64 protein-coding genes and 1 tRNA gene (1 of these 65 only partly in view) are annotated in these 54,201 nt (G+C 70.1%); 33 read left to right on the top strand and 32 right to left on the bottom strand.

The features are described 5' to 3' along the window. The 3 genes from OXR63_RS12375 to OXR63_RS12365 form a co-directional block, all read left to right on the top strand. Positions 1 to 50: the 3' portion of a TetR/AcrR family transcriptional regulator gene (locus OXR63_RS12375; RefSeq protein WP_267423650.1), read on the top strand. Its footprint begins 526 nt before the window's first position; the window shows 50 of its 576 coding nt (coding positions 527-576); the start codon falls outside the window, past its left edge; its stop codon occupies positions 48 to 50. Positions 51 to 158: 108 nt separating this feature from the next. Continuing rightward, positions 159 to 704: an RNA polymerase sigma factor gene (locus OXR63_RS12370; RefSeq protein ID WP_267423649.1), complete on the top strand. Its 546-nt coding sequence runs from the start codon at positions 159 to 161 to the stop codon at positions 702 to 704. Continuing rightward, positions 701 to 1,486, top strand: coding sequence for a hypothetical protein (locus tag OXR63_RS12365; protein ID WP_267423648.1), 786 nt, complete (start codon positions 701 to 703; stop codon positions 1,484 to 1,486). The genes OXR63_RS12370 and OXR63_RS12365 overlap by 4 nt, the downstream gene beginning before the upstream one ends. Positions 1,487 to 1,516: 30 nt before the next feature. Here OXR63_RS12365 and OXR63_RS12360 read toward each other — a convergent pair whose 3' ends face one another. Next, entirely contained in the window at positions 1,517 to 2,365 is an 849-nt protein-coding gene (locus OXR63_RS12360; RefSeq protein WP_267423646.1) for a helix-turn-helix transcriptional regulator, read from the bottom strand. Between the two features lie 100 nt (positions 2,366 to 2,465). On the opposite strand from OXR63_RS12360, the gene OXR63_RS12355 reads away from it, so the two are divergent. Together OXR63_RS12355 and OXR63_RS12350 are read left to right on the top strand one after the other, a co-directional pair. Then, positions 2,466 to 3,437, top strand: a complete 972-nt coding sequence (locus OXR63_RS12355) for an SDR family NAD(P)-dependent oxidoreductase (RefSeq protein ID WP_267423644.1) — start codon at positions 2,466 to 2,468, stop codon at positions 3,435 to 3,437. A 63-nt stretch (positions 3,438 to 3,500) separates the two neighbouring features. Then, positions 3,501 to 4,067 carry a hypothetical protein gene (locus OXR63_RS12350; RefSeq protein WP_267423642.1) on the top strand — a complete coding sequence of 189 codons (567 nt, stop codon included), beginning with the start codon at positions 3,501 to 3,503 and terminating at the stop codon, positions 4,065 to 4,067. A 24-nt stretch (positions 4,068 to 4,091) separates the two neighbouring features. Here the strand turns inward: OXR63_RS12350 and OXR63_RS12345 are convergent, their stop codons facing one another. The 4 genes from OXR63_RS12345 to OXR63_RS12330 all read right to left on the bottom strand — a co-directional run bounded on the left by OXR63_RS12345 (position 4,092) and on the right by OXR63_RS12330 (position 6,959). After that, a complete protein-coding gene (locus OXR63_RS12345) occupies positions 4,092 to 4,598 on the bottom strand; it encodes a hypothetical protein (RefSeq protein WP_267423640.1) in 507 nt (168 codons plus the stop codon). 17 nt (positions 4,599 to 4,615) lie between these two features. Continuing rightward, complete coding sequence (locus tag OXR63_RS12340; protein WP_267423638.1) at positions 4,616 to 5,101, bottom strand: hypothetical protein; 486 nt, start codon at positions 5,099 to 5,101, stop codon at positions 4,616 to 4,618. A gap of 22 nt (positions 5,102 to 5,123) precedes the next feature. Further along, a complete protein-coding gene (locus OXR63_RS12335) occupies positions 5,124 to 5,624 on the bottom strand; it encodes a hypothetical protein (protein WP_267423636.1) in 501 nt (166 codons plus the stop codon). Between the two features lie 87 nt (positions 5,625 to 5,711). Continuing rightward, positions 5,712 to 6,959 carry an FAD-dependent monooxygenase gene (locus OXR63_RS12330; protein WP_267423634.1) on the bottom strand — a complete coding sequence of 416 codons (1,248 nt, stop codon included), beginning with the start codon at positions 6,957 to 6,959 and terminating at the stop codon, positions 5,712 to 5,714. Positions 6,960 to 7,040: 81 nt separating this feature from the next. Between OXR63_RS12330 and OXR63_RS12325 the strand changes: the two genes are divergently transcribed. Continuing rightward, positions 7,041 to 7,607 (top strand): TetR/AcrR family transcriptional regulator, encoded by a 567-nt coding sequence (locus OXR63_RS12325; RefSeq protein WP_267423632.1) that lies wholly within the window; start codon positions 7,041 to 7,043, stop codon positions 7,605 to 7,607. A gap of 134 nt (positions 7,608 to 7,741) precedes the next feature. Here OXR63_RS12325 and OXR63_RS12320 read toward each other — a convergent pair whose 3' ends face one another. Then, positions 7,742 to 8,788 (bottom strand): VOC family protein, encoded by a 1,047-nt coding sequence (locus OXR63_RS12320; RefSeq protein WP_267423630.1) that lies wholly within the window; start codon positions 8,786 to 8,788, stop codon positions 7,742 to 7,744. A gap of 175 nt (positions 8,789 to 8,963) precedes the next feature. Further along, positions 8,964 to 9,545 (bottom strand): TetR/AcrR family transcriptional regulator, encoded by a 582-nt coding sequence (locus OXR63_RS12315; protein WP_267423628.1) that lies wholly within the window; start codon positions 9,543 to 9,545, stop codon positions 8,964 to 8,966. A 114-nt stretch (positions 9,546 to 9,659) separates the two neighbouring features. Between OXR63_RS12315 and OXR63_RS12310 the strand changes: the two genes are divergently transcribed. The 5 genes from OXR63_RS12310 (at position 9,660) to OXR63_RS12290 (ending at position 13,590) form a co-directional block, all read left to right on the top strand. Beyond that, a complete protein-coding gene (locus tag OXR63_RS12310) occupies positions 9,660 to 10,541 on the top strand; it encodes an SDR family oxidoreductase (RefSeq protein ID WP_267423626.1) in 882 nt (293 codons plus the stop codon). Positions 10,542 to 10,633: 92 nt separating this feature from the next. Beyond that, entirely contained in the window at positions 10,634 to 10,996 is a 363-nt protein-coding gene (locus OXR63_RS12305; protein ID WP_374116126.1) for an ArsR/SmtB family transcription factor, read from the top strand. After that, positions 10,993 to 12,033 (top strand): cation diffusion facilitator family transporter, encoded by a 1,041-nt coding sequence (locus OXR63_RS12300; protein WP_267423622.1) that lies wholly within the window; start codon positions 10,993 to 10,995, stop codon positions 12,031 to 12,033. Before OXR63_RS12305 ends, OXR63_RS12300 begins: the two co-directional genes overlap by 4 nt. A 54-nt stretch (positions 12,034 to 12,087) precedes the next feature. Further along, a complete protein-coding gene (locus tag OXR63_RS12295) occupies positions 12,088 to 12,657 on the top strand; it encodes a TetR/AcrR family transcriptional regulator (RefSeq protein ID WP_267423620.1) in 570 nt (189 codons plus the stop codon). A gap of 27 nt (positions 12,658 to 12,684) precedes the next feature. Then, a complete protein-coding gene (locus OXR63_RS12290; RefSeq protein ID WP_267423618.1) occupies positions 12,685 to 13,590 on the top strand; it encodes an SDR family NAD(P)-dependent oxidoreductase in 906 nt (301 codons plus the stop codon). Positions 13,591 to 13,767: 177 nt separating this feature from the next. On the opposite strand, the gene OXR63_RS12285 is transcribed toward OXR63_RS12290, so the two are convergent. From OXR63_RS12285 to OXR63_RS12270, 4 genes are all read right to left on the bottom strand, one after another. Then, a complete protein-coding gene (locus OXR63_RS12285) occupies positions 13,768 to 14,016 on the bottom strand; it encodes a hypothetical protein (protein ID WP_267423616.1) in 249 nt (82 codons plus the stop codon). Between the two features lie 42 nt (positions 14,017 to 14,058). Beyond that, on the bottom strand, positions 14,059 to 14,508 hold the full coding sequence (locus tag OXR63_RS12280) for a tautomerase family protein (RefSeq protein WP_267423614.1): 450 nt from the start codon (positions 14,506 to 14,508) through the stop codon (positions 14,059 to 14,061). A gap of 270 nt (positions 14,509 to 14,778) precedes the next feature. Further along, positions 14,779 to 15,768 (bottom strand): carboxypeptidase-like regulatory domain-containing protein, encoded by a 990-nt coding sequence (locus tag OXR63_RS12275; protein WP_267423612.1) that lies wholly within the window; start codon positions 15,766 to 15,768, stop codon positions 14,779 to 14,781. 143 nt (positions 15,769 to 15,911) lie between these two features. Continuing rightward, on the bottom strand, positions 15,912 to 16,802 hold the full coding sequence (locus OXR63_RS12270) for a helix-turn-helix transcriptional regulator (RefSeq protein WP_267423611.1): 891 nt from the start codon (positions 16,800 to 16,802) through the stop codon (positions 15,912 to 15,914). A gap of 144 nt (positions 16,803 to 16,946) precedes the next feature. On the opposite strand from OXR63_RS12270, the gene OXR63_RS12265 reads away from it, so the two are divergent. Beyond that, a complete protein-coding gene (locus OXR63_RS12265; RefSeq protein ID WP_267423610.1) occupies positions 16,947 to 17,630 on the top strand; it encodes an EthD domain-containing protein in 684 nt (227 codons plus the stop codon). A gap of 94 nt (positions 17,631 to 17,724) precedes the next feature. Here the strand turns inward: OXR63_RS12265 and OXR63_RS12260 are convergent, their stop codons facing one another. Continuing rightward, complete coding sequence (locus OXR63_RS12260) at positions 17,725 to 18,309, bottom strand: TetR/AcrR family transcriptional regulator (RefSeq protein ID WP_267423609.1); 585 nt, start codon at positions 18,307 to 18,309, stop codon at positions 17,725 to 17,727. An 89-nt stretch (positions 18,310 to 18,398) separates the two neighbouring features. Between OXR63_RS12260 and OXR63_RS12255 the strand changes: the two genes are divergently transcribed. Beyond that, the gene (locus tag OXR63_RS12255) at positions 18,399 to 19,490 is read left to right on the top strand and encodes an amidohydrolase family protein (protein ID WP_267423608.1); all 1,092 of its coding nucleotides are present in this window, start codon (positions 18,399 to 18,401) and stop codon (positions 19,488 to 19,490) included. A gap of 274 nt (positions 19,491 to 19,764) precedes the next feature. Here OXR63_RS12255 and OXR63_RS12250 read toward each other — a convergent pair whose 3' ends face one another. Further along, the gene (locus OXR63_RS12250) at positions 19,765 to 20,424 is read right to left on the bottom strand and encodes an acyl-CoA-like ligand-binding transcription factor (RefSeq protein WP_267423607.1); all 660 of its coding nucleotides are present in this window, start codon (positions 20,422 to 20,424) and stop codon (positions 19,765 to 19,767) included. Positions 20,425 to 20,541: 117 nt separating this feature from the next. Between OXR63_RS12250 and OXR63_RS12245 the strand changes: the two genes are divergently transcribed. Further along, on the top strand, positions 20,542 to 21,399 hold the full coding sequence (locus OXR63_RS12245; RefSeq protein ID WP_267423606.1) for an enoyl-CoA hydratase/isomerase family protein: 858 nt from the start codon (positions 20,542 to 20,544) through the stop codon (positions 21,397 to 21,399). Between the two features lie 85 nt (positions 21,400 to 21,484). Here OXR63_RS12245 and OXR63_RS12240 read toward each other — a convergent pair whose 3' ends face one another. Together OXR63_RS12240 and OXR63_RS12235 are read right to left on the bottom strand one after the other, a co-directional pair. Further along, complete coding sequence (locus tag OXR63_RS12240) at positions 21,485 to 21,856, bottom strand: VOC family protein (protein WP_267423605.1); 372 nt, start codon at positions 21,854 to 21,856, stop codon at positions 21,485 to 21,487. Positions 21,857 to 21,952: 96 nt separating this feature from the next. Next, positions 21,953 to 22,648 (bottom strand): helix-turn-helix transcriptional regulator, encoded by a 696-nt coding sequence (locus OXR63_RS12235; RefSeq protein ID WP_267423604.1) that lies wholly within the window; start codon positions 22,646 to 22,648, stop codon positions 21,953 to 21,955. Positions 22,649 to 22,784: 136 nt separating this feature from the next. On the opposite strand from OXR63_RS12235, the gene OXR63_RS12230 reads away from it, so the two are divergent. The 3 genes from OXR63_RS12230 to OXR63_RS12220 all read left to right on the top strand — a co-directional run bounded on the left by OXR63_RS12230 (position 22,785) and on the right by OXR63_RS12220 (position 24,595). Next, positions 22,785 to 23,471 (top strand): CatA-like O-acetyltransferase, encoded by a 687-nt coding sequence (locus OXR63_RS12230; protein WP_267423603.1) that lies wholly within the window; start codon positions 22,785 to 22,787, stop codon positions 23,469 to 23,471. A gap of 40 nt (positions 23,472 to 23,511) precedes the next feature. Next, a complete protein-coding gene (locus OXR63_RS12225) occupies positions 23,512 to 24,204 on the top strand; it encodes an HAD family hydrolase (protein ID WP_267423602.1) in 693 nt (230 codons plus the stop codon). 142 nt (positions 24,205 to 24,346) lie between these two features. Then, positions 24,347 to 24,595, top strand: a complete 249-nt coding sequence (locus OXR63_RS12220) for a hypothetical protein (RefSeq protein WP_267423601.1) — start codon at positions 24,347 to 24,349, stop codon at positions 24,593 to 24,595. Between the two features lie 310 nt (positions 24,596 to 24,905). On the opposite strand, the gene OXR63_RS12215 is transcribed toward OXR63_RS12220, so the two are convergent. From OXR63_RS12215 to OXR63_RS12205, 3 genes are all read right to left on the bottom strand, one after another. Beyond that, the gene (locus tag OXR63_RS12215) at positions 24,906 to 25,625 is read right to left on the bottom strand and encodes a DUF2625 family protein (RefSeq protein WP_267423600.1); all 720 of its coding nucleotides are present in this window, start codon (positions 25,623 to 25,625) and stop codon (positions 24,906 to 24,908) included. A 122-nt stretch (positions 25,626 to 25,747) separates the two neighbouring features. Next, a complete protein-coding gene (locus OXR63_RS12210; RefSeq protein WP_267423599.1) occupies positions 25,748 to 26,137 on the bottom strand; it encodes a DUF1304 family protein in 390 nt (129 codons plus the stop codon). Next, positions 26,134 to 26,583: an SRPBCC family protein gene (locus OXR63_RS12205; protein ID WP_267423598.1), complete on the bottom strand. Its 450-nt coding sequence runs from the start codon at positions 26,581 to 26,583 to the stop codon at positions 26,134 to 26,136. The genes OXR63_RS12210 and OXR63_RS12205 overlap by 4 nt, the downstream gene beginning before the upstream one ends. 146 nt (positions 26,584 to 26,729) lie before the next feature. Between OXR63_RS12205 and OXR63_RS12200 the strand changes: the two genes are divergently transcribed. Further along, on the top strand, positions 26,730 to 27,299 hold the full coding sequence (locus OXR63_RS12200; RefSeq protein WP_267423597.1) for a TetR/AcrR family transcriptional regulator: 570 nt from the start codon (positions 26,730 to 26,732) through the stop codon (positions 27,297 to 27,299). A 330-nt stretch (positions 27,300 to 27,629) separates the two neighbouring features. Here the strand turns inward: OXR63_RS12200 and OXR63_RS12195 are convergent, their stop codons facing one another. Then, a complete protein-coding gene (locus OXR63_RS12195) occupies positions 27,630 to 28,454 on the bottom strand; it encodes a zinc-binding dehydrogenase (RefSeq protein WP_276585213.1) in 825 nt (274 codons plus the stop codon). Here OXR63_RS12195 and OXR63_RS12185 point away from each other — a divergent pair. Beyond that, on the top strand, positions 28,422 to 29,297 hold the full coding sequence (locus OXR63_RS12185) for a TetR/AcrR family transcriptional regulator (RefSeq protein WP_267423596.1): 876 nt from the start codon (positions 28,422 to 28,424) through the stop codon (positions 29,295 to 29,297). The genes OXR63_RS12195 and OXR63_RS12185 overlap by 33 nt on opposite strands. A 127-nt stretch (positions 29,298 to 29,424) precedes the next feature. Here OXR63_RS12185 and OXR63_RS12180 read toward each other — a convergent pair whose 3' ends face one another. The 6 genes from OXR63_RS12180 to OXR63_RS12155 all read right to left on the bottom strand — a co-directional run bounded on the left by OXR63_RS12180 (position 29,425) and on the right by OXR63_RS12155 (position 34,137). Beyond that, the gene (locus tag OXR63_RS12180) at positions 29,425 to 29,880 is read right to left on the bottom strand and encodes a hypothetical protein (protein WP_267423595.1); all 456 of its coding nucleotides are present in this window, start codon (positions 29,878 to 29,880) and stop codon (positions 29,425 to 29,427) included. Between the two features lie 603 nt (positions 29,881 to 30,483). After that, the gene (locus tag OXR63_RS12175; RefSeq protein WP_267423594.1) at positions 30,484 to 31,851 is read right to left on the bottom strand and encodes a ferredoxin reductase family protein; all 1,368 of its coding nucleotides are present in this window, start codon (positions 31,849 to 31,851) and stop codon (positions 30,484 to 30,486) included. A 498-nt stretch (positions 31,852 to 32,349) separates the two neighbouring features. Next, positions 32,350 to 32,802: a VOC family protein gene (locus tag OXR63_RS12170; RefSeq protein ID WP_267423592.1), complete on the bottom strand. Its 453-nt coding sequence runs from the start codon at positions 32,800 to 32,802 to the stop codon at positions 32,350 to 32,352. Between the two features lie 181 nt (positions 32,803 to 32,983). Then, positions 32,984 to 33,340 carry an Imm8 family immunity protein gene (locus OXR63_RS12165; protein WP_267423590.1) on the bottom strand — a complete coding sequence of 119 codons (357 nt, stop codon included), beginning with the start codon at positions 33,338 to 33,340 and terminating at the stop codon, positions 32,984 to 32,986. A 58-nt stretch (positions 33,341 to 33,398) separates the two neighbouring features. Continuing rightward, positions 33,399 to 33,605, bottom strand: coding sequence for a hypothetical protein (locus OXR63_RS12160; protein ID WP_267423588.1), 207 nt, complete (start codon positions 33,603 to 33,605; stop codon positions 33,399 to 33,401). 121 nt (positions 33,606 to 33,726) lie between these two features. Continuing rightward, positions 33,727 to 34,137, bottom strand: a complete 411-nt coding sequence (locus OXR63_RS12155) for a MarR family winged helix-turn-helix transcriptional regulator (RefSeq protein WP_267423586.1) — start codon at positions 34,135 to 34,137, stop codon at positions 33,727 to 33,729. 128 nt (positions 34,138 to 34,265) lie between these two features. Here OXR63_RS12155 and OXR63_RS12150 point away from each other — a divergent pair, with 128 nt between their 5' ends. Beyond that, entirely contained in the window at positions 34,266 to 35,201 is a 936-nt protein-coding gene (locus OXR63_RS12150; protein ID WP_267423584.1) for an alpha/beta hydrolase, read from the top strand. A gap of 264 nt (positions 35,202 to 35,465) precedes the next feature. On the opposite strand, the gene OXR63_RS12145 is transcribed toward OXR63_RS12150, so the two are convergent. Beyond that, positions 35,466 to 35,870 (bottom strand): nuclear transport factor 2 family protein, encoded by a 405-nt coding sequence (locus tag OXR63_RS12145; RefSeq protein ID WP_267423582.1) that lies wholly within the window; start codon positions 35,868 to 35,870, stop codon positions 35,466 to 35,468. Between the two features lie 64 nt (positions 35,871 to 35,934). Here OXR63_RS12145 and OXR63_RS12140 point away from each other — a divergent pair, with 64 nt between their 5' ends. Beyond that, on the top strand, positions 35,935 to 36,408 hold the full coding sequence (locus OXR63_RS12140; protein ID WP_267423580.1) for a MarR family winged helix-turn-helix transcriptional regulator: 474 nt from the start codon (positions 35,935 to 35,937) through the stop codon (positions 36,406 to 36,408). Between the two features lie 99 nt (positions 36,409 to 36,507). Here OXR63_RS12140 and OXR63_RS12135 read toward each other — a convergent pair. After that, positions 36,508 to 36,583: transfer RNA gene (locus OXR63_RS12135), tRNA-Val, on the bottom strand. Positions 36,584 to 36,704: 121 nt separating this feature from the next. Between OXR63_RS12135 and OXR63_RS12130 the strand changes: the two genes are divergently transcribed. From OXR63_RS12130 to OXR63_RS12105, 6 genes are all read left to right on the top strand, one after another. Further along, positions 36,705 to 37,082, top strand: a complete 378-nt coding sequence (locus tag OXR63_RS12130) for a holo-ACP synthase (RefSeq protein WP_267423579.1) — start codon at positions 36,705 to 36,707, stop codon at positions 37,080 to 37,082. A 114-nt stretch (positions 37,083 to 37,196) separates the two neighbouring features. Next, positions 37,197 to 37,490 carry an acyl carrier protein gene (locus OXR63_RS12125; RefSeq protein WP_267423577.1) on the top strand — a complete coding sequence of 98 codons (294 nt, stop codon included), beginning with the start codon at positions 37,197 to 37,199 and terminating at the stop codon, positions 37,488 to 37,490. Further along, positions 37,487 to 38,698 (top strand): acyl-CoA dehydrogenase family protein, encoded by a 1,212-nt coding sequence (locus OXR63_RS18445; RefSeq protein ID WP_267423576.1) that lies wholly within the window; start codon positions 37,487 to 37,489, stop codon positions 38,696 to 38,698. The genes OXR63_RS12125 and OXR63_RS18445 overlap by 4 nt, the downstream gene beginning before the upstream one ends. After that, a complete protein-coding gene (locus tag OXR63_RS12115; RefSeq protein WP_267423575.1) occupies positions 38,695 to 39,639 on the top strand; it encodes an amino acid--[acyl-carrier-protein] ligase in 945 nt (314 codons plus the stop codon). The genes OXR63_RS18445 and OXR63_RS12115 overlap by 4 nt, the downstream gene beginning before the upstream one ends. After that, positions 39,636 to 41,222, top strand: a complete 1,587-nt coding sequence (locus tag OXR63_RS18440) for an alpha/beta fold hydrolase (RefSeq protein WP_267423574.1) — start codon at positions 39,636 to 39,638, stop codon at positions 41,220 to 41,222. Before OXR63_RS12115 ends, OXR63_RS18440 begins: the two co-directional genes overlap by 4 nt. Before the next feature lie 23 nt (positions 41,223 to 41,245). Next, positions 41,246 to 41,785 (top strand): hypothetical protein, encoded by a 540-nt coding sequence (locus tag OXR63_RS12105; RefSeq protein WP_267423572.1) that lies wholly within the window; start codon positions 41,246 to 41,248, stop codon positions 41,783 to 41,785. Here the strand turns inward: OXR63_RS12105 and OXR63_RS12100 are convergent. Beyond that, entirely contained in the window at positions 41,721 to 42,665 is a 945-nt protein-coding gene (locus OXR63_RS12100) for an alpha/beta fold hydrolase (protein ID WP_267423570.1), read from the bottom strand. The genes OXR63_RS12105 and OXR63_RS12100 overlap by 65 nt on opposite strands. 129 nt (positions 42,666 to 42,794) lie before the next feature. Next, positions 42,795 to 43,283: a peroxiredoxin gene (locus OXR63_RS12095; protein WP_267423568.1), complete on the bottom strand. Its 489-nt coding sequence runs from the start codon at positions 43,281 to 43,283 to the stop codon at positions 42,795 to 42,797. A gap of 236 nt (positions 43,284 to 43,519) precedes the next feature. On the opposite strand from OXR63_RS12095, the gene aceE reads away from it, so the two are divergent. The 6 genes from aceE to OXR63_RS12065 all read left to right on the top strand — a co-directional run bounded on the left by aceE (position 43,520) and on the right by OXR63_RS12065 (position 51,245). Beyond that, positions 43,520 to 46,264, top strand: a complete 2,745-nt coding sequence (aceE, locus tag OXR63_RS12090; protein ID WP_267423566.1) for a pyruvate dehydrogenase (acetyl-transferring), homodimeric type — start codon at positions 43,520 to 43,522, stop codon at positions 46,262 to 46,264. A 7-nt stretch (positions 46,265 to 46,271) separates the two neighbouring features. Then, the gene (locus tag OXR63_RS12085) at positions 46,272 to 47,495 is read left to right on the top strand and encodes a PucR family transcriptional regulator (protein WP_267423564.1); all 1,224 of its coding nucleotides are present in this window, start codon (positions 46,272 to 46,274) and stop codon (positions 47,493 to 47,495) included. Positions 47,496 to 47,573: 78 nt separating this feature from the next. Continuing rightward, positions 47,574 to 48,503 (top strand): ACP S-malonyltransferase, encoded by a 930-nt coding sequence (locus tag OXR63_RS12080; protein ID WP_267423562.1) that lies wholly within the window; start codon positions 47,574 to 47,576, stop codon positions 48,501 to 48,503. Between the two features lie 101 nt (positions 48,504 to 48,604). Continuing rightward, positions 48,605 to 49,555 carry a beta-ketoacyl-ACP synthase III gene (locus OXR63_RS12075; protein WP_267423697.1) on the top strand — a complete coding sequence of 317 codons (951 nt, stop codon included), beginning with the start codon at positions 48,605 to 48,607 and terminating at the stop codon, positions 49,553 to 49,555. Between the two features lie 103 nt (positions 49,556 to 49,658). Beyond that, entirely contained in the window at positions 49,659 to 49,907 is a 249-nt protein-coding gene (locus OXR63_RS12070; protein WP_071275967.1) for an acyl carrier protein, read from the top strand. A gap of 93 nt (positions 49,908 to 50,000) precedes the next feature. Further along, entirely contained in the window at positions 50,001 to 51,245 is a 1,245-nt protein-coding gene (locus OXR63_RS12065; protein ID WP_267423552.1) for a beta-ketoacyl-[acyl-carrier-protein] synthase family protein, read from the top strand. A 462-nt stretch (positions 51,246 to 51,707) separates the two neighbouring features. Here OXR63_RS12065 and OXR63_RS12060 read toward each other — a convergent pair whose 3' ends face one another. From OXR63_RS12060 to OXR63_RS12050, 3 genes are all read right to left on the bottom strand, one after another. After that, complete coding sequence (locus tag OXR63_RS12060; RefSeq protein ID WP_194625965.1) at positions 51,708 to 52,208, bottom strand: DUF3145 domain-containing protein; 501 nt, start codon at positions 52,206 to 52,208, stop codon at positions 51,708 to 51,710. Positions 52,209 to 52,364: 156 nt separating this feature from the next. Then, on the bottom strand, positions 52,365 to 53,165 hold the full coding sequence (locus tag OXR63_RS12055) for a DUF1684 domain-containing protein (protein WP_267423547.1): 801 nt from the start codon (positions 53,163 to 53,165) through the stop codon (positions 52,365 to 52,367). Continuing rightward, positions 53,162 to 54,201: AI-2E family transporter (locus OXR63_RS12050; protein WP_267423545.1), on the bottom strand; the 1,040-nt coding region annotated here is incomplete at its 5' end. The genes OXR63_RS12050 and OXR63_RS12055, both read right to left, overlap by 4 nt.

Here is a 54,201-nt window from a genome sequence, read left to right as displayed (position 1 = left end):
CGGTGGCCCTGCTGCTGCCTGCCGTCCGAGGGCAGCTCGACCAGCGCTGAGGACACTCGTCGGCACGCAGCGCCGGACCCGGGACCGATCTGCGGACTGGGAGTTACGACCGTGCCGGAACGGACACGTCCAGTGTGACCCCGAAGATCGGAGCACCAGTGTCCATCGACTCGACCGCGGAGTTCGAGGCGTTCTACGCCGCGACCTTCCGCGACGTGCAGGCGTTCGTCCGACGCCGAGCACATCCCATGCTCGTGGAGGAGATCCTCAGCGAGACCTACCTGGTCGCGTGGCGTCGCCGCGCCGACGTCCCCGCGGAAGCGCGCGCCTGGCTGTTCACGGTCGCCCGGAACCAGATGCTGTCGGCGCACAAGGGCGTCCGGCGTCAGCGGGACCTGCACGTCCGCCTGAGCGCCGAACCGGCTCCCCAGCAGGTCGAGGACGACGCGATCGGCGTCATCGAACGCCTCACGCTGCAACAGGCCTGGAACACGCTCGGGGCCGGTGACCAGGAGGTCCTGGCCCTCGCGCTGTTCGAGGAGCTGGACGCCCCGAGGGCAGCACAGGTCCTCGGGTGTTCCCGGACCGCCTACGCCATGCGGCTCTCCCGTGCCCGGCGACGACTCGGCACCGCCCTGCAGGCACGAGCCGAGACACCCACCCCCGTCACTTCCCCGACCAACCGCGTGAGGACCACCCCGTGATCGACATCGACACGCTCAAGACCATGGACGCCGCATCCCGGCGCGCCGACGACGGCCAGCAGGAACGCGTGCTCCGTCGCGTCCACGAACTCGACCGGACACGCCCGCACGAGCCGGAACGAGCCTCCCAGCCCCGTCCGCGCCGACGGCGCGCCTGGTGGATCGCCCTGCCCGTCGCGGCGGTGGCCGTGATCGGTGGCCACGCCCTGCTCAGCACCCCGACGAGTGGCCAGGTCGTCCTCGCCGCCCCGAGCAGCGCCGACCTCGCGTCCTGGCAGTCACGCCCCATGCCGGTGGTCGACCCGGTCAAGGAGCGCAACGCCTGCCTGTCGGCGTCCGGCGCCGACCTGGGCACGTCGCGCGACGCCCGGTTCCTGCTCGAGGAACGACGCGGTGACTTCACCTCGATGATCGCGTCCTACGGCGACCAGACGGCGTTCTGCATCGTCAACGGGAACGGCAAGGGCCTGCTCGACTCGATGACCGGGCTGCCGATGGACGTCACCCGGCAACCGTCAACCGGGCTCACCCAAGCGGTCTCCGGTGGACGGCTCGACGGGCCCGTGGACGAGCGGCAGCAGTACGCGACCGGTCGCGCTGCGCCCGACGTCCGCAGCGTCACCTTCACGCTCGACGACGGCCGGGTCGTCGATGCGTCCCTCGAGGACGGCTGGTTCGCAGCGTGGTGGCCAGGAGCCGCCACGTCCGCGGCGGCAGAGGTCACCTGGACCCTCGCCAGCGGCGACACCCGGACGATGCCCTACGCCGGCCTCGACCGCTGATGCCCGGTCAGGAGCGCGGGAGACACCGTTTCACGACTGCCGGGCTCGTGCTGCGTCTGCCGCACGCGCCGTCAGCAGCGTGAGCGCCTGTTCCGTCGCGGAGCCCGGCTCGCAGCGGTAGACGACGAGTCGCAGACCGGATGACCCCTCGACGGCGAAGGTGTGGGCGTCGAACGCGAGCGGACCGACCTCGTCGTGCAGGAACCGCTTCGCCGTGAGGGTCTTGCGCTGGACGCGCTGGGCGCTCCACCGGGTCTCGAACTCCGCGCTGGTCGCGCGCACGTCCTCCACGACGGACAGGAGGCTCGGGTCGGCCCCGAACTCCGCCGTCGCCGCCCGCAGGCTGGCGACGGTGGAGTCGGCTGCCCGAGACCAGTCAGCGTGGAAGCGGTGTGCCGCCGGGTCGAGGAAGGTCATCCGGACGAGGTTGTCGAAGCGCTCGAACGGTGCGTACAGGGCGCGCGCCAGGGCGTTGGCGGCGAGGACGTCGTGTGCTGGGTCGAGGACGAAGGCCGGGTGCGCCGACCAGGAGTCGAGGAGCTGCCCGAGCGCCGGACTGGCCGACGTCGCCGGTCGGCTGCCGCGCGGCGGAGCGACGAGTCCCGCCAGGGTGAACAGATGGTCGCGTTCGTCGCCCTCCAGCTCGAGCCCGTCGGCGATGCCCTCGAGCACCGCAGCACCGGGGCTCACCTCGCGTCCCTGCTCGAGCCGCGTGTAGTAGTCGACGCTGAGGCCACCCAGGACCGCCACCTCCTCGCGACGGAGCCCCGCCACCCGGCGGAGGCCGCCGGCCGGCAGCCCGAGCGACTCCGGGGACAGGCGTCCGCGGACGGCTCGGAGGTAGGCGCCGAGGGTGAGGTCGGAGGTGAGCGGAGGCACCCAGCCAGGGTAGGCGCGACCGCAGGTCCCTCCCTGGCACTGCTGCACCCCGGAACACCGCGGCACGGGAACCAGCCGCCACCACGTCGAGAGTGAGGGCATGAACGACGACGCAACGCCCTCCTCCGACCACCCCTACCTCGGCCTGTGGGTCACGGCCGACGGACACATCCGCCACGAGCTCCGCGCGGACGGCCGGTACGTCGAGGCCCGTGGCGACCGCGAAGCCGCGTACGAAGGCCGCTACGCGATCGACGACGACCACGTCGACTACCGCGACGACACCGGGTTCACCGCCGACGGGGACTTCCACGACGACGTCCTGCACCACGCGGGCATGGTCCTGCACCGCCGCAAGGTGGTCCTGGTGACGGGCGCCTCGAGCGGCATCGGCCGGGCGACGGCAGTCCGCCTCGCCGCAGCCGGACACCCGGTCGTGCTGGGAGCGCGGAGGACCGACCGGCTCGACGAGCTCGTGACCGAGATCGAGGCCGCCGGCGGGCAGGCCCTGGCGGTGTCCCTCGACGTCACCGACCGCTCATCCGCGCACCGGTTCGCTGCCGCCGCGCTCGCACGGTTCGGGCGGATCGACGTGCTCGTGGCCAACGCCGGCGTCATGCCGCTCTCTCCCCTGTCCGCTGGTCTCGTCGACGAGTGGGACCAGATGATCGACGTGAACGTCCGCGGGCTCCTGAACAGCATCGCGGCGACGCTGCCCACGATGCTCGCCCAGGGCACAGGCCACGTCGTGACCATGGCGTCGGTCGGGGCCTACGACGTCTCCCCCACGGCGGCGGTCTACTGCGGCACGAAGTTCGCAGCACGCGCGATCAGCGAGGGGCTCCGCCAGGAGTCCCCGCGAGGCATCCGCGTGACGACCGTCGCACCGGGCGTCACCGAGTCCGAACTGGCGACCACGATCACCGACGCGACGGCCGCCGCAGCGATGGTCGCCTACCGGGCCGAGTCGATCCCCAGCGACGCGATCGCCCGAGCCGTCGCGTACGCCGTGGCCGAGCGACCGGACGTCGACGTGAACGAGATCGTCGTGCGACCGGCAGCCCAACGCTGAGCTCCGACCTGCCGTGACGCGCCTCCTGGCCCGCAGGAGCGGCGATCCCCTACGGTGAGCAGCGTGGACATCGGACGGGCGTTCCTCGGCGCGAGCGCACTCGGTGCCGTCGTGCTGGCGGTCGGCTTCGGCGTGGTCGTCGCACCGGGCAGCACGCTCTCGACCGACGCCCGAGGTGATGGTGGCGTCTGCGGTACCTACCCGGCGGAGGCGACCTCGGCCGCTGGGTGGTTCCTGACGTCGTTCCGGAACGACACCGGGCACGGCATCCGCGTCCGTGACGTCCGCGCCGGGGAACTCCGCAACGTGGCCCTCTCTCACCTGTCCATCGCCACGAACCCGAGCATGGACAGCACGGGACTCACTGTCACGACCGACCCGGCCATGCCCCGCAGCTACGGCCGCACGGTGCCGCTCGACAGCGGCGTCGTGGTGCCGGCACACGGCGAGCTCGACGTCGTCGGCCGTGTCGTGCTCGACGACGGCGCGGACGCCGGACGACTCCACGGTCTGGTCGTCACCACCGACGGACCGCTCGGCACGACCCGCTCGGTCACCGACCCGACGTCGTTCGGCGTGGGGATCGGGGTCGGCCACGACGAGGCCGACATCGGCTGCACGGGCGCCTGACACCGGGACGGACCCGCGTCAGCACTACCGGGAATGCGGTCCGAGGACGACGGCCGCCACGATGAGCGCGAGCACTCCCGCCCCGACGAACACGAGGCCGAGTGCCCTGGGGCGGCCGGGGTGGACCAGCAGCGCGGGGACCGCCGCGAGGACCGCGCCGACGACGTAGGGCAACGGCGTCGGCGACAGGTCCACCGTGCCGGATCCGCCCCCGAGCGCGCTGACCATCCCCAGCACCACCTCCGCGACGAGCACCGCGGGGACCACGACCAGCGCAGTCAGCCCCAGCCACGCGCCTCCACGCTTCCCGGTGCCAGCGACGGCGGCCACGGCGAGCGCCACCCCGGTGACCACGCCCACGACCAGGACCGCCACCAGTCCCGGGACGCCGGTCAGGAGTGCCATGACGGTCGCGGCGTGCGTGAAGTGGGCAGCTCCGAGACCGATCACCAGGGCCGTCAGCGCGTGGAGCCAGGCGCGGCCGGGACGCCTGTGCCGCTCGGTCGTGCTGGTCTGCGAGACCTCGTCCATCAGCGCCCCGGTGAGGCTCAGCCGCCGTACGCGGCGGAGACCCCGATGGGCGACCCGGCATCGCGGCATGCGGTTCCGACGGCGCCGATCGCGTCCTGCAGGCCAGCGTCGTCGGGGTCGAGGGGCAGCGACGCCGCGCTCGTCGGGTGCTGCGTCAACCAGGACTGCAGGGCGCCGACAGCTGATGCGACGGCGTCGGTCGCGGGCAGGTTCGCGTAGACGTACCGGGCGGCGTCGAGGCGCGACCGGTAGGCCTCGTCGCTGAGCTCGCCGCGCTCGTGCGCCGCTCCCGCGTTGACGGTGATGGTCTCGACGGCGCTCACCTGGCCGCAGACCGCCGGCACGCTCGTGTCCGCGTCCCCGGGCTGCAGTGCGCGAGGCGTCGCGGTCACGGTGACTGTCTTCGTCGGCTCCGGCTCCCCCACGGAACACCCCGCGAGTGCGACGACGGTCGCGGCGCCGATGACGACTGCGCTGATGATCTGACTGCTGTGTGCCCCCATGTGGTGATCCTGGCACACCGGGTCATCGGGAGCTGTGGAGCAACGCGGCGAGGTCTCGTGCGACGTCGTCCGGGTCCTGCGTCGCATCGACCACCCGCGCACCGTGCGCACGCATCTGCGCCTGCATCACCGGGAGACCGACGGCGATCTGCTCCCGGAAGAGCGGATCGCGGGAAGTGACGCGGTCCCGCTGCGTCGAAGCGTCGAGTTCGAGCAGCACCAGGCCGTCGAACCGGTCGACGAAGTCCCACTGGTTGACCGCGATCCCGAGGAGCACGCCCTCCGCACCGAGTTCCTCCACGACCTGCTCGACCCCTGGGCCGTTCCACCCCCAGAAGCACGTCGCCAGCAGCTCGGGTGTGGGTTCGAGGGAGCCGTCCCCGACGACGTCACCGTTCGCGTCCATCCACGCGGCCAGGCCGGGCACCTCGTCGGCGTCGAGCGCGCGGACGCCTCGTCCCCGCAGGAGCGCAGTCATGGTCGACTTCCCCGAACCCGGGTTCCCGCTGACGAGTGTGGCCATGGGGCGATCGTGGCACGTGGCGCTCGCCGCGTCGACGCCGCGGGCGCCCAACCCGTCAGCGCCCGTCCGCCGCGGGCGCCCGACCCGTCACCGCCCGTCCGGCGCGGGCTGCCGTCCGACGCCCACGGGTACGGGGACGGCCGGCTCGTGGCCGCGGCCGCCGGCGAGCTTCTCGACGAGGGGCAGGAGCGCCCGCGCCTGGAGCATCCGCATCGCCAGGGCGTTCACCCGGACGCCCCACCGGTGCTTGGGCGCGACCATGGCCACTCGCCCCGGCAGGAGCTTCTGCGCCGCAGCGACCCGGGGTCGCATCGCCGCTTCGAAGGCCCCGAGCGCTGCGGCCACCCGCGCGCTCGACGCCTTTTCGTGCACGGCCTCCTGGTGGAGGGCGCGGGCCAGTTCCGCGGCTCCGCGGAGCCCGAGCGCCGTCCCGAGACCACTGAGGGGGCTGGCACACCACGCGGCATCGCCGATGAGCACGACGCGGCTGTCGGACCAGCTGTCCGACATGTGGATCTGGTCGTACGTGTCGAGCGCGAAGTCCGGAGCGGTGCGTGCTGCGTCGAGGAACTCGGCCGTGCGCCACCCGGTGCCGGCGAACACGGTGTCGAGGAGCGCGAACTGCTCGTCGCGGTCGCGGGGAACGGTGGATGCCGCGAACGTCAATCCCACCTGCTGCTGGCCGTCATGCCCGGGTCGAGCCGTCACACCGCGGCGCCCCGGCTCGTTGTACGACAGCGCCCACCCGTCGAGCCGAGCGGTCCCGGGCTGCTCCTGGAGCGTGAACCAGGCGTGGGCGAGCCCGAGGGGCTTCCGGTAGCGGGACTCCGGCCCGAACCGCAGTGCTCGCGTCCGGGAGTGCGTGCCGTCGGCCCCGACGACGAGGTCGAACACCGCGGAGTGCCCGGACCGGAAGCGGACGTCGACCCCGCCGTCCGTGTCCGTCAACGCGTCGATCGTGTCCGCGAACCGGTACACGACCCCGGCGGCCCGTGCTTCGTCGTGCAGGAGCGCAGCCAGGTCGGCTCGCAGGAGTTCCTCGTGCGAGATGAACCCCTGTCCCCCGAACGCCTCGACCGGCATCTCCGCCATCCGGCTGCCGTCGGCGCGGATCCAGGCGATGCCGCGCTGCGGGACCAGGCGCTCGAGTGCCGCGTCGATGACCCCGAGGTCGACGAGGACCTGCCGGGAGTCGCCCCGCAGGTCGACGGTCTGTCCGCCGGTGCGGAGCGCGGGTGCGATCTCGACCACGGTGACCCGCCACCCGTCCCGCGCGAGACAGCGGGCGAGGGTGTCGCCGGCGATGCCGGCTCCGACGATGAGCGCGTGTGCCATGGTGCTCCGTTCTTGCAACTCGCGTTGCGTTAGTACGACGGAGCATACCTAACGCAGCGCAATGTGCAATAGGCTGGTCGCATGCCAGAAGTCGCCGGTTCCCTCCGCCCGGGTGGGCGCACCGCCCGCACGCGGGACGCCGTGCTCACCGCCGTCCGCGAGACCCTCGCCGACCCCGCGGCGGAACTCACCGTCCCCGCCGTCGCGCACCGCGCCGGCGTGCACGCCACCACGGTGTACCGGCGGTGGCAGACGATCGAGTCACTCCTGCTCGACGTCATGGTCAGCGACGTCCGGCAGGCCTCCCCCGTCCCGGCGACCGGCGACCTCCACGCGGACCTCACGCGGTACGTCGACCAGCTCCTCACGAGCCTGCGCGGCCCACATGCGCTCGGCCTGCTCCGGGCACTCCTCGCTGCGTCACGGACAGCGCCGGACCTCCAGGCGGTCACCGAGCTCGTCCAGCCGCGGGTCGACGACTTCCAGGCGATGCTCGACGCCGCCGACGTCACCGCCATCAACGGAATGGGGTGCATCGAGCTCGTGATCGCCCCCGCGTACCTCTGGGCACAGCTCGGCGCCCCCCTCGACCCGGCGAAGGACACGAGCCGGTTGGTGGACACCGTGCTCCGCGTCGCCCGCGGGTGACGGTGGCGCTCGCCTGACGGACCGCACCGCGCGGTGCGCGCGCGGCACCCAACTGCCGGACGGGAGGCTCGGTGCGGGCCGGTGCCGAGCCTCCCGTCCGTCTCCTGGTCGCGTGCCGCGACTCCGCGCGACGGTCAGGTGGCCGTCGAGGGCGTCGCGCGCAGCGATCGTCGGAGCGCCCCGTACCGGTGCTCCTGGTAGAGCCCCAGGAGCACGGCGAGCACCACGGCGGTGGCCACGCCGGCCAGGATCGACGGCGTCGGCTCCCCGGACAGCTGCACCGTGAGGATGGCGGCTCCTGCGCCCCCGACGATCGCGTTGACCACGGAGATCGCGGTCGCCGTGGTGAAGAACACCCCGATCCACGACGCCCTCCGGCCGATGGGCAGCATCTCGTTCGGTCCGTGCGGGCCGTCGGGCCGGGGGAAGTACTTCGCGGCCCCCGGCAGGACCGTCGCGTAGACACCCCGGATCCGCTGGATGGACTCGAGGGCGGCGACGTCCTCGAGGGAGGTCTCGACGAGGCGCTCGTACGTGAAGAGCCCGAGCAGGAAGACCACCGGGATGACGACGGACAGGAACTGGACGGCGTACTCGGTCCGGGCGAGGAAGCCGAAGGCGACCAGGGAACTCGACAGCGTCGTCAGGTACAGCGATGCCCGGCTGCTCGACTCGCTCACGGTGATGCTGCGCGCCGACTCCAGGACGAAGTGCTCGTTCTGCAGGGTGCTGTAGAACGCTGCGGCGCGGTCCGGGAGCGCCTGCACCGCTTGGTCCGCCGTGAGCACCACGGACGCGGGCGCGGTGTCGACGGCACTCTCGCTCGCCGCGGGTTGCCGCACCGAGAAGAGGTTGCCGAACGGGTCGAGGAGCTGGCAGAGCCGTTCGCCGGTGAACACCGTCTTCGGCCCCCGGTGCGCAGTCGCCCCGTTCTCCGTCCAGTCGTCGACGAACGCGTCGACGTCCGCGACGGTCCAGTAGGGACTCGTCCCCGCGGGCCCGGGCGAGTTCAGCTCGTCACGCCGGTGCAGTGTCAACCGCGTCCCGTCGACGTCGAACGCGACGAGGGCACCGCCCCGGATCGTGGGTTCGACACCGAGCCGAGCGGAGTACCACGCGACGGCGGCGTCGAGGTCGTCGACGAAGTAGAAGACGTTCCCGACGCCGTGGAGGCCCGCCACGGTCACGACGCCACGTCCGACTGGATGGACGGTTCGACCGGCATGGGGTCCCCTTCGTTCGACGGGCGTGCGCTCAGCGTGCCACGACCGTACATGCGCATCGGAGCGGTGGACGAGACGCCGCGATGGTCACCCACGACACCGCACCGGTCCTTCGAGCACGTCGAGCACGACGTCAGTGGTCGTCGTGCAGTCGACGGGAAGCGGACTCGTAGGCCGCGAGCTCGTCGTCGACGCTGTCGACCAGAGCGTTCGAGCCGTCGCCGAGCATCCAGGCGGCATAGCCCTCGTAGTACGCCCGCACACCCACGTCGGCGAGCAGCCCGGCCTGGCGGGGGTCCCCCACCCGGTCGGCGAGCGCCCCCTCGAGCGCCTCGGTGATGGCGGATCGCTTGAAGGTGGCGCGCTCGCGGAGCTCGGGGGTCGCAGCCAGGAGGGGGTCGAGCAACCGGCCAACGTCGCGGAGGTCGTCGGAGTGTGCGGCGCACAGCGAGGCGATCCCTGCGCGCACGAGCCCCTTCGGGGATGCGTCAGCAGGGGCAGCGACGACCCCGGCGACCGCCGCTGCGACGAGCGCATCCTGCCCCTGGAACAGGATCTCGCGCTTGTCGGCGAAGTGTCGGAACAGCGTCGTCTTCGTCAACCCGGCATGCGCGGCGATCTGTGCGGCCGTCGTCGCGTCGTACCCGTGCTCGGAGAACAACTCGATCGCCGCCCGCAGCAGGCGGCCGCGCGCATCCGGTTCCCAACGACCCATGCCGACCATCCTAGTGATGCGACTCGGTCACATCACGTGTAGGGTGATGTTACCAAGTCACATCACAGGCCTCGTGGCGATCTCAGCCGCAGCCCCCGAGAACGGAGCACCACCATGCGCGTCTTCATCACCGGAGCATCCGGATGGATCGGATCGGCCCTGACCGCCGAACTCATCGCAGCGGGACACGAGGTCACGGGCCTGGCTCGGTCCGAGGCGTCCGCCGAGAAGATCACCGCCGCGGGCGGAACCGCGGTCCGCGGCGACATGCAGGACCACGACCTCATCGTCGCGGAGGCCATGCAGGCGGATGCCGTCGCGCACCTCGCGTTCACCCTCGACTTCGCCGAGTTCGACGAGACCGTGGACAACGAGGTCGAGCTGATCGGCAAGATCGGCACCGCTCTGGAGGGGACGGGCAAGGCCGTCATCGCCGCCTCCGGCACCCCGATCCTGTTCGGCCAGGTCGCGACCGAGGACGACGTGCTCGACCCGGCCGGTCCCGCCGGGCCGCGTGCTCGCACCGCGTCCGCTGTGCTGGCGTTGTCCGCGAAGGGCATCCGTTCCGCACTCGTCCGCATGCCACGCTCGGTGCACGGCAAGGGCGACCGGAACGGGCTCATCGCCGCGCTCGTCGGCCTGGACCGCCAGCTGGGCACCGCGGCGTACGTCGGAGACGGGCAGAACCGCTGGCCGGCCGTGCACATCTCGGATGCCGCTCGGCTCTTCTTCCTCGCGCTCGAGAGCGCTCCCACCGGCTCGGTCCTGCACGCCGTCGGCGAGGAGGGCGTCCCGATGCGTCAGGTCGCCGACGTCATCGCGGCCAAGACGGGCCTTCCTGCAGCCGCGGTGGACCCCGAGCAGCTCGGGGTGTTCGGAGCGCTCCTCGGTGGGGACCAGCCCGCATCGGCCGTCACCACCCGGCAGCTCGTGTCATGGGAGCCGTCGGGCCCGACGCTCCTCGAGGACCTCGAGGCCGGCCACTACACCGACTGACACCGAGACCTCGGTCGTCCCCGTCGCCGACGAACACCCGCGTTCCTCCGGTGCCCGTCGGGACCCGGGTCGTGGAACGCTAGAATCTGCGTATGCACTTGGATACGCAGATGGGCGAGCTCGACCCGGAGTCGGAGTACGTCGAACTGGCGGTGGAGGTCTTCGCGATGCTGGCCGACGTCACGCGGGTGAAGATCATCCTGGCGCTGCGCAGCGCGGAGGAGATGTCGGTGAACGCCATCGCCGACGCGGTCGACAAGAGCCCGGCAGCGGTCTCGCAACACCTCGCGAAACTGCGTCTGACCCGCATGGTCTCCACGCGGCGCGAGGGGACGACCGTCTTCTACCGGCTGACGGACGAGCACGCCTCGGAACTCGTGATGGACGCCGTCAGGCAGGCTGAACACGTCGTCGGCGCAGCCCCGCACCACCGAGGCGGTCAGGCAAGCGCATGAGCACGCACGAGCACGCTCCCCACGAGCACACGCACGATCACGAGGGTCCACACCACCACGAGCACGAGCACGGCCACGAGCACGGCCATCCGCATCCGCACGGCGGCGTGAAGGGGTTCCTCTACGACCTCTTCGTCCCGCACACGCACGACGCGGCGGACTCGATCGACGACGCGATGGAAGCGAGCTCCGCCGGTGTCCGGGCGCTGAAGACCAGCCTGTTCATCCTGCTCGCGACGACGGTGCTGCAGGCCGTGATCGTCGCGTTCACCGGGTCGATCGCACTCCTGGCCGACACGATCCACAACTTCGCTGACGCACTGACGGCGGTGCCGCTGTGGATCGCGTTCGTCCTCGGACGCCGCGCCGCCGACAAGCGCTACACCTACGGCTACGGGCGGGCGGAAGACCTGGCGGGCATGTTCATCGTGTTCGTCGTCGCGCTCTCCGCCGTCGTCGCGGGCTGGCAGGCCATCGACCGGTTCATCCACCCGCGCCCGATCGAGAACCCCTGGCTCCTCGTCCTGGCCGGCGTGATCGGGTTCGCCGGCAACGAGATCGTCGCGATCCACCGCATCCGAGTCGGTCGGGAGATCAGTTCCGCAGCGCTGGTCGCCGACGGTGTCCACGCCCGGCTCGACGGGTTCACCTCGCTCTCCGTCGTCGTCGGCGCGGTCGGCGTCCTCCTCGGGTTCCCGCTCGCGGACCCCGTCATCGGCCTGCTCATCGCCGTCTCGATCCTGATGCTGCTGTGGGGCACGGTGAAGTCCATCGGTGCTCGACTCATGGACGCCATCGACCCGGACCTGTACTCCCGCGCCGAACGCGCACTCGAGCGCACCGACGGCGTCCACGGCGTCCGCGACCTGCGTCTCCGCTGGATCGGACACCGCCTGACCGGGTCCGCGACCATCGAGGTCGACACCACCGACCTGCACGCAGCGTCACACATCGCCGACCACGCAACAGAACACGTGCACGAAGCGATCGGCAACGTCGACGCGTTCTCGGTGACGCCAGCCACGCACCACCACTGAGGGACCACGGACCGAAAGCTTGACTGACTACTCACTCATTCATATGCTGGTGCGATGGCACGACCGAAGAACCCGGCTCACCGCGAGGCACTGCTCGCAGCAGCGACGCGCACCATCGCGGAACAGGGGCTGAGCGCGTCCACCGCAGTCATCGCCAAGGCGGCTGGGGTCTCCACCGGGACGCTCTTCGTCCACTTCGAGAGCAAGACGGCCTTGGTCAACGAGCTCTACGTGTCGCTGAAGACCGAGATGGGCCGCGTCGCGACAGCCGGCCTCTCGACCGACGTGACGCCGCGCGAGCAACTCCGGCGCCTCTGGTCGAACTGGATCGTCTGGGCCACCGAGGAACCCGACCGGCAGAACGCACTCGCGCACCTCGCCGTCGCCGAGGACATCACCGATGCGAGCCACCAGGCGGTGGGCTCGGCCTACGCCGACATCGCCGCGCTGCTCCGGAGGATCACCGCTGACGGGCCGATGCGGGACGCTCCGCTGGGGTTCGTGACCACCCTGCTGTCCGCGATCGCGGACGCGACGATCAACGACCTCATCACGACCCCTGACCCGACCGGCACCCGCAGCGCCCTCGCGTTCGACGCCATGTGGCGCGCGCTCGCCGGCTGATCACATCCACTCCGAGGAGAACCGCGCATGCCCGCATCGTCCCCCGCCTGGGTCGTCACCGGCCCGACCTCCGGCTTCGGTCGCGCCACCGCCCTCGAACTCGCTGCCCACGGCACGGTGATCCTCGTCGGCCGGAACGCCAGCAAGCTCACCGCTGTACAGGCCGAGATCGAGCGCCGCGGCGGCGCTGCCACCCCGGTGGTCGCAGACCTGTCCGACATCGAGAGCGCCCGCGCCGCAGCGGCGGAGGTCGCAGCGCTCGGCATGCCGATCCGGGGGGTGTTGAACAACGCGGGCGTCATGCTCTCCCAGCCCGCGACGAGCCGTCAGGGTTGGGAGCTGGCGTTCGCGACGAACCACCTCGGCCCGCTCGCCTTCACCGACACGCTCATCCCGCACCTGTGCGCGGGGACGAACGTCGTGTTCATCACCTCAGCCGCCGAGGACCCCGAGCGGCTCGCGGCGGTCCGCACGGGCTTCCGCGGTGGTCGCTACATCTCCGCTGACGCAGCTGCGCGCGGCGAGTACGTGCCGGGGGGTTCGAAGCGTGCCGGCATGGACGCCTACGCCACCTCGAAACAGGGGAACCTCGCCGCCGTGTTCAGCCTCAGCCGGCAACACCCGCACCTGCACTTCCGCGCCGTCGAACCAGGCGTCAACCCCGGCTCGAACCTCGGCGAACTGCCCGCGCCCCTCCGGTTGGTCTCGAAGGCACTCGCGCCCCTGCTCACGGTGTTCCCGCACTTCACGACGTCGAAGCGCGCTGGCCGCGTCATCGCGACGATCCTCACCGACACCTCCCCCGCGACCGGCACCTACCACGACGAGAACGGCGATCCCATGCTGGCCTCCAAGCAGGTCAGCGACCCCGCCTTCAGCGACCGCTACATCGCGGAGAGCCGCGAACTCATCGCCCGAGCGGTCCGTGCGTGACCTCGTCCGGGATCGCGATCGCTGACTGGGCACACCCCTGATGCCGCGCTCAGCGAGGCCTTCCCCGGGGACTTCCGATCCGGCCGTGACGGGTCCGGTTCGCGATCCCGGGGATCTGCGAACCGGATCCATCACGACGCGACGACGGAACCGCCCACCCGCGGACCGGATCGCCGCTCAGCGAGCGACGGAGTCGTCTGCGTTCTGAGCGCGGTTCCGTTCCTGTCGGCGGGCGAAGGCGACGGAGCCGAGCTGCACAGCCGCGAGGACCGTCCAGGCGATCGCCATGAAGGTGTGGAACCCGGACGGTTCGACGACAGCGAGGACGATCCAGACGACCGCGAGGGCGGCCCATGCCCACGCGAGCCACGGGAGGGGCCTCCCGATCATCCGTTCGAGGACGCTGCGCTCCGTCGTCTCGGCCATGTCCGTGACGCCACCCGACGGAACGGTCGCCGCGCTGTCCCGTCAGTGTTGGATGGACGGCCACGCGAAGTCAGCCGGCACGCTGTTCGGGTCCAGTCGGTCAGCCGGAACGCCTGCCGCATAGGTGACGATGCCGTTGCCCATCGACCAGTCGGCGGGCTGCACGGTCTGCAGGTTGAAGAAGACGTCCTCGGTCCGGACCGAGAGCCGCTCGTGCAGTTCGTCGACGACAGCCTTGTAGAACGCGCCCTTCTGCTCCGGCGTCGCGACGTCGAGGAAGACCAACTGGATGAAGATGATGTTCTCCGACCTCCGGATGCCGAGGTAGTCGGGATCCGCGATCAGGTTCTCGGCCTTGTGCTCGTTAATGACCTGGAAACGGTCCTCGGGCACGCCGAGGTGGATGCTCATCTGCTCGTAGACGACGTCGGCGATGGTGCGGCGGTACTCGGGTGACTTGCCCTCGAGGAGGTCGATGCGCGCAAGAGGCATGGTGGTCCTTCCAATGACCGGTGGTTCGGGAACGATCCCCCCGGTGTCGGCGGGACCTTCCTGCACGCTATGGCGAAGGACGCACGCCGGACAGGCGCAGACCGACACGGCATCTGTGCGCATCTGCACAGGGGCACCTGTCGGGCCTGCTGGTGCTGCTGACCGGTCGCGGGGGCGTCACCGCCCCCGCTCTCCCCCACGACGGACGGGAGGCTCGGTGCCAGCTGGCACCGAGCCTCCCGTCCGTGCCGTGCGCGGTGGGTCCAGCGCTCAGCGCGACGCTGGGTCGGGCAGCGCCCCACCCCAGTAGTTCAACCCACCCAGCACGACCTTGACCGGAACGGCCTGCGCCCGGTCGCCCACGTACCGGTACACGCCGCCAGGACGCCCGAGCCACAGCACCCGCGCGGGCGTCGCGGTCGTCGCCGTCGTCCGGAGCTCCACCGTGTACTGCCCGGAGGGGATCTGGAACTGCGCGATCTGCTCGCTGTCGAGCAGCGTCGAGAACCGGGTCGAGAACGACACCCCGGTCGTCACGTTCGTCACCACGACGTCCGCTCCACTGATCTCGGCTGACCGCGTGCGGGACGCGGTGGCCGCGTATACGGCCAGGTCGTAGTCACTGTGCGCGTAGTGCCGCGACAACGTCACCTGTGACGCCGGGAGCGTCCCACGCTGCTGGTACACCCGCGTCTTCCACACGGCGGGCGGCACCGTGCCGCTGGCGTAGGCCTCGATGCGGTACTGACCGGTGCTCAACCCGACGAACTGGTACTGGCCGGCGCTGTCCGAGGTCGTCCGGAACACCTGCGAGGTGTCCTCGTTCCACGCGTACATCAGGCGCCCGGCAGCGGGGCCCGTGGGTCCGACCACGCCGCCCTGCACGGTGGCGCCGACCACGAGCGGCACGGTGACCGCGACCGTCAAACCACCGCGGACCGCGATGTCCGATCGGAGTCCGGGGGCGTACGTCTCCGCTCCGTGCGGCGGGAGCTGCCGTGTCGTCACCGTGACGGTGTCCGGGGCGGGGATGCCGGTGAACGTCGCCGTGCCGTCGGCGTCGGTGGTGGCGTTCCCGACGACGACGTCGATCCCGATCGCCGCGAGCTCGACGTCCGCCAGCCGGATCGCCGTGCCGTCCGGCGTTGCGAGCTGCACGGTGATCGTTCCCGTCCCAGCCGCGACCGCTGGCAGCGCCGGGCCGACCAGCGCCGCTGCTGTCAGCGCCACCACCAGTGACGTCCCCATGATCAGTCGCATCGCGTCCCCCGCCCGCCAGTCGTCCGTTGGGTGGGACTGTACGCGTCCGGCGGGCGGTGGGGAAGACGCGTCCTCTGGTCAGGGCGCCCGAACGAGGCGCCCGCGTCCGGGAAGCCGGTCCCCCAGCAGACGGGTGGGTCGCGTCATGACTCCGCGGCCCGCGGCCGAGGAGATCCAGGGCTCCAGCGGGCTGCCGTCCGGTGGACCTCGGCGGATGGCAGATCCGCAGAGGCGAGGAGGGCGAGCTTCTGCTCGTCGGCGGACCCGCGGTCCGGGTGGTAGACCACGAGTGTCAGACCGTTGGTGCCACCGATGGTCATCGCCTCCCGGTTCAGGGTGAGCACGCCGACCTGTGGGTGGTCGAAGCGGATGAGGGCGCCGCGCTGCGCGCGGACGTCGTGACGTGCCCAGAGTTCTCGGAACCGTGGGCTCGCGAGCGAGATCTCGCTGGTGAGTTCGACGAAGCGTGGGTCGTCGATGTCGGTGCCGACCGCTTGCCGGAAGCTCGCGACGAAACACTCCGTCATGCCCAGCCAGTCCGGGTAGCGGGCCTGCTCTTCGGCGTCCAAGAAGAGATCGCGGAGCTGGTTCCGGCCGACGCTGAGACCGGGGGAGAGCGTGTGGGCGAGCGGGTTGGTGGCGAGGATGTCGAAGGACCGGTCTTCGATGAAGGCAGGTTGGACGAGGGAGTGGAGCATGCTCAGCACGCCGGCGGGCACCGCCTCCCTCGGAGGCCGGCGGCGTCGTCGCCGGGGCACCTCCACCACCAGTGCAAGCAGGTGTTCGAGGTGCTCGTCGTCGAGCTGGAGAACCCGGCCGATCGACTCGAGCACCTGCACGGACGGGCTGCGGTCGCGGCCTCGCTCCAGTCGCAGGTAGTAGTCCGCACTGATGCCAGCGAGCATGGCGACTTCCTCTCGCCGGAGTCCTGGTACGCGCCGCACTCCGTCGCTCGGGACCCCGGCCTGCTCGGGCGTGACGAGCTCCCGTCGGGCGCGAAGGAACGCGCCGAGCGGGTTCGACACGTCATCCATGCGCCAAGCGTAGGACCGCACAGACGGGACAGACCATGAGAGAGGGGGTCCTCCTGGACCCCGGTCTGGAGAGGGCACTGGGGCTGCGTTGCAGGGACTCCTACCGTTTGAGCGTCACCGGACCAACCACGTCAGGAGCTCTCCGTGATCCGCTTCTTCTCTCTCATCCCCCGCCGTCCCGACATCGACCGCCAGCGCTTCCACGACCACCTGCGCCACCCGCACGGAACCATGGGCCGCCAGATCCCAGGCATGCTCACCTACGTCCAGGCGCACCAGTTCGACACCGATCGCCTCGGCGCGGGTCAGGACGAGTTCGATGCCGTCTCCATGCCCTCGTTCGACTCGGCGGAGGACGCCGACGCACTCGTCGATGAGCCCTTGTTCGTCGAGAACATCCGCCCCGACGAGCCGCTGTTCCAGGACCTGTCGAGAGTGATCTTCTTCATCACCGAGGAGGAGGTGCTCGTGTCGCGGCCTCCCATCGGCGTCGGCGCTGCGGTTGATCGGCAATGGGACGTGTTGGAGCGGCCGACGAGCATCCATCTGTTGCAGTTCGTACAGCGCGACGGCAATCCCGACTGGGTCGGCACTGACGACGCCGAGCTCGGTCTCCGGATCGGAGCCCTCCGCCACGCGGTGAACCGGCCGAGCGCCGAGGTGCACGGTGACAGCGCCGCGTTCCTCGGGGCCCGACAGCTGTGGTGGCCCACCCTGACGGCGTTCCAGGACGGAGTCGACGCTGATCCGGCCGCGTTCGACGAGCTCCTCGGCCGGGCCGGTCACGCCGTCACCATGCTGACAGCGGCGGAACGGTTCCTGCGCTGACCGGGGCGTCCGGATGCGAACAACGAGATCGACAGGAGGCTCCATCGTCGACACCCGCAACGATGCTGACCGCCTGCGGGCTCATGGTGAGCAGTCAGCTCTGGCTGCCGGTCGTGACCCCTGATCGCAGTCCCGCGCCGACGAAGCGGACGAGTGCGTCCAAGGGAGCCCGGTGCCAGACGCTCGATTCCGAGCGTGACGTGACGACGGCGAGGATCGTCGCGACGGCGAGCCGGACCCGGGCCCGGACTTCTCCACTGTCGAGCTCGGGCAAGCACGACTCCAGCTCGTCGACGAGCCGGGTCACTCCCGGGTCGATGAGCACCCGCTCGAGGGGATGGCCGACGCCATCAGCATCCAGCACCATCGCGTGCATCAGGGGCTGCATCGCAGAGTTCGAGTCCAGAGCGAGGATCTCGAGCGGTTCGACGAATGCGCGGATGACCCCATCGACGTTCCGGGGCGCGGGGAGTCCCGCGTAGCGTCGCTCCCGCTCTGCGTTGATCGGCGTCATGATGCGGACGAAGAGGTCAGCCAGCAACGCGCTCCGGCCGCCGAACGCCGTGGTGACGGACGCGACGTTGACGCCGGCCTCGGACGTGATCGCCCGAACCGTCGCCCCTCGGGCACCGTCCGCGACCAAGACCCCCTCCGCAGCATCCAGCAGTACACGGCGCATGTCGTCCCGTTTCATCGATTCTCCCGCTCTCTCGTCGCCCCGTTGCAGGACGACGGATATCTAAACACTGTTTGCACTAGGGTCCAGGGATGATCAAGAGCTTCGTCGTCCACGACGTCCGCGTCTTCACCGACGGTTCCCTCAGCAGTCCGCGGGACGTCTTCGTCAGCGATGGACGCATCGTGCCGACGGCGCCGACCGAAGCGGCTCGCATCGACGGCGCAGGCGGCACGCTGCTTCCGGGTCTCATCGACACCCACGCCCACGTGGACAGCAGGCAGCACCTGCTCGCGTACGGCAGATGGGGCGTCACCACGGTCCTGGACATGGGGACCGCCAGCTGGTCGGAGACCTCGAGACTCAGGAACCTCCCCGGGGTCGCATCGCTCCGCAGCGCTGGTGCGATCGCGTGCGCCCCGAAGGGGATCGCCGTGCGGAAGATGGGCTACCCCCCAGGGAGCGCCGTGCACGGTCCTGCGGATGCTGCCCGCTTCGTCGCAGACCGCATCGCCGACGGCGTCGATCACATCAAGATCGTCCTCGAGGAGAGCCTGCCATTCCAGCCCAAGCCCCTCGACGAGGCCACCGTGACGGCCTTGGTACACGCCGCGCACGGGGCGGGGCTGCTGGTCTGCGTCCACGCGACGTCGGTCAAGAGCTTCCAACTCGCCGCCCGAGCGGGAGCCGACGTACTCACACACGCCCCCCTGGCCGGCACTCTCAGCCAAGAGCAGGCACAGGATCTCGCCCGCCGCGGCACAGCGACCTCGCCGACGCTGGTCATGATGAAGAAGCTCGTCGAACACTTCCCTGCACCGATCAAGCCGAGCAAGATCCAGTACGCCAACCCGGTCCAGCTCGTGACGATGCTGCAGTCCGTCGGTGCGACGATCCTCGTCGGCACGGACGCCAACAGTGATCCCACCGCACCGAACACGATCGAGCACGGCGCTTCCCTCCATGAGGAGCTGGCACTCCTGGCCGACGCCGGCCTCGCTCCGGCCGCCGCACTCCAGGCCGCAACAGGAACCGCGGCCGACGTGTTCCGACTCACGGACCGTGGTCGGATCTCGCCCGGACTGCGTGCCGATCTCCTCCTCGTGGATGGCGACCCCACCAGTGACATCCTCGCCACTCAGGAAATCCGCCGCGTGTGGATCGCCGGCGAGGAGGTGCGCTGACCTTCCAGGAGGCAGCGCAAGCGGACCTGACTCAGTCGCCACCGCCATGCCGATACGGAACGGCCGCGTGAAAGCGCCCTCCGCGATGACCCTCCGGCAAAGCCGGACGGGACGACCATGTGACGTCCTCGCCGTGTCCGGTGGGAGTTCGGCTGCCGGACACGGGTGGGCCTCGACCGCGACGGACGTGTCCTCTTGACCCACGGATTGCCAGCGGGCCGGAACAGGGCGGAGCTGTTCACGATCGGGTTGCTGATGTCGTTGCCCCTCGTGGTCACTGACCGCCGTCGGCGGGAGTGCCGCTGCGTTGTGTCGCCACCGCGTCGTCCGTCCCCTGGTGCTGCAGCGCCGTTCCCGGAGCGAGGGCTGCGAACGCGTCCTCTGCGAGGTCCCCGAGGCGCCCGGCTCCGCCGCTCTCGACCCATCCGTCGTACGCGACCATGACGCAACCCAGGGCAGCCATCACGAGAGTCTGCACCGCGATCGGCCGCAACTGACTGCTGCCCTCGCGCTCAGCGAGCAGCGCAGCGAGTCCTCCTCGCCAGGCCCCCTGCTTCTCGTGGAGCCGGGCCCACAACGCGGGCGTCGACCAGACCAGGTCGAGTCGGGCAAGCCCCGTGTCTGCGTCGTCCTCGATCAGCGCCACTGCGGGCCGGACCGCGTGACGAAGCGCGGTCCACGTGCCCTCCGAGTCAGGGCGCTCCCTGAGTGCCTGCGCCATCTGCTCACCGAGGGGGTCGAACACGTGGAGGACGACGTCCTCCTTGCTGCCGAAGTAGCGCAGGAAGGTGCTCCTGGAGACCCCTGCGTGACCGGCCAGGTCCTCGAACGTGACGGTATCGAAACCGGACTCCACGAAGCAACGGAACCCGATGGTCCCCAGCTCGTCCCGTACCGCCGCTCGTCCGATCGCTCGCGTGCTCATCGCGTTCATGCGTCGATCCTACGAGCAAGTGCACTCACTTGCAGTATTGATACGGAGTGCTTACTGTGACACTCAGTGTCACTCCCGATGCCATGCATGATCCCTGTCTCCCGAGGAAGAAGTCCCATGACCTACAACCTGCCCGCTCTGCGCATCACGGTCGCCGACGGTGTCGCGAACGTCGCCATCGACAACCCGCCGTTGAACCTCTCCGACGGCACCCTGCTGCCGTCGATCCGCCGCTTCGTCGCGCAGGTCCGTGATGACGAGGACGTGCGTGTCATCGTCTTCGAGAGCGCTGACCCGGACTTCTTCATCGCCCACGGAGACACCCGGTTCATCACCGAACCCGACGCCCTGGCGACGGCGGGCGCCGCGACCATGGAGGCGAACCCGGACGCGGAGTTCCCCGCCGACCTCAACCTCATGCAGGTCGTCCACGAAGAAGTCCGCTCGCTCCCCCAGGTCACGATCGGCAAGCTGACCGGCCTCGCGCGCGGCGGCGGCAACGAGTTCCTGATGGCCCTCGACATGCGCTTCGCCGCCATCGGCACGGCCGGGCAGGCGCAGCCCGAGGTGCTGATGGACATCATGGCCGGCGGTGGAGGCACCCAGTACCTCACCGCACTCGTGGGGCGGGCGCGGGCACTCGAGATCCTCCTCGGTGCGCAGCTCGTCGATGCCGAACTCGCGGAGCGCTACGGCCTCGTGAACCGGGCACTCCCGGCGGATGAGATCCACGCCTTCGTCGACGCACTGGCCCGTCGGATCGGCGGACTGCAGCCCGCAGTCGTGTCTGCCGTCAAGAAGGCGGTGAACGCTGCCCCGAGTGCGATCACCCGTACGGGCCTGGCTGCGGAGAACGCGCTCCTCGGCCCGCTGTTCACGCCGGCCGCCGCCGACCGCGCGCACGTCCTGCTCGCCGCCGGGATGCAGACCCGCAGCGGGGAGCTCCGACTCGAATCAGTGATCAGCGCGCTCTGATCCGACCACCTCGGACGGGACTCCCCTGGCCTGACGCAGAGCGGCCGGCGCAGCACGCGTCGGCCGCTCACTCGTCGTGTACCCGTCAGGTCGCGGGCTTGCTGAAGAGGTTGACGATGTTGCCGTCAGGGTCCCGCAGGAGCGCAGAGCGGTTGCCCCACGGCATCGTGGTCGGTTCGAGGACGACGTCCTCCGGCTCGGGGTGGAGCCGTGCGAAGTCGCCGTCGACGTCGACGACTTCGAACTCGATGAACACCGAACGGTTCATCGCGGGTACGAGAGCGCCGCCGAGCATCGCGACCGTGGCGGTGCTGGCGATGGCGAGGACCGCGCCGGGTCCGCTGAACTGGGCGAACACCGGTGCAGGGCGCTCGGCCTGCTGGCCGGTGACCCGCTCGTAGAAGGCAACGAGTTCATCGAGACGATCGGTGACGATGCGGACGGATGCGAACGACATGGGATTCCTCCGGTGGCTGGTGACGTCGGAGCTCCACCTTCGCGGCTCGTCCCGACACCGTGGTGTCGGTGTTTCCGCAAAGTCGTCAGCACCGGACTACTCGTCGACGACTGATCGCAACCGCCCGTACTGGATCGCGAGGTCCTCAGACCGGACGGTGCGCCGGGGCGGCCGTTCGTCGGTGACCTCGATCGAGAGCATCCGGTCGGCACGGAACGCTCGGACACCCTGGCGGAGTCGGCACCAGGCGACGAGGTACCACTGCCCCTCCCTGCTGATCGAGCCCAGCGGTTCGACGTCACGGTCGGACTCCTCGCCGGAACCGTCCTGGTAGCGAAGCCGCACGACGCGGTCCGATGCGAGGGCCTCGGCGAACGCGGCCGGCACCACGGGCTCGTCCTCGCGCTCCAGGAAGTGCACGCGGGAAGCGAGCGCGCTTGCTCGTGCGGCGTCCTCGTCAGGTATCACTGCGAGCATCTTCCGGGCAGCTGTTTGGGCCGCGTGCCGGAAGGGACTGTGCCGGAGCGCGCCGAGACCGATCAGCACGGTGAGGGCCTCATCGAGGGTGTAGCCGGCCGGGCCGAGGGTCGCAGCCGCGTCGATGACGTACCCGCCTGTCCGACCGGGTTCCGCCCAGATCGCCAGGCCCGTCTGCTGCAGCGCGGCGATGTCCCGCTCGATGGTCCGTACCGACACCTCGAACCGTTCGGCGAGACGGCGGGCGCTCCGCGGACGAGGTGACGCCGCCCGCAGTTCCTCGACGAGGCCGTAGAGACGATCGGTGCGGTTCACCCAGCAATCATCCGTCAGGTTGTCCCTGCCCACGGTGCCCGTCGGGGCAGTGCTGTTTCCGCCTTCCAGCTGCGTCCGTTGACCGATCGGTGACTGAGACGCGCTCCGGCCCAAGCGGCGCGCCTACGGTTGCAGGGTGAACAGTCCGGGACTGACCAAAGTCGACATGGATCGCTGGCCCCGTCGCGAGCACTTTGAACACTTCTCCGGCAAGAGCCCCTGCCTCTGGTCGATGACCGCGCACGTCGACGTCTCAGAGCTGGCCGCTCGCCTCAGCTCCTCAAGACGGAAGACCTACATCGCGCAGCTCTGGATGCTCGCCAAGGTCGTCAACCGTCACGACGAGTTCCGGATGGTGATCGATGCAGCCGGCGACCTCGCCGTCTGGGACGTCACGCACCCGTTCTTCACGGTCTTCAACCCGAAGGCGGAGACGTTCTCCACGGTCTGGGCTCCGTACCACCCAGACTTTGCGGTGTTCCACGGCACCGCGCTTCCGCTCCTGACCGAGTACCGGAACTCGACCTCGTACGTCCCGCAACGCGACGTCCCCGAGAACACGTTCGACGTGTCCAGCGTGCCCTGGACCTCGTTCACCAGCCTTGAGCTGCAACTCAAGGACGCGTGGACCCACTTGTCACCGATTTTCACGATCGGCAAGTACGAACAGCGCGACGGCAAGACGCTCATGCCGCTGGCGGTTCAGGGCAACCACGCAACCGTCGACGGCTTCCACGTCTCCCGCCTCATCACGGAGGTGGCCGGCCTCGCCGCCGACCCGAGCTGGCTTGACCAGAAGAAGGATCAGACACCCCTTCAGTAGCGGAACGTCTACCGGACGGGGCGAGTTCTAGTCTGAGCGCGTGGGCGCATTGCGAGCAGTCTGCTTCGACCTGGACGGGACGCTGTTCGATCACGCGGGGTCAGCCCGAGCGGGTGCTACGCGCTTCTTCGAGAGCCTGGGGCTCACGGCGTCGGGGCCTGCGCTCAACGCGTGGTTCGCCGCCGAAGAGGAGCAGTTCGAGCGGTGGCGGTCCGGGCACCTCAGCTTCAAGGAGCAACGACGTGAGCGTCTCCGCACCGTGTTGCCACCGCTCGGCTATCACCCGCCGGCGGATGAGGTCGGCTTGGACTCGTTGTTCGACAGCTACCTGAGCTCGTATCGCGCGTCCTGGCGAGCGTTCCCCGAGGGCCTGTCACTGCTGCGAGAGCTACGTGGGCGGGGATACCGCCTGGGCTTGCTCACCAACGGTACCGAAGAGCAACAGCTCGACAAACTTGCACGCACCGGTCTTGACGGCGCCTTCGACGCAGTCTGCACATCCGAGCGCATCGGCTTTCAGAAGCCGGACAGTCGGGCGTTCCTGACCGTGGCGCGCGAGCTTGAAGTCGATGCCGCCCATTGTCTGTTCGTCGGAGACAACCCCGCACACGACATCGTCGGCGCGCGCTCCGTTGGCATGTACGGCCTGCTCGTCAACCACTACGCGGAACAAGCGGTGGACATCAGGACCGCCGTCCTGGCGTGCATCATGGCCAGCGGCGACGCCCGGTAACCGATCCACGACCGGACGCACAGCTCCGAGCCGCGCCCAGGATGTCGTGACCTCATGATCCCGTCGCGGGGTCGAGACTGGCGCGCGACCGCGGGAAGTGCCACCGTGGCAGCACCTGGTCGATTCATGGAGGGAGCGCATCGTGGATCGAGCGATCGGATGGAGCACCGTTGCCGTCGTCGTGACCGTGGTGGTGCTGTTCCTGACCCTGGTCCAGGTGAGCAGCTGCGCCGACGCTGCCCGAGCCGGAGTGACGAGCTTCTGCACGACCCAGCCGATGCTCGGAGTCGCGGGCTCCTGGATCGCTGGCTTTGCCGGTGCCGGCGTGGTCGCCTGCTCGATCTGGCAGATCGTCCGAGCCGTACGGGCGCCCGATCAGGACGAGGACTGACTCAGCAGCGAGACCAGCCATCCGGACGTTGCAGAGCTCCACTCGCCTGACTGCGACCTCGTCGGCCCTGCCCGTAGACCGGACCCGACAACGTCGGAGGCGAAGACGACCTCGGTGGCCAGGAGCACCCTCCGCCAGTCCGAGAACGACATCGGCTCCCCTTGGCTCAGCGACCGTTCCGTCCTTCGGCGCTGAACGGTGAAGTCCGCCTCGCTCTCGAAACGCATCGCTCTGGCCACAGTGTGAGGGAGGCGCGCTGACCCGCCCCACTCACGGAGACCTGCGCGCAGGAGGTCCAGCTCGTCGTCGTTCAGCCCGAAGTCGGCCGCTGTTGGCATGTCGGCCAGCCTCGCACACGGCGTTCGGACTCCGACTTCAGGAGCGGCTGTCGAGATACGCCTGCAGAATCGCCGGGTTGACCGAGGCGTCCGGTTGCCAGAGGCCAGAGGTCACCAACCAACTCCCGCATCTGGACAGCACGCCTGCTGCTGACGCTCGGGTCCTTTCCTTCCGCTGTGGACAGCGGCGGGTAGAACGACATCCCGCGGTCGAGTCCGAGTCCTCCGACCTCGTCCTGCCAGCCTGCCCATCGGAAGGGCTCGTAGAACTGCTCGATGGAGCCGGCGAGCATCGCCGCGACGAGCTCGCTGTAGGAGGTGCCGAGACCCTCCCACTCAAGGGTGTCTGGAGCGAAGTACTGGGCTGATCCGTCGCCTGCGCCGAGCGCACCGCCATCGAGGGCGAAGACACCGCCGAGGACATCGAAGCCGACGACGACGAGTCCGGACGACTTCGTGTTCGCTTGAACGAGCGAAGGGAGGCCACTTCCAGTCCCGCCCAGGAGTCGCAGCCACCCCTGGTCCACCGTGATCCCGCCGGAGTTGCCGATGACCGCACCGAGACACGAGCGCTTCGTCAGGCCGAGGACCTCACGGTCGCCCTCAGACCCGCCTTCGAGGATCCGGGCGGTTGGTGCAGCTGCGACGAGGGCGACGAGCTCTGGCCAGGCGTCGTCAGCAGCGTTCGTCATGCCTCCGATTGTCCCAGGACCACGCGACCTGAGAGCACGAGCCGATCGCACATCGGACGCCATCCACACTGGGATTCTGGAAGTCCCTCCCGTGACATCGACCTTCGCGTCGCCTGCCCGGGTCAGGGGGCGAGCAGCGCGGTGAGTGCGATGATCGCAGGCAGCGCTTGTGCGGCGAAGCCAGGGAGGCGCTGCCGCCGGCGGTCGACGGCGAGGAGCGCTCCGGCGGCGGCGATCATGCTCACTGCTGCTGCGACGAACAGTGCTGTGCCGGTGGCGGTGTGGCCGAGGAGCAGGAACAGCGAGCCCGTTGCTCCGAGAGCGCCGAGCAGGAGGTTGTACACGCCCTGGTGGAAGGCCCACAGCTGGACCGCCTGCACCGCCGCGGGAGCAACGCCGACCATGCGTTGCGTCTTGGAGTGCCGGGCGAACAGGATGCTCTCCTGCACGAACATCCACCAGTGCATGGCTGCCGCGGCGAGCATGACGAAGCCCGCAACGGGGTTGGTCACGCCTGTTCCGGCCGGGAGGCGGCAAGCACCCCGGTGACCCCCTCGGCGAGCATCTTCCGTCGCACGTTCCCGAGCAGTTTCGCCATCGCGAACCCGCCGAGGCCGGTGAAGCCCGTGTGGTGCCAGGTGAACCGCGTGCCTGTGGGGGTCTGCTCGAGTGCGTAGGTGACGGTGGTGACACTGTCGGTGTCCTCATCGCCCTTCCACGTGTAGACCATCGATCGTGGCGCGTCGATCGCGATGACCTTGCAGTACACCACCCCGGCCCAACCGATCGTGGGCTTGCCGATGAACGTGAACTCCGTGCCGACCGTGGGCTCGAACCCCTCCGGCCGTCCGCCCTGGCCGGTGGTCGTCCACTGCCTGACGTACGCCGGGTCGGTCAGTACCTTCCAGACATCCTCGATCGGGTAGGGGTAGTCGTGCGTGATCGTGTACTCAGTCATTGGTGCTCCTGTCCTTGTTCACGCAACCTACCTACCGGTCGGTAGATTGTCTACCTCACGGTAGGTAAACTGTCGGCATGAGGGCACCACGACAGACCGGAGCGGCCAGGACATCGGGCGCCGACACTCGGAAGCGTGCGCAGGACGTGGCACTTCGGCTCTTCACACAGCGAGGGTACGAGGGGACATCGCTGCGCGACATCGCCGACGAGCTCGGGATCAACAAAGCGTCGTTGTACTACCACTTCGACGGCAAGGAGGGGATCCTGCAGTCCCTGTTCGAACAGCGTGGCGATGAAGCGGAGGAACTGCTCGCTTGGGTGCAGCAGCAGCCATCCGAGCCGGCGTTGCTCGAGGTGGCGGTGCAACGGTGGGTGGGCTCGTTCACCGTGGAGAAGCTGCAGGGGATCCGGTTCCTCGCGGCGAATCCACTCGTACTAGAGAGTGCGCCAACAGGCGCGGCGCGGATCGGCGATGAGGTGAACGCCGTCGCGGATGCATTGGCTGCGCTCCTCCCGGATCCCTCTGACGAGAACGTGCTCCTGCTGCGGATGGGCTTGCTCGCGATCAACGCGGCGGTGCAGGCAGCAGTGAAGACGGACCTCGACGACGCGGCGATCGTCGCCGCAGCAGCACGATCAGCAACCGCGCTCGTCCGGATCGCATCCGAGGCCCCGGTTCACCCACGAGCCGCGGGTGATCGACACCAACGGTGACGCCCGAACCGGTACTCCTGGGGTGAGTACATCACCGTTGATCTCGTGCCGACGTCCGGCGCAACCGCCGGCGCGGTCACGGGGTGACCAGGAGACGGACGGGAGGCTCGGCGCGCGTCCGCCACCGAGCCTCCCGTCCGTCTCCGGCACCGACGCGCCCGCCCATCGACCATCTCCCGCCCTCCCTGGAGGACACCTGGCACCACGGCACCAAATCCGTCCAGACGAACAGCACTCAGCCGCAACGATGCACCCGAACGGGGACCGGCCATCGAGACGTGTCGAAGACGCCGCCGCGGACTTCGACCAGAGACACGTCAGACGTGGCCGTCAGGGAACGAGAACGATCCGTCCGAACACGGCTCCCGTGTCCATCTGACGGTGTGCGTCCGCTGCGTTCTCGAGCTGCATGACCTCATGGACGACCGGGTGCAGTTCGCCGCGGGTGGCCGCTGCGAACTGTGCGGCGCGGACCCGGTCCCGCTCGACCGGAGGGACCGAGTCGAGACTGAACGTCCCGACGGAGCGCGACGCCTGGAACGACTGCATCAGGGCCATGCCGAAGTCGGTCGGTGGGAACCCCGCGACCGCGCCGACGAGAACCAAGCGGCCGTTCGGCGCGAGCCGATCAATGAACGTCGGGACGTCGGCCCCTCCCACGATGTCCATCACCACGTCGAACGTGACCGCACTTCCCTCTGGCCCGGTCCCGGCACGGTCGAGGACGTCGACGGCACCGAGGGCCCGGAGCCGTTGACCGCGATCCTCCGACGACGTCGTGACGGCGACGCGGGCGCCGAGCTGTGCTGCGAGTTCCACCGCTGCGATCCCGATGCTGCCCGCTGCTCCGCGGACCAGCACGGAGTCTCCGGCTCGCGTGTGGGCGTGGGCGAGCGCGAAGTGCGCCACGGTCGCCGCGCTCCCCAGCGTCACCGCATCGACCGACGACAGCGCGTCCGGGAGCACGAGGACGTCGCCGACCTGGGCCAGGGCCAGCTCGGCGTACCCGCCGTCGATGCCCGTGAACGCCCAGACGCGACGCCCGACGAGCTCAGGGTCGGTTCCCGGGCCCACGACGATGACAGTCCCCGCGACCTCGCTGCCCGGGACCATCCCCATCGGGTGGTGCGAGCCGAGAGTCCCCCGCCGGATCATCGCGTCGACTCCACCGACGCCGGCGGCCTCCACCCGGATCAGCACCTCACCGGCTGCAGGGTCCGGATCGGGGACCTCCCGGAGCTCCATCCCGCTCGGGTCACCGAACTGTTGGATCGTCACTGCACGCACGTCTTCTCCTGCTCGTCGTCTGGTCGAGGTACGATCGGGACGCTAGTGGACGGGTGCGTCCACTTCGGCGAAGTGAGGACCATGAGCACGGATCTGCCTCGGAAACTCCGGGTCGACGCGCAGGAGAACCGCGACCGGGTGGTCACTGCGGCTCGGGAGCTGTTCGCAGAGCGTGGCCTCGACGTCGGGATGCGCGAAGTGGCCCGCCGAGCCGAGGTCGGACCCGCCACCCTCTACCGCCGGTTCCCGACACGGCGGGCACTCATCGACGAGGCCTTCGCTGTCCAGCTTCGGATGTGCCGTCAGATCGTCGATGACGGTGCCGCCGATGCGGACCCCTGGGACGGCTTCGTGGCGATCCTGCAGCGACTGATCGTCCTCAACGCAGAGAACCGTGGCTTCGTCGACGCCTTCATGGCCGCCGAGCGGCAGAGCACCGTGACAGCCGAGCACCGCCGGAGCCTCCTCTCGAAGATCATGCGCATCGCTCGGCGTGCACAGAGCCAGGGTCGGCTCCGTCAGGACTTCGTCATCGACGACTTCGTCCTCGTGTTGCTCGCCGGCCGAGCAGTCACCACCGCGGACGCCGCGGATCGCGTCGCGGTCGCGCAGCGCTTCGCCACACTGACCGTCGACGCGTTCCGTGCCTCGCCCGAGCAGCACTGTCCACCTGCAGCGCCTGGCCAGCAGAGGGCCGGAACGGCCCGCTGACCGATCGGTCAGCGGGCCGACCTGGACCAGGCCGCTCGCGCTCGGAGCGACTTGCTGCCCCGATCCTGTGCATCACCGATCGGTTCAGGCGGTCGCCGAGCGTCGGCATCCCGGCATCGTCAGCCGGTCACTCGTGGTGGACGAGCCCCGAGCAGGCCGCGAGCGTCGACGACCGGTTCTGCCGCACCGTGTAGTAGGACCCGTCCTTCCGGCGGACCTCGGTGATCGTCTGGCACCGCTTCCCGACTGCAGAAACCGAGTTGTCCCCGCTCCCCGTGGCGGTCCGGAACGGCGTCTCGTACAGGACGCCCTTCGTGTTGACGTACATGAGCGCGACGGCCGAGGCGCACTTGTCCGCGCCGTGCGGGGAGTTCTTCAGCTGGACGTAGATCTCCGCGTTCTGGCCCGGATTCCCCTCCTCGACCGTGACGACACTGACCGCCGTGCATTGGTTCGTCCCGATCTCGGCGTTGACGTTGTTCCCCGTGAATGAATCGGCAGACGCCGAGAGCGGTGACGCCAGCGCGAACACCGCCGCGACCACTGCCGTGATGCCGATCTGGACTCCGGTCCGTTGACGCATGAGTTTCCCCCTTCTGTGCTCCGGAATTGGAGCTGATCGAACGTAAGCAGCCCGGCCTCCTTCGGTGCCATTCGAGGCTCCTCAGGCTCGCCCAGAGCCGACAGTGTTCACTCGCTGGACACGATCCGGGGGGCGCGGGCGATGCTCATGGCGGCAACGGGGTTCCTCGTCACTTCGGTTCGTCGCGATGGACAGCCCCTTGGGTGATCCCCTTCCGGACGGTTCTCCGCGCCTTGGAGTCGGAGCATGTTCGGGTGCCCTTCCGCCCTCCGCCGCCGCCCTCACAGACGAGGACCGCGCCCTCGTCGAGGTAGCTCGTCCGACCTTCGATGGCGTCACTCATGCCGGCCCGCATGACGACGGTGTGCACACCATGGGAGCAGCTGTTCGCGCCGCAGACGGTCGGATCTCCACCGGCGTGAACGTCCATCACTTCACGGGCGGACCCTGTGCCGAACTCGTGGCGCTCGGGGCAGCCCGCGCCGGCGGCGTCACCGAACTGACGCACGTGGTCGCCGTGGGCAACCACGGCCGTGGCGTCAGGAGCCGGTGTGGCCGCGACCGCCAGGTCCTCGCGGACTACCCACCCGCACCGCTGCCGAGTCAGAAGGAGAAGTCCTCGCGGTGCACGTTCCGGCGCGGTAGTCCTGCCTGACGAAGCGCTGTCACAGCGACTCGCGAGAGTGCTGGCCCGGCACAGATGTAGACGTCCCGGTGCTGCAGACCGGGCACGAGCCGCATCAGGTTCTCCGGCGTCATGGCGTTCCAGGGCTCCTTCGACGACCCGATCAGGTAGACGAGGTGCGCGCGCCTCGTCTCGGCGATGAGTTCGAGCTCGCGCCGGAAGAGGATGTCCTCCATGGTGGGGGCCCGGTAGAGGAGCGTCAGCGGGCCTCCGGCGTACGCCATCGTCTCGAACAGCGTCCGCATGGGCGTGATCCCGACACCGCCCGCGATGAGCAGGAGACCGTTGCGGGTGCGTCGACGCTGGGTCATCGCTCCGTACGGGCCCTCAGCGAGCACCCGCGTGCCCGGCCGGAGCGACTGGATGATCTGCGTGCCGTCGCCGACCGCCTTGACGGTGAGCCGGAGAGTGCCGTGGGTCGCCGGCGCGGAGAGCGAGAACGGGTGGGCCGTCCGCCACGTGCGCGTCGTCAGGAACCGCCAACGGAAGAACTGGCCGGGTTCAGCGTCGAGGTCCAAGAGGTCGTCGCCACCCACGATGACGTTGACAGTCCCGGGCCCGGCGCGCTCGACCCGCAGGACACGGAGGTGGTGGCGGGATGCCTGCAACAGCGGTGCGATGACCCGGTACCGCAGCAGCAGGGCGAAGCTCATCGTGAAGACGACGCTCCACGCCACCTGGACCAACCGCCTCCCTGCGAGATCGGGGCCGGCGAGTTCATGGGAGAACGACAGCCCGATGGCGACGTAGGTGAGCAGGTGGATCGTGTGCCACGTCTCGTACCGGACGCGTCTCCGGGCGGCGCGGGCCGAGAGGAGCCCGACGACGATGAACAGGACGGTCGCGACGGTCGCGGCCGAGAGGCCCGGCATCGCGAGCACCTGCGTCGACGCCGTCAGCAGCGGGATGCCCTGGGCACCGGCCCAGGCCAGGGTCGCGGCGACCGCGTGGATCAGGATCAGGATCAGCGTGGTGCGGCCGACACGCCCGTGCCAGCGCGCCATCCGGTCAGCGCCGACGCCACGTTCGAGGGCAGGGACGCGCGCCATCAGCAGGATCATGACCGTGACCGCGTAGCCGCCCAGGAGCCCTGCGACGTGCGCCACGAGCGGCAGGTCCACCATCAGCGGTGACGGGGAACCAGCGATGGCGAGGAGCGCCACACCGACCGCGCCGAGACCCACGAGGACCAACGCGGTCGCGGCCGACACCGCGCTGCCCCGAGGCTTCGTGCTGCTCGGCTGGTGGAGGGGATCAGCGACGGTCGCCACGCGTCCGGAAGTCACGGTCGTCCCCTCTCTGATCGCGGTCGAGACGCCCAGCACCACCATCGACACCGTCACCGTCACCGTCACCGTCACCGTCACCTGCGACAGGGTCGGGGACCGCGGGCGCGGCAGCAGCTGCCGGGGCTGGCGGGGCCACGGGTGACACCGCCGGTCCTCCGAGGCCGAGGCTGACACCCACCACGAGTGCAGCGCCGAAGACCACCGCGGACACGCCAGCGGACACCTGCCGCCACCGGCGGGTGCGGGAAGCGTCAGGGGGTGTGACGGGTCGTTGATGCGGGAGGCGAGCGTGCGCACGCCTCTCGAGCAGGGGGTGCGACATGGGCCGGTCACCGTTCTCGTGCGGGGCTTGGGATCACCCAGCCTGACCGCAGAGACCATGCACCACCGATGGGTCACCCATGAACTCATCGGGCACCGGCAGACTCATCCACAGCCGAGAATCGACCACCAGCCGTCAAGAGGTCGCCGCGACCGCCCCCCGCAGCGCGCGGGTCAGCTGTGCGTCGTGTTCGCCCGCATCTCGTCGACGGTCATCTCCGGTGCACCACCGGCCGCCGCCTCCGGGTCCATCCACACGAAGTCCCAGTGGTGGCCGTCGAGGTCGTCGAAGCTCTTCGAGTACATGAACCCGTGGTCCTGCTCGCCAGCCGCAGTCGCGCCGGCGGCGAGGGCCTTCTCGAGGACCGCGTCCACCTCCTCCTTGCTCTCGGCGCTCAGCGCGAGCTGGACTTCCGTCGACGTGGTGGCGTCGATGATCGACTTGCTCGTGAACTCGGCGAAGAACTCCCGAGTGAGCAACATCACGGTGATCGTGTCGCTGATGACCACGCTCACGGCGTTCTCGTCGCTGAAGCCCTCGTTGATCGAGTACCCGAGCGCCTCGAAGAACGTCCGCGATTGGGACGGGTCGCTGACGGCCAAGTTGACGAAGATCATGGTGGGCATGGGGGCCGTCTCCCTTGAGGGTGCCGACAGCCGACCGCCGTCGTACGTGCATGATGACGATGAACGGTCGAGGACGTCAAGCGGCGCAGCACAAGCTCGCTCACATGAGCGCCCGTCACGGGATCGGCTACCGGACGGGGAGCCACTGCACCTCGTGCTGTCGCTTCCTGCGCCGACGTGATCAGGGCCTGTAGTCCTCGAACTCCGAGTACCCCAGCCGGCTGAGCTTCTCTCCGACCTCGTGCCAGTCCCGTCCCTCCACCTCCGCGAAGAACCGGTCGATGAAGGACCGAATCTGATGCGGGTCCCACCTGGCTACGACCACCATGTGACGCTCGTGGAGCGGACCCCACTGGTACAGCTCCCTCGCCAGGGATGCGGGGCTGCGGACGCGCAGTTGGAAGGACTCCTCCCCTGGTTCGCTGACGGGTCCGGCCATGACGGTGATCCAGACGTCGACGTCGTCTGGATCCTCGAGCACAACGTCGTCGAGGGCTTCACCGTCGTTCGTCGAGACAGACCGCACCTGAGCCTTCACGGTGTCATCATCGCGCGCGCCGCAGCAGCTGACTACTCCTGTTCCGGTAGACGATCGTCTACCGGGACTCGGACTTGGATCGCCACTGGGCGACGCTTCGCCACGCAGCCAGCGCTGCCGACGCGAGCATGAGGCCGATGACTGAACCACTCGCCTCCACCGACAACGCCACAAGCGCGAGGACGACGAACACCACGAATGCTGCGAGCGAGACGACGAGTTCAGTCGCTTCTGCCCCGCGACTTCTCTCTCGGTCGGCAGCCATGCCGGGACGCTACACCCGAGCTCGCACCGGGCTGCCCCTTGACGGATCGGCCACCGGACACGGCGGTTGGGGGTTCGAAGTCCCTCGCGCTGGCTGTCGCGGCTTGCAGCTCTGGATATCTCTAGGCGAGCAGCTTGCCCAGCAGCCGCTGGAGTTCCGCCTGCTCGTCCGCATCGAGGCGCACGAGCCACTCGTCGAACTTCGCCGAGAGGATCTCGAGTGCTTTGTCGAGGGTCTGTACACCGTCTGGGGTGACAGCCAGGCGGTGGCGTCGGAGGTCGGCGGGATCGATCTCTCGGCGAACGAATCCCTTCGCTTCAAGGCTCTTGAGGTACACGGTCACGCTCGCCCTGGGCAGGACGAGCCGAACGGCCAGCTCCGCGGGGTACCGGCAGTCGTCGACTTCTCCGAGCACGAAGAACTCCTTCGCCTCCAACCCGAGTGCCTCGATGTCGGGAGCACAGTCGTTCATGACTCGGGTGAGCACCTGGTGGTTGAGCGACCAGATCCGCGCAGCGTTCGACGGGAGCAAGCGGCATCCTTCCCTAAGTGGTACAGTCTCGTACTAGTTCCGTTTGGAACAACCTGCATTCTGTAGTGCCTCGCTTCGGAAGAAGCTTAGTGGCACTCCGCGTTCCTCCTGGAAGGGCCCTCCTCACCGTGTCTTCAACGCTCAACGTGACGTTCTCCAACGACACCTTCGACCTCGCCGGTCAGCTGCACCTGCCCGATGGCTTCACCGAGGACCGCACCTACCCGGCGATCGCCATCGCAACCCCCGGCAGCAGCGTGAAGGAGCAGATCGGCGCGAACTACGGCCGAGGCCTCGCTGACCGCGGCTACGTCGCCCTCGCCTTCGACCCTGGTTTCCAGGGCCAGAGCGGCGGCCACCCGCGCGACCTCGAGAACCCGGCAGCACGAGTCGACGACATCCGCTTCGCCGTCGACTACCTCACCACACTGCGGTACGTCGACAATTCCCAGATCGGAGCTCTCGGGATCTGCGCTGGCGGCGGCTACGCGGTCAGCGCGACCATGACCGACCATCGAATCAGGGCGCTCGGAACGGTCGTGCCGGTCAACGTCGGGCGAGCGTTCCGCCAGGCAGACACTTCCTCGAAGGGTTCCGCGATCGCGATGATCGACGCGGTGGGCGCCAAGCGCACGGCGGCGGCCGCCGGCGAACACGTCGACCGCAACGTGTGGATCCCTGACACCGAAGACCAGGCAGCGAGCTTCGGCATCACCGACGTCGACACGCTCCAGGCGGTGCGGTACTACCGGACCCCGCGCGGGCACAACGAGAACTCCACCAACCGCCGCCACTTCACCAGTGACGCCATGATGCTCGGCTATGACGCCTTCAACCTCGTCGATGAGCTCCTCACGCAACCGCTCCAGGTCATCGTCGGCGGTCGACTCGGGACCACGTTCTCGCACTCCGACGGGCTCGCGCTCTGGGAGAAAGCGCCCAACGCCAAGGACTTCCACGTCGTCGAGGGAGCTGGCCACTACGAGATGTACGACGAGCCGAAGTACGTTGCTGAAGCAGTCGAGACCCTGGACACCTTCTTCCGAGCGCATCTCCTGAGTTGAGACGCTCGACGCTTCTGAGGCGAGGAAGACGGCGACGGGGCCGTTGTCATCCGGGGAGCGGCGCGGCCCAGCGGCGTCGCGCTGACCGAGGCGATCTCCAGGGCAGAACCGACGACGCCACTTGCCCTGGTGCCCTCAGTCCGAGGGGCTGCGTGCGATCGCATCCACACGGACACCGCGCGACCCGAGCTCCTTCGCTGAGATGAGCGTGAAGACCCAGGCACCGCCTTCGTTGCGATGTTCCTCAGCGCGCAGGGGCGGCGGTCACGCCTGCAGCTGGGGGAACGTTCCGCGGGCCCAGACGAGGTTGATGGAGAACGAAGTGACGAGCCAGGTGTCGCCGTGACGCACCAGTCGGCCGCGCCAGATGTTCGACCCCTCGAACGCCGGCGTGTGCGCCTCGTCACAGAAGATCGCAGTGACGTTGCCGCGGACGTCCGCTCGGTCTCCCGCGATGTCGGCCACGACGCCCGAGACGAGGTGCTGCGTGGCGGCGATGGGTTCGTGGACGGCGCGGACTTGCTCGACCACCAGGTCTGCGCCGACCGTGACGCCCATGACGGTCGTCGCTGCCACGTCGCTCGCGTACATGCGGTGGAGATCGTCGAAGCGGTGGTCGTCGATGGCAGCGAAGATGCGGGAGATGATGTCGGACGGAATGGAAGACATGAGACGCCTCTCGTGATGTCGAGCACTCACCGTTGGAACCCCAACGTTGGATCCCCAACGATACATGCAGGAGGGCATGTCGCCTACCGTGGAGACCATGACGGAGCGAGAGATCCCGGAGCGACTGCGTTCGCTTCCGAGCTGGCTGCTCGTCGAGGCCGCGGCGCGCGCATCTCGCATCGTGTCAGAGCTCACCACGAAGGCCGGCGTCCCGAAGGCGGCGTACCCGATCCTTGCCGTGCTCGAGGAGGCTGGTCCACTCAGCCAGGCCGAGGTCGGCCGTCGCGTCCGGATCGACCGCAAGGACCTGTCGGGGTATGCGGCGCGCCTGGAGCACCTCGGCTTGGTCACGCGGCGTCCTGACCCCGCAGACGTGCGACGGAACCTGCTCGAGAAGACCTCTGCGGGAACGGAGCTCCTGGAGCGCCTCGATCTCGCTTTCGCAGCGGCACAGGACCAGCTGCTGGCGCAGTTGTCCCCAGCGGAGCGGGCGACGTTGCAGCGGCTGCTCGACCTCATCGCCACTGAAGTCCACTAGCTGCAGGCCCCTCCGCGCTGGCACGAGCCGAGCACCTCGACAGAAGGGCGATGGCGGCAAGGAGAACGAACGCTGTCACTGTCTGATCAGGGGTCTTCGTGGTGGGCCCTGCCGGGATCGAACCGACGACATCCACGGTGTAAACGTGGCGCTCTACCAGCTGAGCTAAAGGCCCTTCGCCGACATCCTACGGGCCGCCGCCGCTCGCCCCGCCGGAGCGCGGCAACGCCCCGCCGGAGCGCAGCGGCGCCCCTCCCACCACGCACGAGCCGACGACGCCCCCGTATGCTCCGACCATGACCGCCATCCGCACCGGCTGCGACCTCGCCGCCGTGCAGGACGTCCTCGACGGCATCCAGGCGCACGGCGAGCGGTACCTCGCCCGCGTCTTCACCCTCCGCGAACGCGCCGACACGGGCGACGACCCGGAGCGCCTCGCCGCCCGCTTCGCCGGCAAGGAGGCGGTCGTGAAGCTCCTCCGCCCGACCCGCACCGACGCGGTCCCCCTGCACGACGTCGCGATCGTCTCGGACGAGCACGGCGCACCCCGTGTGGAGCTCTCCGGGGCTGCCCAGGAACTCGCCGCGGCGGCCGGGATCACGAGCATCGACGTGTCCCTGTCCCACGAACGGGGGCTGGCGCTGGCCACCGCCGTGGCTCTCGCTGAGCACTGAGCACGGGGCGGGACGACCGTTCCTGTACATCCACACAGCGCACGGTTCGTCGGTGCGGTTTCCCGCACCCGCACGGCGGCTTTCCGGGCCGCTCCCCTCGTTACCGTGGTTGGCATGCACCAGGACACGAACACCGCCGCGATGCCCGTCGCGCTCGCTGACCCGACGGCCGAACAGGCCGTCCGACGCGCGCTCGCCGACCACGGCCGACTGACCGTCGACGCGATGGACGTCGCACCGATCGCCGACCTGTACGCCCTGGGCCTGACGTCGCACGCCACGGTGAACGTGATGCTCGCCATCGAGAACGACCTCGACGCCGAGTTCCCGGACAGTGTCCTGAACCGCGCCACGTTCGCCTCGGTGGAGTCGATCGTCGCCGCGGCGGCACTGGCCACGGCAGCGTGACGGACACCGCAGTGACGGACGTCGCCGAGACGACGGCCCCGGTCCAGGTCCTCGGCACGTCGCCGGACCGCTTCGCCGAGCGCACCGCCGCCGTGGCCGCGGTCGCCGCGCAGTTCGCCGACGAGGTGGACCGCGACGCCCGACCGCCGCGCGAGGCGATCGCCGTGATGCGCGAGTACGGTCTGCTGGCCGCGGCGGTGCCGCTCGAGCACGGCGGCGAAGGCGCCACCGTCACCGAGCTCTCGGTCATCGCGACCGAGCTCGGTCGCGCGTGCGCCGCCACCGGCATGGTGTTCGCGATGCACCAGGGACAGGTCATGGCCCTCTGGCGGCACGGCGGCGACGGTGCCGGCGTGCTCGCGATGATCGAGGCCGTGCGCGACGGTGCCCTCGTGGCGTCGTCGACGACCGAGAAGGGCGTGGGCGGCGACGCCCGCCGGTCGACGTGTGCGATCGAGCCGTCCGAGGACGGCCGCATCCGCCTCCGCAAGGACGCGCCGGTGATCTCCTACGCGACCGAGGCGGACGCCGTCTTCGTCACCGCGCGCCGCGACCTCGACGCCCCCGCGTCCGACCAGCGCCTGCTGATCTGCCGGACCGACGCGATCGTGCTGTCGCAGACCTCCACGTGGGACACGATGGGTCTCCGCGGCACGTGCAGCAACGGGTGGATCCTCGACGCGGAGACCACCGCCGACGCCGTCCTCCGCGACGACTACGCGGCGATCTCGGCGCGCACCGTCCTCCCCGTCTCCCACGTCCTCTGGGCGTCGGTGTGGGTCGGCATCGCGGCCTCCGCCGCCGAGCGCGCCCGCGCCGCCGTCCGCAAGCAGGCGCGCGCCAGCGTCGGGACGACCCCACCAGGGGCACTCCGCCTGGCCGAGCTGCTGGTCGACCTGCAGCTGCTGGCCGACTCGGTCCGGCACGCGGCCGAGCGGTTCGACGCCGTGGCCGACGACCCCGAGACGCTCGAGTCGAGCGCGTCGGCCCTGGCCGCGAACGCCCTGAAGATCGGTGCGTCCGAGCGGGTCACCGACATCGTCACCGCAGCACTGCGGATCGTCGGGATCGCCGGGTACGCCGCGACGGGTCCGATGAGCATCTCCCGACACCTCCGAGACGCCCACGGTGCCGCCGTCATGGTGAGCAACGACCGTCTCCTCCAGAACGACGCCGGACTGGCAATCATGACCGGAGCAATCCTGTGACCATCACCGAACCCACCACCGCACCCACCGCCCTGGACCGGGCTCGCGCAGCGCTGCGCGCGACGCTCCTCGAGGACCGCGTGCTCATCGACCTCGGCTCCCCCGGGCTCTACGGCCGCACGGGCGTCTTCGAGCACGTGTACGCCGCGGTCGACGCCGCCGCCGTCCGCTCGATGGCCGACCTGCAGTCCTCGGTGCTCCGGTTCCCGCCGGTCGAGCCCCTGGCCGCGTTCGAGCGCACCGACTACATCGCGTCGTTCCCCGACCTCGCCGCGTCGATCTCCGCCTTCACCGGTGGCGACCGCGCGCACCGCGAGCTGCTCGCTGCCCGCGAGCGCGGGGAGCGCTGGGAGTCCTTCCTCGAGCCCGCCGACCTGATGCTCGCGCCGGCCGTCTGCCACCCGGTCTACGGGCTGGTCACCGGGACGATCCCCCAGCAGGGACTCTGGTTCGACATCGTCGGCGACTCCTTCCGCCGCGAGCCGTCGCTCGACCCGATGCGCCTGCAGGCCTTCCACATGCACGAGTTCGTGCACATCGGCACGCCGGACTCCGCGAAGGCGCACCGCGACGGCCGGATCCCGGCGATGCGGTCGCTGCTCGAGGGCTTCGGGCTCGAGATCGACGTCGTGCCGGCGAACGACCCCTTCTTCGGTCGCGTCGGCAAGATCCTCGCCCGCAACCAGGTCGAGGCCTCGCTCAAGTACGAGTTCGTCACCCCGGTCTACGGCGACGCCGGCGAGGCCACCGCCATCAGCTCCGCGAACCTGCACGAGGACCACTTCGGCACCTCGTTCTCGATCACGACCGCCGACGGCGAGACCGCCCACAGCGCCTGCCTGGCGTTCGGGCTCGAGCGCATCACCATCGCCCTCTTCGCCGCGCACGGCACCGACCCGGCCTCCTGGCCGGCCGACGTCCGTCGCGCACTCGCACTGTGACGACCCACCACGGGTGGTCGGGGTCCCCGGCCATCCGCGCGTCGGTGCAGTCGCCGCCGTCGGCGCGCGCCGGCGTCGTCATCTGTCCGCCGCTCGGGCAGGAGGGCGTGATCGCGTACCGCACGCTCCGCCTGCTGGCCGACCGCCTGGAGGCTCGTGGCGTCGCCTCGGTGCGCTACGACCCGTCCGGACGTGGTGACTCCACCGCCGACCCCGACCCGGAGGCGCAGGTCCGGTCCGCCGTCCGCGCGGCAGCCCTGCTCCGCGCGACCGGGGTCGAGCAGGTCGCGTTCGTCGGGCTGGCGTCCGCGGCCGTCGTCGCGGCCGCCGCCGCGACCGAGGACGACGCCCTGGTGCTCTGGGACGCCCCGGACTCCGGCCGCGCCTGGCTCCGCCGACAGCGCGCGCTCGCGACCATCACGGTCGGCGGCGAGCGGGTCGTGGACGGCGTCGAGAGCCTGATCGGCATCGACGTCACCCCGGACGAGGCCCAGGCCCTGTCCGCGCTCCGCTTCACCCCGCGCACCGGTCCGACGCTCGCGCTCGTGCGCCCGGGCGGCCGTGCCCCGAAGGCCCTCGGCGAAGTGGCCACGGCCGAGGCAGCCGGCAGCGCCGAGCTGCTCGACGGCACCAGCATCCACGCCCGCATCCCCGGTGAGGCGCTCGACGCGGTCGTCGCGTGGATCGACGCCTGGGCACCGACCACGACCGTCCGCACCACCGCGCCCGCCCTCGAGCCCCTGGTCGACGTGGATCACCGCGTCTCGGAGCGGATCGTGCTGCTCGGCCCCGAACGGCTGTTCGCCGTCGAGAGCGTGTCGTCGCGACAGTCCCCGGACGCCCCCGTGGTCGTGCTGCACAACGGTGCCGCCGAACACCGCGTCGGTGCCTCGGACTACCAGGTGACGCTCGCCCGGCGACTCGCCCGCGACGGGGCCCGGGTCGTGCGTGTGGACCGCCGCGGCACCGGCGAGAGCTCGGTCGTGCGCGCCGACGAACGCGACTACCTGTTCGCGCAGGAGTGGGTCGATGACCAGTCGGCCATCGTCACGGCGCTCGCTGCGCCCGCTGAACAGCTCGTCGTCGTCGGCATGTGTGCCGGCGCCTGGGTCGCCGGACGCGCGCACGAGGAGACACCGCGCCTCGTCGTGGAGATCAGCCCGAACGACTACCGCCGGCGCCCCGCACTCCCCGGTGCCTACAGCGACGCCGTCCGCGCGATCGACGCCCCGTCCCCCGCACGTCAGTGGATCCGAGACCGCTACAACGTGGTCGTCCCGGAGTGGCTCCGCGACCGCATCGCCCGGCGCGACCGGTCCGGCGGCGTGATGGAGCACGTGAAGCCGCTCGTGACGCACGGCACCGACGTCGTCGTCATCGTGGCCGACGGCGACGCGGAGCTCTTCGACCGGCTCGGCGGGCAGCGCGCCCTCCGGCGGTACCCCGTCGGCGGACGCAGCGGCGGCGTGGAGCTCGTGCACGTGGTCGACGGCGACCACTCGCTGTTCTCCCCCGCGATGCGCGCCACCGTGATCGACGAGGTCCGTTCCCGCGTCCGGGAGGCCTTCCCCGTCCACGCCTGAGCCGCCAGGAGTAGGCAGGACCCGTGCGACGAGCGGCAGCAGCGGCGGTGGGGCTGGCCGTCGTGGTGCTCCTCGCCGGGTGCGCCGTTCCCCAGGGGGCGCCGCCGTGGCCCCGGCCGACCGACCTCGCAGCGCGGGCGCAGGACGCCGGGCTGCGCGACGTCTGGGGACAGCGGCTCGCGGAGCACGTCCACACGCACGTGACGATCACCGACGGCGACCAGCCGGTGGTTGTCCCGGGGGACATCGGGCACTCGGCCGCCGACCACTTCGCCGCCGAGGTCCACACCCACGACACGTCCGGCATCGTGCACGTCGAGTCACCCGACCGCCGGACGTTCACCCTCGGGCAGTTCTTCGACGAGTGGGGCGTCTCCCTTGGTCCGGCGCACGTCGGCGGCCTGCACGGGGACCTGACCGTCTGGGTCGACGGGCACCGCTCCTACGGCAACCCGCGCTCGATCCCGCTGCGGGACCTGGAGCAGGTCGACCTCGTGGTCACGACGATCGGCGAGGTGCCCCGACGACCGGCTGCGTTCGACTGGCCGCCGCAGTACCACTGACGTCGCCGGCAGCGCAGGCGTCCGCGGCGAGCAGCGCCTCGGCGACCGCGGCCGGGTGCTCCACGTGCGCGAAGTGCCCGCAGTCCTCGAGCAGCACGGTGCGGACCCGCGGCAGGACACCGACCAGACGCGCCAGGTCGGACACCCGGGCGAACACGTCGTCCCGCCCGGCGATCGCCGTCACCGGGACGGTGATCCCGCGCCAGCGGTCGGTGTCGTAGGCGGCACCGGAGCGGGCGGCCGCCAGGAAGCCCTCGGGTCGGAGCTCCTCGACGAAGGCGTCGAGGACGCTGCGGTCGAGCGACCCGACGTGTGTGAACACCGGCGCGGCGAGCAGCCGGAGCAGCCCGACCCCCGCCAGCGCGCGGAGCAGCGGGACCGCGGCGCCCCGGGTCACGGCGAGGCCGGCGCGGAGCAGGGTGAAGGCCGGCAGCGTGACGAGCCCGAAGAGCGGGTGCCGGGCGGCGTGGGCCGTGGCGAAGGTGGTTCCGGACACGAGGGCGACCGACCGGACGCGCTCCGGCATCGTGACGGCGCAGTGCATCGCCACGAACGCCCCCATCGAGTGCCCGACCACGTCCACGGCGTCGATCCCGAGGGCGTCGAGCACCTCCGCGAGCACGTGCACCGCGTCGTCGGTGGAGAGCGGGACCGCCGGCGCCGGGGAGGAACCCCACCCGGGCAGGTCGACGAGGACCAGGCCGCGGCCGTCGAAGCCGTCTGCGGCGCCCAGCAGCGGCGTCCACGTCGTCCAGGAGCCCGCGACGCCGTGGAGCAGCAGCAGGGGCCGCTCGCCGAGCCGCGCGTGCACGACGACGTCGCCGACGGCGGTCGGCACGACCATCCGGGTCAGCGACCACGGGACCGGGTCGGAGGTCACCGGGAATGGTGCGTAGGCCGTGGACGCGCCCGTCTCGGGTGCGTCAGTCGTGTCGATGGCGTCCACCGTGCCTCCAGTCCGGCGCATCTGCGCCCCCGGAGGATTCGGAGCCGGACCGTCTGCGGTTGCCTAGCCGACCGCGACGGGGGTGGAGCAGGCCGCCAGGCGGTCGAGCGCCGCGCGGTACTCGGTGACGTCGCGGGCGATGCCGGGCTCGGAGATGATCGAGGCGCGGATGCGGCCCTGGACGTCGATGACGAACGTGGCGCGGTTCGCGAAGCCCTTGTGCTCGAGGAACACGCCGTACTCCTTCGACACCGCGCCGTGCGGCCAGAAGTCGGCGAGCAGGTCGAAGTCGTAGCCGTTCTGGTCGGCGAACGACCGGAGCGTGGCCTTCGAGTCGACCGAGATGCCGATGAGCTCGATGCGGTTGTCCTGGAACATCGCGATGTTGTCGCGGAGTTCGCAGAGCTCGCTCGTGCAGGTCGACGAGAACGCGAGGGGGAAGAAGACGAGTGCGACCGGGCGGGAGCCGCGGTGGTCGCTGAGTCGGACGTGCTCTCCGAACTGGTTCGGGAGTTCGAAGTCCGGCGCGAGCGAGCCGACATCCAGTGCCATCAGGCGTGTGCTTCTTCCTCGGGCTGCGGGTGTGCCCGTCGATCCACGCCCGCGCACGGTCTGCGGCAGGCACGATCGGCAATCGTACGCCGACGACACGTGAACGCAAGGACCTGTTCACCCAGGCTGTCTGTCTGCCGTGGGGCCTAAGGTGGACGAGGCCCCCGCCGCCGGTCGCGACCCGATCGATCGGTGGGCCGACCATGTCCCCACCACGAGAACGAACGAGGTCAACGGTGACGGTGAACGACCAGGACCCGCGCAACACCGCAGGAACGGACCAGGACCCGGAGGAGACCGCCGAGTGGCGTGAGTCCCTCGACGGTCTGGTCGCGGCCCAGGGGCACCAGCGGGCTCGCGAGATCATGCAGGGCCTGCTGAAGCGCTCCAACGAGCTGCACCTCGGCGTGCCGATGGTCCCGACGACCGACTACGTGAACACCATCGCTCCAGAAGACGAGCCCGAGTTCCCGGGTGACGAGGAACTCGAGCGCCGGTACCGCCGGTGGATCCGCTGGAACGCGGCCGTCACGGTGCACCGCGCCCAGCGTCCGGGCATCGCGGTCGGCGGGCACATCTCGACCTACGCGTCGAGCGCCGCCATGTACGAGGTCGGCTACAACCACTTCTTCCGCGCGCAGGACCACGCCTCCGGTGGCGACCAGGTCTTCTTCCAGGGCCACGCCTCCCCCGGCATGTACGCCCGCGCCTACCTCGAGGGCCGCCTCGGCGAGGACCAGCTCGACGGCTTCCGGCAGGAGAAGTCCCACGCCGGCGGCGGGCTGTCGTCCTACCCGCACCCGCGCCTCATGCCGCACTTCTGGCAGTTCCCGACCGTGTCGATGGGCATCGGCCCGATCAACGCGATCTACCAGGCGCAGCAGGCCAAGTACCTGACCAACCGCGGGATCAAGGACGCCTCCGACCAGCAGGTCTGGGCGTTCCTCGGCGACGGCGAGATGGACGAGGTCGAGTCCCGCGGCCAGCTGCAGGTCGCTGCCAACGACGGCCTCGACAACCTCAACTTCGTCATCAACTGCAACCTGCAGCGGCTCGACGGACCGGTCCGCGGCAACGGCAAGATCATCCAGGAGCTCGAGGCCTTCTTCCGCGGAGCCGGCTGGAACGTCATCAAGGTCGTCTGGGGCCGCGAGTGGGACGAGCTGCTCGCCCGCGACACCGAGGGCGCGCTGCTCAACCTGATGAACCAGACGCCGGACGGCGACTACCAGACCTACAAGGCCGAGAACGGTGCCTACGTCCGCGAGAACTTCTTCGGGCGCGACCCGAAGGCGCTCGAGCTGGTCAAGGACTACACCGACGACCAGATCTGGAACCTCAAGCGCGGCGGCCACGACTACCGCAAGGTCTACGCGGCGTTCAAGGCCGCGTCGGAGCACAAGGGCCAGCCGACCGTCATCCTCGCGAAGACGGTCAAGGGCTACGGCCTCGGCCCGAGCTTCGAGGGCCGCAACGCGACCCACCAGATGAAGAAGCTCACGCTCGACAACCTCAAGCAGTTCCGCGACGAGATGCGCATCCCGATCTCCGACGCCCAGCTCGAGGAGAACCCCTACACGCCGCCGTACTACCACCCGGGCAACGACGACGAGGCGATCCAGTACATGCACGAGCGCCGCGCCGCGCTCGGTGGGTACGTCCCGGAGCGCCGGACGAAGTACACGTCCATCACCCTGCCGGACGACGCCAAGTACCAGGTCGTCAAGAAGGGCTCCGGCAAGCAGGAGATCGCCACCACCATGGCGTTCGCCCGACTGCTCAAGGACCTGCTCCGCTCCCCGGACTTCGGCAACCGCGTGGTGCCGATCATCCCGGACGAAGCCCGCACCTTCGGCATGGACGCCTACTTCCCGACGGCGAAGATCTACAACCCGAACGGCCAGCACTACACGTCGGTCGATCGCGAGCTGCTCCTGGCCTACAAGGAGAGCCCGCAGGGCCAGATCATCCACGTCGGCATCAACGAAGCCGGCGCCCTGGCTGCCTTCACGGCCGTCGGCACCTCGTACTCGACACAGGGCGAGCCGCTCATCCCGGTCTACGTCTTCTACTCGATGTTCGGGTTCCAGCGCACCGGCGACGCCATCTGGGCCGCCGGTGACCAGATGACCCGCGGGTTCATGATCGGGGCCACCGCCGGCCGCACCACGCTCACCGGTGAGGGCCTGCAGCACGCCGACGGCCACTCGCCGCTCCTCGCCGCGTCGAACCCCGCGGTCGTGTCCTACGACCCGGCCTACGGCTACGAGATCGGGCACATCGTGCAGGCCGGCCTCGACCGGATGTACGGCACGAACGAGGACGGCTCGCCGAAGCACGACGACCCGAACGTCATGTACTACCTGACGGTCTACAACGAGCCGATCGTGCAGCCGGCCGAGCCCGAGGGCGTCGACGTCGAGGGCATCACCAAGGGCATGTACCTGCTCAAGGGCAGCGACCACGACGGCCCGAAGGCGCAGCTCCTGGCGTCCGGTGTCGCCGTGCCGTGGATCCTCGAGGCCCAGCAGCTCCTCGCCGAGGACTGGGGCGTCTCCGCCGACGTCTGGAGCGTCACGAGCTGGGGTGAGCTGTACCGCGACGGTGTCGCGGCGGAGCAGCACGCGTTCCTCAACCCGAACGAGCAGCCCCGCACGCCGTACGTCACGGAGCGCCTGCTCGGCACCGAGGGCCCCGTCGTTGCCGTCAGCGACTTCATGCACCTCGTGCAGGAGCAGATCCGCCCGTTCGTCCCGACGGACTACGCCACGCTCGGCGCCGACGGGTTCGGGTTCTCCGACACCCGCCCGGCCGCCCGCCGCTTCTTCCACATCGACGGCCCCTCGGTCGTCGTGCGGACGCTGCAGCAGCTCGCCCGCCAGGGCAAGGTCGACGCGGCGCTCGTCCAGCAGGCCATCGACAAGTACCGCCTGCACGACGTGACCGCGGGCACCACGGGCAGCGCCGGCGGCGAGAGCTGATCACCCGGTGACGACTGTCCGCACCGATGCCGCGAGCCGGGAGAACGACCGTGAACGGGCGCTCTCCTGGCTCCGGCAGGTGTCGGGCGAGCTCTCCACCGCCACCATCAAGCGGCTCGAGGACACGCTCCCCTGGTACAGCGAGATGCCACCGGGGCGCCGTTCCGCGGTCGGGATGGTGGCGCAGGCCGGCATCACCTCGTTCATCTCCTGGCTCGAAGGCTCCGCGTCCACGCCGTGGATCGCGGCGGCCGACGTGTTCGGGTCCGCGCCCCGCGAGCTCCTGCGCTCGGTGAGCCTGCAGCAGACCCTGCAGCTCATCCGGGTCGTCGTGACCGTGGTCGAGGAACGCGCCAAGGACGACGAGATGCTCCAAGAGGCCATCTTGAAGTACTCGCGGGACATCGCCTTCGCCGCGGCCGACGTCTACGCCCGGGCGGCAGAGGCCCGCGGGCTGTGGGACGCCCGCCTCGAGGCCCTTGTTGTCGACTCGATCCTCTCCGGCGAGTACGACGACGAGCTCCCCTCGCGCATCGCCGCGCTCGGCTGGCACGGGCACGGCGAGGTCGCGGTGCTCGTCGGCACCGCCCCGAAGCAGCTCGAGGTCGATCAGGTCCGCCGGACCGCCCGCCACATGGACGCCGACGTGCTCATCGGTGTGCAGGGCTCCCGGCTCGTGGTCGTCATCGGCCGGGCCACCCCGCGGGACGACGTCCCCGAGGGCGAGGAACCGGTGTCCTTCACCGCCATCGCGCAGTCGCTCGAACCGCTCTTCGGCGAGGGACACCTGGTGCTCGGCAACGAGGTCACCGGGGTCGTCGACGCCTCCACGTCCGCCAAGGCCGCCCTCGCCGGGTTCGCCGTGGCCCGTGCGTGGCGTGGTGCACCCCGTCCGGCCCTCGCCGACGACCTGCTCCCCGAACGGGCACTCGCCGGGGACCCGCTCGCCCGGTCGGCCCTCGTACAGCGCATCTACGTGCCGCTGAAGGACCAGTCCACCGAACTGCTGCAGACCCTCTGGTGCTACCTCGACACCGGGCGCTCGCTCGAGGCCACCGCGCGCGAGCTCTTCGTGCACCCGAACACCGTGCGCTACCGCCTGCGCCGCGTGGCGGACATCATCGGGTGGGACGCCACCCACGCCCGCGACGCCCTCATCGTGCAGTCGGCGCTCATCCTCGGGGCGATGTCCGAGTCGACCGCCGGTCGTCGCCGCGTCGGCCGACGGTAGGGGTCCCACAATGTCTCGACCCGATTCGTGTCGGGAGTCCACACGGGCGCGGCTCTCCCCGAGGGCAAGGATTGTCCGGTGATCGTCGTCGTCGCGCCCGGACAGGGCTCCCAGACCCCCGGATTCCTCGCGCCCTGGCTCGAGGACGCCGCCGTCCGTGACCGCATCGGGAAGTGGTCAGATGCCATCGGCGTCGACCTCGCGAAGCACGGCACCGAGTCCGACGCGGAGACCATCAAGGACACCGCGCTCGCACAGCCGCTCATCGTCGCCGCCGGGCTCATCACCGCCGACGCCCTGCTGGCCGACGGTCGTCGCGCCCACGTCGGCGGCGTCGCGGGTCACTCGGTCGGCGAGTTCACCGCCGCCGCGGTCGCCGGCATCCTGCAGCCCACCGACGCCGTCGCCCTCGTCGCCGAGCGCGGCCGGGCCATGGCGGACGCCGCGGCCCTCGAACCCACCTCGATGGCTGCCGTCCTCGGTGGCGACCCCGACGAGGTCGCCCAGGCGCTCGAGACCCACGGCCTCGTGCCGGCGAACCACAACGGCGGGGGCCAGACCGTCGTCGCCGGCAGTGCGGACGCCGTCGCCGCACTCGTCGCCGCTCCCCCGACCAAGGCCCGTGTGATCCCCCTCGCCGTCGCCGGTGCGTTCCACACGCGGTACATGGCCCCAGCGGTCGAGCGTGTCGCTCCCGTCGCCGCCGCCGCTGCCGTCGCGGACCCCACGCTGCCGATCTGGACCAACGCCGACGGCTCCCGCGTCGACGACGGCCGTCGGTTCGTCGACCTCATGGTCCAGCAGATCGCCAGCCCCGTGCACTGGGACGCCGTCATGACGTCCTTCCAGCAGGCCGGCGTCACCGGGATCATCGAACTCGCACCCGCCGGTGCCCTCGTGGGGCTCGCCAAGCGCGGCCTCCGCGGCACCCCGACCGTGGCGGTCAAGTCCCCCGAGGACCTGCCCGCCGCGATCGAGCTCCTCACGACCGAAGAGGTACCCGCATGACCCTCACCCCCGACTCCACCCAGCCCGACGCCACCGCCCGGCCCGACGCTGCCGATCGCCCCGTGCTCGCGCAGCGCCGTGGGCACGAGTTCAGCCGCATCATGGCGTTCGGCGCCGCCCGCGGTGAGCTCACCGTGCCGAACGACGACCTCATCGGCCCGATCGACTCGTCCGACGAGTGGATCCGCCAGCGCACCGGCATCGTCACGCGCATGCGCGCCGGAGCTGACGTCGAGGCCGTCGACCTCGCCGAGGCCGCCTCGCTCGAGGCCATCGCCAAGGCCGGTCTCACCCCGGACCAGATCGGCGTCGTGCTGGTCAGCACCGTCACGAACACCGTCGCCACCCCGTCGATGGCCGCGCTGCTCGCCGAGCGCATCGGTGCCACGCCGGCCGCCGCGTACGACATCAGCGCCGCGTGCGCCGGGTACGCCTACGGCATCGCCCAGGCCGACTCGTTCGTGAAGTCCGGCATCGCCGACCACGTGCTGGTCGTCGGCGCCGAGAAGCTCAGCGACATCGTCGACCCCACCGACCGCTCGATCTCGTTCCTCCTCGGTGACGGTGCCGGCGCAGCGGTCGTCGGCCCGAGCGACTTCCCCGGCATCGCGCCCACCATCTGGGGCTCCGACGGCTCCAAGTGGGACGCGATCGGCATGACCGCCACGTTCAACGAGTGGCAGGCCGGGGCCGCGCGGCCGACGATCCGGCAGGCCGGCCAGACCGTCTTCCGCTGGGCTGTCTGGGAGATGGTCAAGGTCGCTCGTGAAGCGCTCGAGACCGCCGGCGTCCGCCCGGACCAGCTCGCCGCCTTCGTCCCCCACCAGGCCAACATCCGCATCATCGACGAGTTCGCCAAGCAGCTCGGCATCCCGGACTCGGTGATGATCGGTCGCGACATCACGACCACCGGCAACACCTCAGCGGCGAGCATCCCGCTCGCCACCCACCGCCTGCTCGAGGAGCACCCGGACCTGTCGGGCGGCCTCGCCCTGCAGATCGGGTTCGGCGCCGGCCTCGTCTTCGGGGCGCAGGTCGTCGTCCTCCCGTAGGACATCCGCTTTCGCACAGTCCCGCACGGCTGCGGGCGCGGGACCACCCCGTGCCCTAGGCTGATCAACGGTCAAACGACACCCCCCTCAAGGAGACACCATCATGGCCCTGTCCAACGAAGAAGTCCTCGCCGGCCTGGCCGAGCTGATCAACGACGAGACCGGCATCGCCACCGACACGGTGCAGTCGGACAAGTCCTTCACTGACGACCTCGACATCGACTCCATCTCGATGATGACCATCGTCGTGAACGCCGAAGAGAAGTTCGACGTGAAGATCCCGGACGAAGAGGTCAAGAACCTCAAGACCGTCGGTGACGCCGTCGACTTCATCGTCAAGGCCCAGGCCTGACACGAACTTCCCTGAACGCCGTGGTCCGGCTCGACCTCCCGGTCCCCGGCCACGGCGTTCTCCATGTCCACCACTGAAGAGACAAGTCGTTCCATGACCAACAAGACCGTCGTCGTCACCGGGATCGGTGCGATCACCCCTCTCGCTGCGACTGCCACGGAGACCTGGGACGCCCTGCTCGCGGGCAAGTCCGGCATCACCAGGATCGAAGACCCGCGCTTCGCCGCGCTCGAGCTCCCCGTCGAGTTCGCCGGCCAGGCACGCCACTGGATCACCGACCAGCTCACGCGCCCCGAGACCAAGCGCTTCGACCCGTCGTCGCAGCTCTCGCTCATCGCCGCGCGTGAAGCCTGGGCCGACGCCGGCATCGACGCCGAGACCGTCGTCCCCGAACGCCTCATCGTGGACTGGGCGACCGGCATCGGCGGCGTCAACACGCTGCTCGACGCCTGGGACACCCTCCGTGAGAAGGGCCCGCGCCGCGTCCTCCCGATGACGGTGCCGATGCTCATGGCCAACGGCCCCGCCGCCGCCATCGAGATGGAGTTCGGCGCCCGTGGTGGCGCGCGCACCTACCTCTCGGCGTGCGCGTCCTCCACTGAGTCCCTCGCCGAGGCCTACCGCCACGTCGCGACCGGTGAGGCCGACATCGTCATCGCCGGTGGCGCCGAGGCCGCGCTGCACCCGATGCCGCTCGCCTCGTTCGCCGCGATGCAGGCCCTGTCCCGCCGCAACGACTCCCCCGAGACCGCGTCGCGTCCGTACGACGTCACGCGCGACGGCTTCGTGCTCGCGGACGGCGCTGCGGCGCTCATCCTCGAGACCAAGGAGCACGCCGAGGCCCGCGGTGCGAAGATCTACGCCGAGGTCGCCGGTGCCGGCATCACCTCGGACGCCTTCCACATCACCGCTCCGGACCCCGAGGGCAGCGCTGCCGCCCGTGCCGTCCTGATGGCGCTCGAACACGCCGGTGCATCGCGCGAGGACGTCGTCCACGTCAACGCCCACGCCACGTCGACGCCCGTCGGGGACATCGCCGAGTACCACGCCATGCGCCGGGTCTTCGGCGACCACCTCGACTCGGTCATCGTCTCGGCGACCAAGGCGTCGACGGGGCACCTCCTCGGTGGCGCTGGTGCGATCGAGGCCGTCTTCACCGCCCTCGCGCTCCACAACCGGGTCGCACCGCCGACGATCAACCTCACCGAGCAGGACCCGGAGATCGTGATGGACGTCGCGACCTCGCCGCGCGAGCTCCCCGCGGGCGACCTGCTGGCCGTCAGCAACTCGTTCGGCTTCGGCGGCCACAACGCCGTCGTCGCGTTCCGCTCCGTCTGACCAACGCCACGAACGGCCGCAGCCCGCGCGGGCTGCGGCCGTTCTGCTGTCCCGCCGGGAGGCTCGCCCCACCCCGGCGTCTGGCTCGCCTCCCCGAGACACCCCCGTCTGCACGAGACACCCCTGTCTGGCAGATCTCGAGCGCTGCGAGACAGGCTCGTCTGCGCGAGACACCCCTGTCTGGCGAACTCTCGAGCGCTGCGAAACACACGCCCGTCTGCGCGAGACACCCCTGTCTGCGTGAAACACCCCCGGACGCACGAGACGCCGCCGTTTTCGGCGGCGTCTCGCGGGTTCGGGGGCGTCTCGGCGTGACGGGGGTGTCTCGGCGTCGTCGGGAGGAGGACTCCTCGGCGAGACGGGGGCGTCTCGGCGAGACGGGGGCGTCTCGGCCTGACGGGGGCGTCTCGGCCTGACGGGGGCGTCTCGGCCTGACGGGGGTGTCTCGGCGTGACGGGGGTGTCAGCCGACGCGGTGGAGCCAGACGACGGGGTTGCCCTCGGCAGCGTGGCGGAACGGCTCGAGCTCGTCGTCCCAGGCCTGCCCGAGCGCCAGACGCAGTTCACGGTGGAGCTCGAGGGCGTTGCTGCCGGCGACCTCCATCGCGTAGCGGACGCGGTCCTCGGGGATCACCATGTTGCCGGTGACGTCGGTCTGCGCGTAGAACACACCGAGGTCGGGCGTGTGCATCCAGCGGCCGCCGTCAGAAGCAGCGGTGGGTTCCTCGGTGACCTCGTACCGGAGGTGCTCCCACCCACGCAGGGCCGAAGCGATCGCAGCACCCGTGCCGACCGCGCCCGTCCACGTGTACTCGGTGCGTCGCGAGCCGTCCTGCGCAGGCTGGTCCAACCAGGAGAAGTTCACGGCGCGACTCATCGCGCGACCTGCTGCCCATTCAACATGGGGGCAGAGCGCGCGCGGGGAGGAGTGCACGTAGAGCACTCCCGACGCAGTCCCGGTCATGGTTCCTCCGATCATCAGGTGCGACTTCCCCATCGACCTGTGCTGGAGGGACCCGGTGCAGAGCACCACGGAACCATCGATATGCGATTGTGATGTCCTCGCGGACACGCCCATTATGCAGGCCTGCGCCTGTGTACGGCAAGGACGCCGGGCGGATCAGTGGAAGACGGCCCCGTCGACGTCGAGCGGGTGCCGTTCCCCGGCGTCGAGCGCGACCGCCAGGCGGTTCTCGGGCGGCGGGATCGGGCACGCGTACTGGTAGGAGAACGCACACGGCGGCAGGACCAGGTCGTTCCAGTCGAGCGTGACCTCGGCAGGGCCGCCCGGGTCGGCGATGAACAGGAACCGGCCCATCGAGTACGAGCTGCCCGGGTCGTCCTCGGGCAGCGCACTGGTGGCGTCCTGCACGATGAGCTGCAGGCGTGCCGATCCGCCGAACGGTGCCGACCGGACCGCCAGGAGCCGGGCATCCACGCCGCGGATCGTGGTGTCGATCGTGCCGGCGACCACGAGCGGTTCGCCGGCGGCGTCGAGGACGCTCCCCCGAGCCTCCTGGCAGTCGACCGGGGTGTACGTGCCGGACGTGACCAGGTCCGACGACGGGAACCGGTCGATCCGCGCGAAGCGGCCGACGGCGTCGGCGGACGGGTCCCAGACGCGGAGGGTGTGGCCGCCCCGGACGGCGGCGACCGTGCCGGCCATGCCGTCGGGGAAGGCGACCGTGGATGCGACCACGGCGTCGTCGCCGGCCACCAGGACCGTGCCGTCGACCGGGAGGCCGTCCACGGTGATCCCGTCGGCCTCGGTCGCCGTCACCTGCAGCCCGCCGACGGCCGGTGCCCAGGTCCCGGGGACGGGCCAGACCTGCTGGGGCTGGTCGACGTGCTGCGCGTTCACGAGCGCGAGGGGGCCGCGGGCGCTGCGGGCCCAGCGGTCGCGGGCGTCGGAGTCCGTCATGCCTGTTCCTGCCGGGGGTAGATGACCTTCTGCACGATGATGATCACCGACGCGGCGACCGGCACCGCGACGAGGGCGCCGAGCACCCCGCCGATGGTGGCTCCGGCGACGGCGGCGATGACCACGAGTGCACCGGGGACCTGGACCGCCCGCGACATGATTCGCGGGGAGATGATGTACGACTCGACCTGCATGTACACGAGGTAGTAGATCGCGGCGGTCAGGGCGGTCGCGGGCGAGGCGAAGAAGCACAGCAGCGAGATCACGACGGCGGCGCTGATCGTGCCGACGAGCGGGATCAGCGAGCCGAGGAAGGCGAACGTCGCCAGCAGCACGGGCAGGGGCGCACCGATGATGATCAGCAGCGCGAGGCTCAGCACGCCGTTGATGCCGGCCTGGGTGATCTGCCCGACGACGTACCGGCCGACGGAGGAGGTCACTTCCTCGCTGACCGCGATGTAGTTCTCGCGGCGCGACGCCGGGACGAAGCGGTACATCATCCGCTTCATCCCCCGCATCGACGCGAGGAAGTAGAGCATCAGGATGAGCACGATGAGGGCGCCGGTGATGCCCGAGAGGATCCCGCTGCCGACGGCGAGGATGCCGCCGCCGAGGCTCAGCAGGTTGCCCGGGTCCTCCGCGAACTTCTGCACGGACTGCAGCGCGTGGTTGACGTCGAACGACCCGTTGAGCTGCTTCGACAGGTCCTGCACCCACGGCTGCCCGGACAGGTCCTCGACGATCTGTGGGAAGTTCTGCACCAGGTTCGTGGCCTGGGTGATGAGGATCGGGACCACCGCGAAGACCACGCCCGCGAACGCCGCCAGCACGGTGACGACGACCGCGAGGATCGCGAGCCAGCGCGGGACGTACCGCTCCATGAACGTGACGAGGGGGTCGAGGCCGAGCGCGATGAACAGGGCCACGCCGATGTAAACGAGGACCGTCGAGAGCTGCCCGATGAGGGACCCGGCCAGGAGCGCCACGAGGACGCCGATCCCGCCCATGAAGCCGATGCGGAAGGCGTTGACGCGGA

Origin of the sequence: Curtobacterium sp. GC_Cur_3 (assembly GCF_026544205.1) — a bacterium.
Classification (GTDB): Bacteria; Actinomycetota; Actinomycetes; order Actinomycetales; family Microbacteriaceae; genus Curtobacterium.
This window is presented reverse-complemented; position numbering and strand designations above follow the sequence as displayed.

What these genes read in the sequence shown, in the direction of transcription:
- OXR63_RS12295 (WP_267423620.1), top strand. Translation starts at nt 12,088, where the DNA reads ATGGCACGACCGAAGAACCCGGCTCACCGCGAGGCACTGCTCGCAGCA.
- OXR63_RS12095 (WP_267423568.1), bottom strand. Translation starts at nt 43,283, where the DNA reads ATGGCACTGGATGTCGGCTCGCTCGCGCCGGACTTCGAACTCCCGAAC.
- OXR63_RS12055 (WP_267423547.1), bottom strand. Translation starts at nt 53,165, where the DNA reads ATGACGGACTCCGACGCCCGCGACCGCTGGGCCCGCAGCGCCCGCGGC.
- OXR63_RS12070 (WP_071275967.1), top strand. Translation starts at nt 49,659, where the DNA reads ATGGCCCTGTCCAACGAAGAAGTCCTCGCCGGCCTGGCCGAGCTGATC.
- OXR63_RS12125 (WP_267423577.1), top strand. Translation starts at nt 37,197, where the DNA reads ATGCACCAGGACACGAACACCGCCGCGATGCCCGTCGCGCTCGCTGAC.
- OXR63_RS12180 (WP_267423595.1), bottom strand. Translation starts at nt 29,880, where the DNA reads ATGCGTCAACGGACCGGAGTCCAGATCGGCATCACGGCAGTGGTCGCG.
- OXR63_RS12205 (WP_267423598.1), bottom strand. Translation starts at nt 26,583, where the DNA reads ATGACTGAGTACACGATCACGCACGACTACCCCTACCCGATCGAGGAT.
- OXR63_RS12215 (WP_267423600.1), bottom strand. Translation starts at nt 25,625, where the DNA reads ATGACGAACGCTGCTGACGACGCCTGGCCAGAGCTCGTCGCCCTCGTC.
- OXR63_RS12335 (WP_267423636.1), bottom strand. Translation starts at nt 5,624, where the DNA reads ATGGCCACACTCGTCAGCGGGAACCCGGGTTCGGGGAAGTCGACCATG.
- OXR63_RS12060 (WP_194625965.1), bottom strand. Translation starts at nt 52,208, where the DNA reads ATGACCGGGACTGCGTCGGGAGTGCTCTACGTGCACTCCTCCCCGCGC.
- OXR63_RS12250 (WP_267423607.1), bottom strand. Translation starts at nt 20,424, where the DNA reads ATGAACGCGATGAGCACGCGAGCGATCGGACGAGCGGCGGTACGGGAC.
- OXR63_RS12310 (WP_267423626.1), top strand. Translation starts at nt 9,660, where the DNA reads ATGCGCGTCTTCATCACCGGAGCATCCGGATGGATCGGATCGGCCCTG.
- OXR63_RS12315 (WP_267423628.1), bottom strand. Translation starts at nt 9,545, where the DNA reads ATGGGTCGTTGGGAACCGGATGCGCGCGGCCGCCTGCTGCGGGCGGCG.
- OXR63_RS12075 (WP_267423697.1), top strand. Translation starts at nt 48,605, where the DNA reads ATGGCGTTCGGCGCCGCCCGCGGTGAGCTCACCGTGCCGAACGACGAC.
- OXR63_RS12140 (WP_267423580.1), top strand. Translation starts at nt 35,935, where the DNA reads ATGCAGGAGGGCATGTCGCCTACCGTGGAGACCATGACGGAGCGAGAG.
- OXR63_RS12290 (WP_267423618.1), top strand. Translation starts at nt 12,685, where the DNA reads ATGCCCGCATCGTCCCCCGCCTGGGTCGTCACCGGCCCGACCTCCGGC.
- OXR63_RS12260 (WP_267423609.1), bottom strand. Translation starts at nt 18,309, where the DNA reads ATGCGCCGTGTACTGCTGGATGCTGCGGAGGGGGTCTTGGTCGCGGAC.
- OXR63_RS12170 (WP_267423592.1), bottom strand. Translation starts at nt 32,802, where the DNA reads ATGCCCACCATGATCTTCGTCAACTTGGCCGTCAGCGACCCGTCCCAA.
- OXR63_RS12345 (WP_267423640.1), bottom strand. Translation starts at nt 4,598, where the DNA reads ATGGACGAGGTCTCGCAGACCAGCACGACCGAGCGGCACAGGCGTCCC.
- OXR63_RS12130 (WP_267423579.1), top strand. Translation starts at nt 36,705, where the DNA reads ATGACCGCCATCCGCACCGGCTGCGACCTCGCCGCCGTGCAGGACGTC.
- OXR63_RS12065 (WP_267423552.1), top strand. Translation starts at nt 50,001, where the DNA reads ATGACCAACAAGACCGTCGTCGTCACCGGGATCGGTGCGATCACCCCT.
- OXR63_RS12240 (WP_267423605.1), bottom strand. Translation starts at nt 21,856, where the DNA reads ATGTCGTTCGCATCCGTCCGCATCGTCACCGATCGTCTCGATGAACTC.
- OXR63_RS12245 (WP_267423606.1), top strand. Translation starts at nt 20,542, where the DNA reads ATGACCTACAACCTGCCCGCTCTGCGCATCACGGTCGCCGACGGTGTC.
- OXR63_RS12280 (WP_267423614.1), bottom strand. Translation starts at nt 14,508, where the DNA reads ATGCCTCTTGCGCGCATCGACCTCCTCGAGGGCAAGTCACCCGAGTAC.
- OXR63_RS12305 (WP_374116126.1), top strand. Translation starts at nt 10,634, where the DNA reads ATGCACTTGGATACGCAGATGGGCGAGCTCGACCCGGAGTCGGAGTAC.
- OXR63_RS12285 (WP_267423616.1), bottom strand. Translation starts at nt 14,016, where the DNA reads ATGGCCGAGACGACGGAGCGCAGCGTCCTCGAACGGATGATCGGGAGG.
- OXR63_RS12255 (WP_267423608.1), top strand. Translation starts at nt 18,399, where the DNA reads ATGATCAAGAGCTTCGTCGTCCACGACGTCCGCGTCTTCACCGACGGT.
- OXR63_RS12330 (WP_267423634.1), bottom strand. Translation starts at nt 6,959, where the DNA reads ATGGCACACGCGCTCATCGTCGGAGCCGGCATCGCCGGCGACACCCTC.
- OXR63_RS12160 (WP_267423588.1), bottom strand. Translation starts at nt 33,605, where the DNA reads ATGGCTGCCGACCGAGAGAGAAGTCGCGGGGCAGAAGCGACTGAACTC.
- OXR63_RS12300 (WP_267423622.1), top strand. Translation starts at nt 10,993, where the DNA reads ATGAGCACGCACGAGCACGCTCCCCACGAGCACACGCACGATCACGAG.
- OXR63_RS12195 (WP_276585213.1), bottom strand. Translation starts at nt 28,454, where the DNA reads ATGATCCGGCGGGGGACTCTCGGCTCGCACCACCCGATGGGGATGGTC.
- OXR63_RS12275 (WP_267423612.1), bottom strand. Translation starts at nt 15,768, where the DNA reads ATGCGACTGATCATGGGGACGTCACTGGTGGTGGCGCTGACAGCAGCG.
- OXR63_RS12325 (WP_267423632.1), top strand. Translation starts at nt 7,041, where the DNA reads ATGCCAGAAGTCGCCGGTTCCCTCCGCCCGGGTGGGCGCACCGCCCGC.
- OXR63_RS12145 (WP_267423582.1), bottom strand. Translation starts at nt 35,870, where the DNA reads ATGTCTTCCATTCCGTCCGACATCATCTCCCGCATCTTCGCTGCCATC.
- OXR63_RS12355 (WP_267423644.1), top strand. Translation starts at nt 2,466, where the DNA reads ATGAACGACGACGCAACGCCCTCCTCCGACCACCCCTACCTCGGCCTG.
- OXR63_RS12340 (WP_267423638.1), bottom strand. Translation starts at nt 5,101, where the DNA reads ATGGGGGCACACAGCAGTCAGATCATCAGCGCAGTCGTCATCGGCGCC.
- OXR63_RS12270 (WP_267423611.1), bottom strand. Translation starts at nt 16,802, where the DNA reads ATGGATGACGTGTCGAACCCGCTCGGCGCGTTCCTTCGCGCCCGACGG.